Consider the following 54,609-nt stretch of genomic DNA (forward strand, 5'->3'; position numbering starts at 1 on the left):
CCGTGAGAAAAGAACTGATTTTTTTGGTTATATGATGCTAATCCATTCAAAAAGATCCATTTCTCAAAGACAAAAGACTCCCCTTTCCTAAACCATTTGAGGAGGAAAAATGAATGTTTCAGAAAAAAACGTACGCTGTTTTCCTAATTCTTCTGCTGATGATGTTTACAGCTGCTTGTTCCGGCAGCAAAACAAGCGCGGAGAAGAAAGAATCAGAAACAGAAAAAAGCTCAGATATAGCTCAAGTCAAAATCAAGGATGTCTCTTACACACTTCCGTCTAAATATGATAAGTCCACTTCAGATGACCAGCTTGTGTTAAAAGTCAATGTCGCGGTGAAAAACACAGGAAAAGACCCGCTGAATGTAGACAGTATGGATTTCACATTGTATCAAGGTGATACCAAAATGTCTGACACAGACCCTGAAGACTATAGCGAAAAGCTTCAGGGCAGCACGATTAACGCTGACAAATCCGTTGAAGGAAATCTTTTCTTCGTTGTAGATAAAGGCAAGCAATACGAGCTTAACTATACGCCGGAATCTTACGGTGATAAAAAGCCAAAATCAGTTACTTTTAAAATTGACGGAAAAGACAAAAAAATCCTGGCGACGGCAGATAAGCTCCAAGATTCTGCAAAAGCGTTATCAGCTTATGTTGATGTCCTTCTTTTCGGCAAAGATAACGCCGATTTCGAAAAAATCACCGGCGCTAACAAAAATGAAATTGTAAATGATTTCAATGAATCAGCCAAAGACGGTTATCTCTCAGCTTCCGGCCTTTCCAGCACATATGCGGACAGCAAAGCGCTTGATAATATCGTGAACGGCATTAAAGAGGGATTAAGCAAAAACTCTTCCATTCAGGCAAAAACGACTTCAATCTCTAAAGACGAAGCAATTGTTGAAGCCACAGTTAAACCTGTAGATGCATCTTCTCTTTCAGACCGTATCGAAGACAAAGTGAAAGACTACTACAGTAAAAACTCTAGTGCCAGCTATGAAGAGGCAGTGAAATACGCGCTTCAAGTCTATCCTGAGGAATTCAAAAAGCTTGGACCTGCTTCATCTGAAAAAACAGTTGAAGTGAAAATGAAGAAAAATGACATCGACCAATGGCAGCTTGATATGGATGATTACAGAGCAGCAGAATTAGTCGAAGCATTCATCAAAGAATAAAACACCAAAAGGAAATAGCCTTGACGGCTATTTCCTTTTTATTTAAAAATGTCGCTGATGAAATTCACTTCGTCTTCGGTGAGTTCAATGTTCAAGGTTTTCAGGTTATCCTGTAATTGCTCAGGTCGTTTAGCTCCTGGAATAATGGCATCAATCGCCGGTCTCGTTAACAGCCACGCCAAGGCGACATGTGCCGTATCCGCTTGTTTTTCCTCCGCTACTGCTTTCAGCTTATCTACTTTTTTGAGATTGTGGATAAACGTTTCACCCTGAAATTGAGGTTTATCCTTTCTGAAGTCATCAAAGACTGTGTCTCGCGTGAATTTTCCTGTCAGCAGTCCGGACGCAAGCGGAAAGTAAGGAATAAAGGAGATGCCTTGTTTTTCACAGTATGGAAGAAGCTCTTTCTCGGCATCACGCTGTATGAGAGAATATTCGGCCTGGAAGACCTCCAAATAGCCATCAGCATTAAAATCCTGCAATTGCTGATAATCGAGGTTCGAAGCGCCGATTGCTTTGATTTTCCCCTCATCCTTCAACTCTTTCAAAGTGCCCGCCACTTCAGCGAGAGGTGTTTTTCCATCCGGAAAGTGAACATAATACAAATCAATGTAATCTGTTTTCAGCCGCTTCAGGCTCTTCTCGACCTCGCTGCGAAGAAACTCCCGGCTATTGTCTAATTCAATGCTGCCGTCCACTTCTTTATGAGCTCCTTTGGTGGAGATGATGAGCTCATTCCGCACGCCGCGTTCCTGTACGACTTCGCCGATTAATTCTTCAGATCTCCCCAATCCATATATAAAGGCGGTATCGATAAAATTGACGCCGCCATCCAATGCCGTGCGCACTAAATCCTTCCCTGTTTCATCATTTAGATTTGGAAATAGATTATGCCCGCCGACCGCATTCGCGCCGAATCCGATCCGCTTCACCTTCAGCTTCGTTTTGCCGAGTGTACGTGTTTGATCCATTGTTCCTTCTCCTTTGAAACCAATTTTGATGAAAAATAGTGCAGGGTCACTTTTTGTATTAGATATCCTTTTTCTATTTTCCTTCTTTTTTCAGGATATACAAAAAGGAGAAAGTGTATTTCTCCTTTCGCAAGTTTATTTTGGGAGAACCCATTTGTCTTTCAGGAAGCAGGCTCTGGCTAGTAAAAAGAAGATGGCGATGAGCACGGCGATGGTTCCTGACGTAGACAAAATGGCAGCCGGGTCAACCATCCCGAATAAAAGCTGTTTAAATAACGCATGCAGGTTCAGAAACGGGATGAGAAAGTATGATAAGTCAAATTGGTTCGGTGCCTTGCTGAAGATGAAAAACATCGGGAACACAGGCAGAAAGACGACGAGAGACATATAGCTTTGCGCTTCTTTTACCGAGCTGGACATGATGCTGATGAAAAGCTCCATCGCAGATATCAGCAATGCAGAGAGCACAATGATTAAGGCTGAAGCGCCGATTACACTCCACATATGATCTCCCAGCTGGAAGGCCGTTTTTAAATTTTCGGTAAATAACACGGTGGACAAGATCAAAAACACCAAAGCCAATACACCTGAAGCCACGGCAAAAGTGGAAACCGCAAGCCACTTGCCGACCAGCACTTTGTTTCTGCTGACTGGCGTTAATAACAGCGCCTCGATTGACTTTCGGTCCTTTTCACCGGCCATGATATCAAGAGCGATCGGCATTGCGCCGGAAACAATGGAAGTCAGAATCAGCATGGGCAGAATGGCGGAAAGCATAATAGCGGAAGTCCCTTTCTCCTCATCCGCTTCCTTTTGCTGAATTGTAAACGGCTGGATCACCGATTGATCAATATGCTTATTTGTTAAACGTTGCTGCACAATTTCATTTTTGTACTGATCTAAGGCAGACTGCACAAGCTGCATGGCATTTGACGACCCTTGATCGATTGAATTGCCGTAAACATCAACCTTAAAAGGTGTCATGCTGTTGACATATGAGTCGAACTCTTTCGGGACGTTCAGATAGGCATCTGCTTTTCCTTCATCAACTGCCTCTTCAGGCTTTGCAAATGTTTTTACGCTGATTTCGTCAATCTCATTAAGCTTGCTTTCCAGTGCGGGCGGAAGCGAATGGCCGACAGCCAGCGTGTACTGCTCCCCTTTGTCGGACAGCATGCTTTCATAAAAGAAGACAAGTCCAAGCATCATAATCATCGGCACTAAGATTGTGAGTAATATCGTTTTTCTGTCGCGCAAAGCGTCGATCATTTCTTTTTTATAAATATGGCTCAGCATTTAAGAAATCCCCCTGACAAGCTTAGACATAAAGATGTAATTCAAATCCTCACTGCGCTCGCTCTCGTATAGTGATTCAAGTGCCCCTCGGTAAATCACCTCTCCGCTGTGAATCATGATGACACTGTCACAGAGCGCCTGCACTTCCTCCATAATGTGGCTGGAGAAAAGAATCGTTTTTTGTTCTCTTTTCAGCTGCTGTATAAATTCGCGGAAGATGTTACTTGACGTAATATCAAGCCCAGTTGTCGGCTCATCAAATAAAATGATGTCCGGATCGTGAATCAGCGCTCTGGCAATGGCGACTTTCTGCCTCATGCCTTTCGAAAACCCGCCCACTCTCCGGTTCATATAATCGCGCATGCCGAACCGTTTCGATAAATCTTCTATTCTTGCTTTGATCTCGTGGCGGTTCAGCCCATACAGCCTGCCGAAGTATTGGAGATTTTCTTTAGCGGTCATCCTGTCGTAAAGCCCGGTTTCTCCTCCGAATAAGACACCGATTCTTTTTTTGACTTCAGCCGGCTGCTTGACCGTGTCAAAGCCGTCTACTGTGATTACACCCTGTGATGGTTCAAGCAAGGAAGCAATCATTCTCAGCATCGTCGTTTTGCCGGCACCGTTTTCTCCGAGAATGCCGACGACTTCTCCTTTTTCAATTGTTAAGCTTACATCTCGCACCGCTTTGACTACTTTTTTCTTATCCTGAAACCTGCGGCTGCAATCGGTCAGTGTAATCATGTCACAATCTCCCTTATCTTTATTTCTAGTAATGACTATATACGAAAAGCTGGATTAGTTGGATAAAGTTGTCGCGAAGAGTTCTTTTTATGTCGCGAAATGGGATAGAATAAAGATGATTCTATGTAACTAGGGGAATGATAATGGTAAAAGTCGGACTTGTAGATGATTATCGAGTAGATTTAGAGAAGCTGGAAGCGATCGTGTCCAGAATGCAGGACGTCGAAATTGTCTTTTCCACCGATTCAGCGAAGGAAGCCTACAGGCGGGTAAAGAACGGAGACATTGATCTTCTGCTTGCCGATATCGAGATGCCCCATATGTCTGGCTACGAGCTTGCTGATTTGATCAAATCCCATTCACTTGATGTGGATGTGATTTTTGTTACCGGTCACGGCGGTTATGCGGTTCACGCCTTTGACCTAAATGTCCATGATTATATTATGAAGCCGTACTATGCCGACCGTCTGGCCGCTTCCTTCGACCGCTACTTGAAAAAGAAAACGGAAACGAGTTTGAATGGGCGTATATTGATAAAGCAAAAGTCTGAAATGCACGTCCTGCAAAAGAAGGATATTATTTTCGCAGAACGGACGGGACGTTCGACGACGATTGTGACAACCGCCGAAGAGGTGCAAACGTATCAAACATTAAATGATATTAAAGGCGACCTGCCCGAAAAAGATTTTCTTCGTTCGCATCGTTCCTTTATTATCAACATTCATTACATAAAGCATTTTTCCGCTTATACCAAGCATTCATTCACAGTTTCCTTTGAGGGAACGTCTAAAAAAGCGATGATCACCAAGCAGCAGCTTGATTATTTTCAAAACTACTACTTTTGAGGAGTTCAGAACGTGATTACCCTTTTTCAATGTCTTTATCTGGTTTTATTTAGTTTCATATGTTATCAGGGAGCTGCTGCTTTTTCACACAGCACAGCCGTCTCTTGGCTCACCGCTGTTTTAGGCGCAGCTGCTGCAGGATTGTACATTTGGAATACGAAGCGGGTGTGGAAACACTGTTCCTCAGGGCTTTGTGCATGGATTGCCGTGATTCAAGTGATGTCGGCGGGAGTGGTGCTGATCGGCACAGACATCATGCAGGCATTATGTGTAATCGCGATATTTGCAGGGTGTGAAGGGCTCCGTATCGGACAGTCTGCTTTACAGGCAAGGCTTTCTGATCAAATTGATAAGCTGACTCAAGCTGAACAGCACGCCAATCAAATGCTGATTGATGTCAGAAGCCGGAATCATGACACAATGAAACATATCACTGCAATCAAATCAGCTCAGCCCAAGGCAGATACACAAGCATATATTCAAAACTGGGCGGATCAATTCAGTCAATATGACCGTTTTTTGAAAGGAGAGAACGCGTACGTTGCAGGGGTGCTTTATGATTTTTTAGAAAAAGCCCGCGCCTCGAATGTGAGTGTTTCGCTGCATATGCATACACCGCTTTCTTCCCTTCCGTTTTCGCCTGCTGATCAGGTCAGCTTGGTCGGCAACATATTAGAAAATGCGCTCGACAGCGCAGCGGAGACCCGAGAAAAAGCAGAGATTAAACTGGAGACTTCACTGCGCAGCGGACTTTATGTACTGACTTGTGAAAACAGCACTCCCGGGATGGACCCAAAAGTGCTCGATACAATTTATCAAGCGTTTGGCTGCTCAACGAAAAACGGCGCTCATGAAGGCATGGGCACATATATCATTCAAAAACTGGTGAAGGGCGCTTTTGGCAGGCTGGATTTTACCTACCGCCACCCCATCTTCCGGTTAGAAATCAAAATTCCGTTTCAGAAATAAAAAAACCTTGAAAAGCCCGGCTTTTCAAGGTTTTTTTCATTATGAGGATAACGCTTGGGCAAAACGATCTGCTTCATCTTGCAGCGTGCTTTCAATTTCTTTGTAACGGCTGGAAATCGTTGATGCGCTGACGCCGTATTTTTTCGCCAGTTTAGCTTGAGAAACGGACGCGCCGTTAAGAGAAATCGCGTTTACATAATATTCAACTGCCGCCGCAAAAGCTTCCGGCTTTCTGATGACAGGTGATTTTTTCTCGCAGAATGTTTTCCAGATGTCAATAACAGCTGGGATCAATTCAGTCGGATACTCTTCCCCGCTCATGCCTTCTTCAATAGCCGCAGCGGTTTCTTTCTCCAAGTCGTTTGCCCACTCAACAGTGCTTACTTCCGCTTTCTCTGCTTGTGGCTCTTCATCTTTCTCAGCTAACAACGCGAACAGAACGTTGTTGAATTCCTGCTTCATGAAGTCCTCCGGCGTTTTGCCGTCCTTCACAGCGGCATCCGCATATTTCTTCACCTTGCTGATCAGCGCTTCTGTTCTCTTCACCGGGAAGATCGTGAACTGCATGAAGAATTCTGCTTTTTCCGCTTCGTGGATTGGGTATCCAAGAATCAGGCTTCCCACTGGAGGAAGGTCTTGATTGCTGGCGTCCATTTCCACTTCGAATTGTTTTGCCGTAATGACATCTTCAAAGTGAATGATGCCTTCCTTCAGGTCCTTCAGCAGCAATAAAGCAGGCGTCATGCTCTGCCATGATTCTACGATCTCACGCGTTTTCGGACGAGTGATCGAATCGCCTTTTTTCTGAAGGTACTCTTCGAAGATTGTCTTCTCACCAGCAAGCGGGTGGAAGAAGATTCCCCAGATTCCTAAGTTAAATACGCTGATGTCTTTCGTCTGTCTGTCCATAGCAGAAAGAAAATCATGCTGGTTGATAAAGCCTGAAATGCTTTCTCTATGTACTGTGAAGGCATACTCCACTAAGTCTTCCTGAATTTGTTTCGCTTCTTTTGCCGCTAGTTCCGCCGGGAAGTCGACAACTTTACTTCCGCAGCATTTTTTATATTTCTTGCCGCTGCCGCATGGGCAAGGGGCATTTCGTTTCACTTTTCCCACAATAAACCCTCCGAATTCTGTTGTAACTTTTCTATTTTAACAAAAATAACTTCTGAGGGCTTGGTTTCGGGCTAAAAAAGAATTTGGTAATGTGATAAGCTGGCTGATTATGCCAATTTACCTATGACATTTTCACCAACTTTTGTGATTTAAGGCTTATCACCTATTCCCACTTTAGGCCCTTCTTTTTTACAATCATTAGGTGTTTATTTAACATTTTAAGGAGTGTTTCTATTGGAACTAGCTGGTTTCATGCTGCGCGCCTGCGCTCTTTTACTTGATGTAATCATTGCCGCAGCAGTGATTTTGGCAGCCGGATTTACGTTTGGCGATGGGTCCGCCGGTGTCATTATTGTCGCCATATTGATGCTGATTGTGTATCCTTTGCTGATGCCGCTGACAAATTGGAAGGGCACACTGGGCAAAAAAATCATCGGGCTGCAAATCGTGAGGGACGAAACACACGAGAAAATTTCTTTCCTACAGGCGATTGTCCGTTACATCATAGCGTGGGTGCATGTATTCTCCCGCCTGATCTATTTGACAGCCGCATTTACGAAGAAAAAACAAACCGTTCATGATATGGCGGCGAAAACCATTGTGCTGAAAGCAGAATAACCTTGAAGAATAGGACTCTTCAAGGTTATTTATCTCATTAGTTTGTATTCTGGCCCCCGCCGTTCAGCCCTTCTTTAATCAGGCTGTTGACTTGGCTGCTGTACAGAAGGCCGATGTGTCCAACGCCATGGATTTGAACGTTTCTAGCACCGTCTAATCTTGATAAATAATTCATGACAATCATATCGGCACTGCTGTAAATGGATGTGTATAAAATCTTTTGATTTGGATCTGTTCCCGGAAGCGCCTTGCCTGTCGTCAAACGGTTGGCGCCGCCAAGCGTCACGACGTTTTCAACTTTATTTCCGCCGTCCAGATTTTTTATGTAGTAAAGTGTGTTCGCGCCCCCCATACTGTGAGCGACAATATCCACTTTTTTCGCACCCGTTTCATCTAAAACCTTTTGCACAAATCGTGATAATACCGGGCCATTGTTATAATTTGTGCCTGTCTTGTCCCAAAAATCAACTGCATACAGCTTGTCCCGCGACCAGCCCTGAGATACGAGATAGCTCTTAATTCCCGCAAAATTGAATGATGCCCCTCCAATGCCGTGAACCATAACGACTGGATTGTGTTCAGCGGCTTTTACTGACGGCTGCAACGCAAACAGCGATGTAACAGACAGCATCAAAATTGTTACAAGTGCAATGATCCTTCTTTTTACAAATTTCATAATATCCTCCTTTTTTTGTAACAAATTCTCCAATTATATTACGTTACCAAATTAATTAAGTAAAGGGTAATTTTGGCTTATTTTTAAAGAAATTTTAAGATTCAGAGGTCATTATTGGTCCTAAAAAGCCAAAAAAAAAGAAGGCTTATTCGCCTTCTTTTCTTCAATACTCATTGAAATAAGCTTGGATTTTTTGAGGATCATTTGTTTTGGTAAGCGCAAGCATCAGCAACATCCGTGCTTTTTGGGGGTTTAAAGAGTTCGATGCCAGCAGGTCCTTTTCCGCATAGTCTTGGTTTGGTGTGACGACACCATTTCCCGTGCGGGTAGAGCGCACCACTGTGACGCCTTTTTTGACTGCGCTGTCCGCCCCTTTTTCGGCTGCGTCAGATAAAGACCCGTTCCCAGAACCGGCAAATACAATCCCCTTTGCTCCGGCTTTTACAGCAGCGTCAAACAGGTAGCTTCCGTCATTTTGGTATCCATAGATAATGTCAACCTGCGGCAGCTCATCAAGATTAGAAACCGAGAAATCCGTGTCCTTCGTATGCTTACGAGTAATCTCATTATTAAAATAGATATCATCTGCAATTGTTCCGACGAAGCCCATTTCTTCTGATTTAAATGTATCTGTTGTGGTTGTGTTTGTTTTGGTGACATATCGGGCTGAGGCAATCCGGTCGTTAAGAACAACAAGCGTCCCTTTCCCTTTTGCCTCAGGGGCACCTGCCACTTTCACTGCATTGTACAGGTTAGAAGGCCCATCAGCGCTGATGGCTGTGGAAGGTCTCATCGAACCGACAATAACAACCGGTTTATCACTTTTCACGGTAAGATTCAAAAAATAAGCGGTTTCCTCCAATGTATCTGTTCCATGAGTCACGACGATTCCGTCTACATCATCTGAAGCGAGCAAGTCGTTGATGCGTTTCGCCAGCTTCAGCAATATTTTATTATCAATATTTGTGCTGCCGACGTTAACAATCTGCTCGCCGCTGACGTTTGCAATGTCCTTCATTTCTGGAACTGCCTCGATCAGTGATTCAACGCCGACAACACCTGCTTTATATTCAGTTGTTGAGGTTTTCGATTGATCGGCACCAGCTATCGTGCCTCCTGTCGCTAAAATTCTGATATTCGGCAGATCCTTTTTTTCAGAGGCAGAAGCCGAAGAGACTTTTTGTGTCTGCGTTTTTTCTTTCGGGGATTCTTTTGTTTCAGGAGAATGTGAACATCCGGTAAAAACAAACAATAGTGCAGTAAAAAGTACGAGCATTCGTTGTTTTTTCATCTATTTCTCTCCTTACATCCATATGATGATTAATCATTGAACATTTTATCTATTCAGTCAAAAGATCAGTCAGCTTTTCTCTCAGTATTTTTTGTTGTCATATCCTTCTTTTTTTGTCTTTTCATACAATGAATTTTTCTTGACAATTGATGATTGAATCAAGATAATAGACCAGTCACTATATTTTTGATTGCAATTCAGTAAGGTGGGAATGTTATGAGTTATGGAGATTCCCGTGAGAAAATCCTTTCGGCAGCTACCCGGCTTTTTCAGCTGCAAGGGTATTACGGCACGGGGCTGAACCAGATTATAAAGGAAAGCGGCGCGCCTAAAGGCTCTCTTTACTACCACTTTCCCGGGGGTAAAGAACAGCTTGCGATCGAAGCCGTGAATGAGATGAAGGAGTATATCCGTCAGAAAATCGCGGACTGCATGGAATCCTACACCGATCCAGCGGAAGGCATTCAAGCCTTTTTGAAGGAGCTCTCCTGCCAGTTTTCATGTACGGAAGACATTGAAGGCTTGCCTGTGGGCTTGCTAGCGGCTGAGACGTCATTGAAAAGCGAACCGTTGCGCGAAGCCTGTCATGAAGCCTACAAAGAATGGGCCTCTGTATATGAGGAAAAACTGCGGCAGACTGGCTGCAGCGAGAGCCGTGCAAAAGAAGCCAGCACTGTGGTTAACGCGATGATTGAAGGCGGTATTCTTTTATCTTTGACGGCAAAAAACAGTACGCCGCTCCTTCATATCTCCAGCTGCATTCCTGACCTGCTGAAGAGATAAAAAAACGACATACTACATGCAGTTGATAGAGAGGGGAAATGATTTTGGAAACAACAGCTAAAGCATCTCAGCAATACAAAGTGATGCCGATTATGATTTCCTTGCTGTTGGCCGGTTTTATCGGCATGTTCAGTGAAACAGCACTGAATATTGCGTTAACCGACCTTATGAAGGAATTGAACATTACAGCGGCAACCGTCCAATGGTTAACGACGGGCTACCTGCTTGTACTCGGTATCCTTGTTCCTGTTTCAGGACTGCTGTTGCAGTGGTTCACAACAAGACAGCTTTTTACCGTGTCACTAATCTTTTCAATTATAGGAACCTTGATCGCGGCACTTGCGCCAAGCTTCCCGTTTTTATTGGCGGCAAGGATCGTTCAGGCACTTGGAACCGGTCTTTTACTGCCGCTGATGTTTAACACAATCTTGGTGATTTTCCCGCCTCATAAACGGGGCGCCGCAATGGGAACGATCGGGCTTGTCATTATGTTCGCGCCCGCCATCGGCCCGACTTTCTCAGGATTGGTTCTGGAGCATCTCAACTGGCACTGGATTTTCTGGATCTCTCTTCCATTCCTTGTGCTGGCGCTTGTTTTCGGTATCGCATATATGCAAAATGTATCTGAAACGACAAAGCCGAAAATCGATGTATTGTCTATCATCCTGTCGACGATTGGCTTCGGCGGCATTGTGTTCGGATTCAGCAACGCGGGTGAAGGCTCCGGGGGATGGTCCAGCCCGACTGTTATCGTGTCGCTGATTGTCGGCGTTGTCGGCCTTATCCTATTTTCAATCCGCCAGCTGACAATGAAGCAGCCGATGATGAACCTCCGTGCGTTCAAATACCCGATGTTTATTTTGGGTGTGATCATGGTGTTCATTTGTATGATGGTCATTCTGTCATCTATGCTGCTTCTGCCGATGTATCTGCAAGGCGGCTTAGTCCTGACTGCATTTGCATCTGGTCTTGTTCTCTTGCCGGGCGGTATTTTAAATGGATTTATGTCCCCTGTCACAGGCCGCTTGTTCGATAAATACGGGCCGAAATGGCTTGTCATTCCGGGATTTGTGATTGTCACCGTTGTACTATGGTTCTTCTCAAATGTCACGACCACTTCAACAGCTGTTCTGATTATCATCCTGCACACCTGCTTGATGATCGGGATTTCTATGATCATGATGCCTGCACAGACAAACGGTTTAAACCAACTGCCGCGCGAATTTTATCCAGACGGCACCGCCATTATGAACACGCTGCAGCAAATGGCCGGCGCTATCGGAACAGCGGTTGCGGTCAGCATTATGGCTGCAGGCCAGCATGATTATATGAGTACAGTCAAAAATCCTGCCGATCCGGCAGTCATCCCGCAAGCTTTGACAGCAGGCGTACAGCACGCATTTGTGTTTGCAATGATTGTTGCCATTATCGGTTTAATTGGCGCTTTCTTTATGAAGCGCGTGAAGGTAGATCATTAATATGAAAAGCCCCTGACTAGTTTTCAGGGGCTTTTTCATGTTTACTTGTGGATCGTTTTCGCCGCGATTTCATCAATCGCGTGCCGCATGTCCTCCTTCGTATTATAAAAATGGGGAGCGAGACGGATGACATTGTCCCGCGGCGCACAAATCACTTTTTTCTTCTTCAGCAACGCCGCCGTTTCCGATGCCCGCTCATCCCGGATCGCAACCATGCCCGGCTGAATCCCCTCTTGTCCCGCCGCCAGCTTCAGGCCTTTTTCAGCGGCATATTGAATTGCATCGACACAGATCGTTTTCACATGATCCCGGATATGAGAAACCCCAATATGATTCAGCAGCGATAAAGCCGCTACAGCTGCGGATACGCTGATAAAAGCTGGGGTGCCCGTTTGAAAACGGCGCGCGCCTTTCGCATAAGCCCCATCAAATCCGTTCTCTCTGCCGAACCAAGCTGATGCTTTCGGTTTCAGTGCGTCAGCCAGCTCCTTTCTCACATAAAGAAACGCCACACCCGGTATGCCGAGCAAATACTTCCGGGTGCCTGCCGCCAGCATATCTACGCCCCATTCCTTCACATCAATGGGAATATGCCCGGCTGATTGATAAGCATCTACAAACAATAAAGAGCCCTTTCTCTGAGAAATCTCGGCAATCGCTTTTATATCCTGAACATAGCCGTCACGATAATGAACGTGAGGAACACACGTCAGTACTGTTTCATCCGAAATATGCGTTTCATATTGTTCAAGCGGCAGCACGCCGTCTATTGATGGAATGACGGATACGGTATAATCGGAGTGTGCCTGCCAAACATGAGGCACCGCCGGAAAATCCATATCTGTATATACAACGTGCTTCTTTCCAAATGCAGTTAAGGACGATGCTACAGAAACCAGCGCATCAGAAACTGACGGCACAATCGCCACTTCATCCGGTTCAGCCCCGATCAGCTTTGCAAACTCGTTTCTCGCAAACTCTGTTTTTTCGATCGCTTCTTTCCAGTTCGTCCCCATATACAGCAGGCTGTCATGATAATCCTGGATCGCCCTTGATACAGGCTCTGCCAATGCGCTCTGAGAACAGCTGGCAAGCATCGTATGCGTCTGCAAGGTTGGGAATAACTGGCGATACTGCTGCGGCAAATGCTCCATTATGATTCACTCCTTTACATTATTTTGATGAAAAACCCATAAATAAACAATAGAATAAAAGAAAAAGGAGATGAGAAGATGAGAAAAAAAGTGCTGATCACAGGCTTTGACCCTTTTGACAAAGAAACCATCAATCCATCATGGGAAGCAGCGAAACGGCTTAATGGCTTCGAGACGGATGAGGCAATCATTACAGCGGAACAAATTCCTACTGTCTTTAGATCCGCTCTGAATACTCTGCTCCAAGCCATTCAAAAACATCAGCCGGATATCGTGATTTGTGTCGGCCAAGCAGGAGGACGGATGCAGATTACACCGGAACGAGTGGCGATCAATCTTGCAGATGCGCGAATCCCCGATAACGAAGGACATCAGCCGATTGATGAAGAGATTTCTCCAGATGGGCCCGCCGCTTACTGGACAAGGCTTCCCGTGAAACGAATGACTGCTAAGATGAAGGAACACGGCATTCCAGCTGCGGTTTCCTACACAGCGGGGACCTTTGTATGCAACTATTTGTTCTACGGGTTAATGGATCACATTAGCCGGACATCCCCGCACATTCGCGGCGGTTTTATTCATATTCCTTACATTCCGGAGCAAACAATCGACAAAACAGCGCCGAGCCTCAGCCTGAACACGATTGTCCGGGCATTGAGAATCGCCGCTGTTACGGCCGCACAATATGATGAGGATGTGAAGTCACCGGGCGGTACGCTGCACTAAGCGGCCGCCGCTGTTTCTTCCCTCAGCCTCTTTTTATAGACAAACGCCGATAGGGTGACACTCACTTCAAACAGGACAAGAAGCGGGATCATCACGAGAAAATCAGAAATAAAATCAGGCGGTGTAATCAATATAGATACGACAATCAGCAGAAAATAGGACAGCTTTCTCGCTTTGGCCAGTCTGTAAGGATTTAAGATGCCCAGCCTTGTTAAAAACATCACCACCAAGGGCATCTCAAACAAGAAGCCGAACGGCAGGCTCAAATTCACCATAAACCTAAAGTAGCGGTCAGCCGTAAACATCGTTTCAAAGTGGCCGGAGGATAAATGAGTCAAAAAGCTGAGCACGATCGGAAACAAGACAAAGTATCCGAAGGAGATGCCCGCCAAAAACAACGCAAATAAACCTGGTATGTACATGAGCGTCACCTTGCGCTCCGTTTTCGTCAGCGCGGGTGCAACGAAACGCCACAGCTGGTACGCGGCAACAGGGATAGAAGCCGCAATGGCACAAATGCCGGAAAGCATCATATACACCCAGAGGATTTCACTCGGCCCAAGCACAGCCAGCTTTCCATCCAAATCCCTGATCAGCCAGTCATAAATGTCCTGTACGAACAAAAAAGCCGTGATGAGAAATAGAAAAAATGCCGCAAGGGTGACGATAATCCGGCGGCGAAGCTCTTCTAAATGCCCGATCAAATGGGTTTCTTTTTTATCCATTCAAAAAAGCCCTCCCTTTCATAAAAAAAGAGGCAGACCCGGTGTCTGCCTCATCAGCATTCAGCCCGCGTTTTTGTCCTGCTTTACCGCTGTCAGCTCAGCTGATTTCTCTTCTTTTTCATCACCAGACACAAGTGATTTTGTGGCGCTTTTAAATTCCAGCAGTGTCCGTCCGGCGGCACGCCCGATTTCCGGCAGCTTGGAAGGGCCAAAAATAATGAGGGCGATGACGAAGATCAGAATCAAGCCCGGTATTCCAATGTTTGAAAACATAATTTCCACTCCTTAATTCGTGATTTTTGCCCGCTTCTTAATCATTTGTTTTTCGTGGGCTTTGTTGTGCGCAAAGAAACGATCCTCTTCGACCTCATCGGATTGCTTCACCCCGCCTTGGATTGTTGTGGATGATACCTTTCTCAACCCAGTTTGGTCTTTCTGGTAAACGAATGAAGCCCGCGTGGAAATGGCTGCGCCCGGCTCGGTCACAAACGGCATCACCCGATAATCGGCTTTCCACTGGTGAGGCGTCACTGTACAGCGGACATATCCGCGATAGTCGTTAAAGAACTTGATGTGCGGATTTTCTTTTAAAATTTGGTCCGTATCCGCCCGCTTATCGGCGCCGTTTCCTCCGGATGTGATCGAGGTTCCGACAAATTCGGCTCCGAATATTTTTGAACTTGTCTTCTCGAAATCGACATGCAAATTCGATGCCCAGCTTGCGTGTACATCACCTGTCAGTACGACAACATTATTCAGATTTTTGCTTTTAATGAAATTGATCACCCGTTCGCGCTGAGCCGGGTAGCCGTCCCACGAATCCATGCTGTAGATCGGGCTTGCGCTTGTCCCGAAATTCCACTTGGCAAAGAAAATCTGCTGCGCCAGCACATTCCAGTGGGCAGTCGAGCTGCCCAAATTGTTGAAGAGCCACTGCTCCTGTTCTTTTCCAAGCAGGGTCCGATTCGGATTGCACGATTCATCAGAAGGCGGCTTATTGCCGTCGTTATTGGCTTGGTCGTCCCTGTACTGGCGGGTATCAAGCACATTGAAGGACGCCAGGTTTCCGTACGTAAAGTGCCGGTACAGCTGCATATCTGGGCCATTCGGCAAAGAGGAAATGCGGAGCGGCATATGTTCATAGTATGCCTGGTATGCTGCCGCGCGGCGGAGCACGAATGCTTCAACCGACTGTCCTTTTTCCGGTATTTTATTGGCATAGTTGTTTTCAACTTCATGGTCATCCCAAGTTACAACCCAAGGGAATGCCGCATGTGCAGCTTTAAGATTGGCGTCAGAACGGTATTGAGCGTGACGGTTCCGATAGTCTTGCAGCGTAATGATTTCCGCGCTGTTGTGCGTGCGGACATTGCCTGTTTTTGATACATATTCATTTGGACCGTATTCATATATGTAATCACCGAGATGGAAGACAAGATCAAGCTTTTCCTTTGCCATATGCTTGTAGGCCGTATAATATCCGTGCTCATATTGCTGGCAGGAAGCAAATGCAAAGGTCATTTGCGGCACATTGGCGCCAGGGGCAGGCAGTGTTTTTGTTTTTCCGACAGGGCTTAGTTCATGGCCGGTTTTGAAACGGTAATAGTACACTTTGTTTGGCTCAAGCCCGTCCGCTTCCACATGAACGGAATGGGCAAGACTCGGTTTAGCCATTTCAGTGCCTTTTCTTACGATTTTGCGGAAATGCTCATCCTTTGCGACCTCCCATTTGACAGGCACTGCTTGCTTCGGCATTCCCCCGCCATTCAGCGGATCAGGTGCCAGGCGCGTCCAGAGCACGACACTGTCAGAAAGCGGATCACCTGACGCTACCCCTAATGTAAACGGATAGCTTGAGAATTTAGGCGCAGCATTTACTTCAAAGGCCCCAACCGACTGGGCAATCGTTAATCCAAGAGAAAGTCCTGCAATCTTCCCCGCTCCTTGAATAAATTTACGGCGGTCAAACGTATTGTTTTGAAAGCTTTCCTCTTTCAGTTTCTGTACCCATTCATCAAAACGACTGTCGTATGCCATTCAAGATCCCCTCTCTCCTCATTGATCGTCTCCATTATAGGAAATCATTGTTAAACGACTGTGAAGAAGTGTGAACTGATTGTAAGCGCTGAACATCAAAAACAGGTCTTCCCTCACAAGCCTGCCGCTAAAACATGCCGAAAGCTGGCTGAATGACGCGTTTTCTGCATATCCTGTCGTTTGCAAGCCGCCCATTCGGCCTATTTTTCTTCACATGATCTTAAAAAAACAAAAACACCGAGCCATTTCGCAGAATGACTCAGCGCTCTTTATCAGTTATTTCGAAAACAATCTGCTGAAAAAGCCCTTCTTTTTCGGCTTTTCAGCAGGAGGCTCTTGTTCTCTTACAATCCCTTTTTCCTTCGCTTCTTTCAGCCAAAATGGAAATTCAGCAAGCAGAGCATCATAAAGCTCATCATCAGAAATGCGGTCAATCTCTTCGATATGCAGGAAGTTCGTGTTATCAATGACACGAACTTCTAACGTATCCAGTTTATTGAGAAAATCAAAGTTTCCGTTTCCGATGCCGACAAACTGCCAGAACACCGGTTTATCAGAAGAAGCTTCAATTATCGGTTTGATTGACTTTTTACAGCCCCCGTCATTGATAAAAACAATGAAAGCAGGATACGAGCTCGGTTCCTCCGCAACATATTTGCGCAGCACGTCCTTCATGACTGGCGGCTCATCATTTCTGCCGAATTTATGCAAGCGGTCATTATTTAAAATTTCACGATCGACATAGCCCGAAAAATCCTTTTCTGAAACTGGCTTTAATCGGGAAAATTCATTATCATACACCCATACATCCAGCAAACCGTTATCATCAAACTGATCAGCCACTGCCAAAATCCGCTCCACCACATTTTGAACCGTCCCGTTTTTGTAGAGCGGTCTCATCGATCCCGTAATATCAAGAACCAGTCCAACACGAGCCGTCACCTTCGTTAACTGCTTTTTCTCCAGTACGATCTTTACACTTTTCTTTTGCAGGTCAATTGTTGCCATTCTGTCATCTCCGTCAGCTCTTTTTTCTTTGATTATCTCACAGGAATATTTTCCATTGCATCTTTTCAAAGAAAAACACCGTTCAACTTGAACGGTGTCCTGTCTCTAAAATGTGTTATATACATTTTCACACGTCTCCGCCGTCGGCTGATAAAAGCAGTGTGACTTAAATCTGGCCACAAACGGCTGGTTATACCACTGGGCTGGACAGTCCCCCTGCGGCCTGAAGTACCATAAACTAAATTTTGCAGGCCAGCGCCTTTCACCATTGATCGACCGGCGTGCAAGGGCACGCTCGCTATCTCGCGCCCTTTGATAAAAATATCCATGAGTCACAGCCTCAAACGCGTGTGGCTGATAAATCATCTGCCTGATGGTGCGGAGGCCTTTAAAATCTGAGCAATTCGCCCGCAGCCGATTAATTCCAACGTTGCCGACAAGCAGCATCCCCTGCTTGCCTTCGCCTTCCGCTTCCGCTCTGAGCAGCCTTGCCATCAAATCGACATCCGCACTCGTTGCTCTCACGACCGCCATCACGTCACCTCCCCTTGATCTCTTTTCATCATATTTCATTACTTCAGAAGTGATGACGGAGGGACAGGAGAAGTTTTTAAATTTATTCATCTAAAAACAGCAAACATAATGGGCTGTTGGGCATCAAAGCAGCAACCGGTGCAGTACAAGCTTCACGTTTCCGCTGTCGAAGCGCCGCAGCCTCAATTCCTGGATTCACATCATTGACCCCTCCCCAGCAGATTTGCATCCGTCTCCGAAAAGAAATAAGGTTTAACTTTTTACATTTGAGGAATTATACATAACAAATCAAATGACAAAAGGAGGAATTGTAATGACACATGTGAAAGCGCTCGCGATTAAAGGTATTATGACGATTATTGTGTTGTATCTGGTGCTTGGTCTGGGCTTTGGTTTCACGTTTGGTGATACGCTGCTAATGACGATTGTGTTAGGGGTTATTTCTTATTTGCTGGGCGATCTTTATGTATTGCCGAGATGGAATAATATGATTGCAACTTTGGCTGATTTTGGCTTGGCCTTTCTTGTGATCTGGCTGATGGGCATGCCGCTTTCCCTAGGGATGACTGGCGGTGAAGTTGCGTTGGCGGCTTTATTCGGCGCGATCGTCATGGCAATCGGTGAATATTGCTTCCATTTCTATATGATGAGCAAAGAGATTGGCAAGAAGCATTATCTTGAAACAAGAACAGACTCATAATAGAAAGGCCGGTGCTGACAGCATCGGCCTTTTATACTTATTGGGCGCCTTTGTTTACGCATCCTGCTTGTCCGCATTCCTGATCGCCATGTAGGAAAAGAACAATCCGAATGCCGCTAACGATAACGGGATATACACAACAGATGAAATCGAGAAGCCCGGACTTGTTGAGCTGATGAGCATCACAATTACTACAGATGAAATGATGGTCGCCGGAACCGAGTGTCTACGCATCCCAAAAAAGATGGGAACTAAACTGGTTCCAGCGGCGCCAAAAGCGAAAACCGCCATTTTGACCGCCTGTTGAGAAATGATCTCGAAAGTAAGCTCTCCTGGTATGAAATGGCAGATCGAGTTCAGCCAAAAGAAACCGGCGGCTATGAGTATATTTGAAAGTAAAATCGTGATAAACGTCAGTCCGCCCGCGATCATGAGCTTAGCGGTGAGCAGCTTTTTACGGCTGATCGGGTACGTGAACATCACAAGAATGGTTTTGTTTTTATATTCCGAAATCACCAATTTTACGATCAGCACAGCGCCAAATACGATAAATACCGCTCTGACGAAGGTGCCGATGATGAGGAATGCTTCATCCGTACTTTGGAACGAAACCCCGCCATCGGCTTTTTCGGAATAACTGATCAGCCACATAAAACCCATAATGATCACGTTGGCAATGAGGGCACCTCTGATATACCAGCCCATTTTCATTTTTCTTAATTCGATTCTGATCAAATTCATCAACGTGTCTCTCCTCCTTTACGCACTGATGCTATTGCCGTTGATCAATTTGATAAAATAATCCTCCAGCGACGTATACTTTTTGTTCATTGATTCAATGTCTACATCATTTAAAATCAATGCTTTGGATATGGCAGCCTGAGAGGCTTCAGCCTCGTAAATTCGAATCATTTTCTCATTTAATATTTTAAAGTTGGTTAATTGCAGCTCTTTCTCCAGCACAAAGCAGGCCCTTGTCTGATTCGATGTAACAAGCTCGATGTATTCAGTGTTCTGGCCCCTGACATCCTCCATTGATACCTCTTCAAGCAGCCTGCCGTCCCGAATGACGCCGATTGTGTCTGCGATTTGTTCGATTTCACCCAGCAGGTGGCTTGAGATCAGCAGTGTCATCCCGTACTCTTTGCTCAGCACTTGAAACAATTGCCTGATCTTTTTAATGCCGATAGGGTCAAGACCATTCACCGGCTCATCCAAAATGAGCAGGTCCGGCTTCGTGAGGATGGCACGCGCAATTCCAAGGCGCTGCTTCATCCCGAGGGAAAAGGTTTTGACGGGTTTTTTGTCGATTTGTTTTAAATTCACCATATCCAGCACTTCTTGTATGGCTTTTTTATTGTGATATCCCATATATTCACAATGCAGATCTAAATTTTCTTCAGCTGTCAGGTTTTCATAAAAAATCGGATATTCAATCATGCTACCGATGTTCCCCAGCACCTCATATGACGTGTGGGTGAACTTGTTCCCAAGAATGATGATTTCACCGCTTGTCGGTTTGACAAGGCTCGTCAGCATTTTCATAATGGTTGTTTTCCCCGCGCCGTTCGGGCCGAGAAAGCCATAGATTTCACCTTTTTTAATATGCATGCTGACATTGGATACGACCTCTTTGCCCTGATATGTTTTGGTCAGCCCGTTTGTTTGTACGATATAAGTCAACTTTGTTTCTCCTTCCCTCTCTTTTCCTGTTTTCTATTGTAGCGGCGAGCCCTGTCATTTTTATTTCTCAAACCTTAAGAAATTCTTACGATTAATATGTCATGCGTTTCAAGGTGATCGTAAATGCAGTCCTTTCGTACGGCTTGCTTTGAACGGATATGGTGCCTCCCATTTTTTCTGTAAGCCGTTTCGTGATGGTTAAACCGAGACCGCTTCCTTGAAATGCTTTATTTCTGGATTCTTCAAGTGTGTACAGCCTCTCAAACACCAGCTGCTGATCGGTTTCACTAATCCCTTTTCCGCGATCCCATACGGTGATGGCGATGTTCCTCTCATCATAAGACAGCGTCAGTCCGATTAACTTGCCGGCCGCGCCATATTGAATCGCATTGGACAATAGGTTTTGCAGGATTCTGTCCAGAGCCTCTTCATTCGCCTGCGCATACACCGGCGTATCCGGTATATCGATGGCTGCTTGAAAGCCTTTTGACTGAACAACGTCATAATAGTGCAGGATATTTCGTTTGCATATGTCGTTCATATGTACTTTGGTGATCGGGATCTCTTTATCTTCAGATTCTAATTTCGCTAAATCAAAAAAGGAATTGATCATCTGAATAAGTTCATTTGTTTTCTGGCGGAGCTTCCCCAACAATCTTTCCCGCTCTTCTTCCGGCATGTTCGGGTCACTTTGAATGGCTTCGATATAACCGAGAATGACCGTTAACGGCGTTTTCAGGTCGTGCGACATATTGGTCAGCATCCGCTTCATGGATTGCTCTGTTTTGGCAAATTGGGCGCTGATCTGCTGACGATTCTCAACGAAAAGATTAATGTTAACAAGCAAGTCTTTGAGCGCATGATCGTCTGTAGGAAGCAAAATTTGTCCTGCCGAATCCCGGCTGAGCATGTAGCTAAGCTGGTCAGCCGTGTAAGCCAGATTCCCGTCCCGCTTCTTTTTCATTATGAATTGAATCACATTCAGACACGCCAGAGCGATGACAGCGGCCACCCATAGCACTGTCATTCTAAAACTCTCCTAATTTATAACCGATGCCCCATAGCGTTTTAATATATTGAGGGGAGGAGGGGTCATCCTCAATCTTTTCTCTGAGCCGCCGCATATGTACGTTAATGATGTTCTGATCATCAAAGTACTCTTCATTCCAAACGGAACGGTAGATTTGTTCTTTCGTAAACACTTTTTTAGGATTTGATGCAAATAAGCACAGCAGCTGCCATTCTGTTGACGTCAGCTGGAGCGGCTCTCCGTTTTTCAAAACGGAAACATTGTCTATATCTATCGCAAGCTGGTGAATCCGGATCACCTTATTCACAGCCGGCTCCTCTGCCGAATATTGCGTCGCCCGCCGTATCGCGGCTTTTACTCTGGCTGTCAGCTCAATCATCGAAAACGGTTTGGCGATATAATCATCCGCCCCAAAACCCAGTCCCAATGCCTTATCCACATCTCCGTCTTTTGCCGAAATCATTAAGACCGGTATATTGCTTTTTTCCCGGATGATTTTCAGAAAATCCATGCCGTTCAGCTTCGGGAGCATGATATCAAGGAGGACCAAATCGTATGAATCCTGCTGAAACAGCCGGATGCCCTCTTCTCCGTCGAAAGCATGCACAATTCCAAAGCCTTCTTTTGTTAAATAATGATCCACCATTTCACTGATTGAGTGGTCGTCTTCTACAAGCAATATGCGCTGCATCTTCTCACCTAACCTTTACAAAATCAAAAAACACACACGTAATTACACTTATTGTAATTGAAAAACGTGTGTGTTTTATAAAAATTATTCTTTTTTTCCTATTTTCAGCTTCCTGTATTCCATGCCCGTAATGACAAAGAATACGGCAGCGCATCCAATGACTTGAATGAGCCCGAGTCGTTCACCGAGAAATAAAGCTCCATAGAAAATCGTCAGGATAGGCCCTGCCATTGAAATGGCGGCGGCTCGCTGTGCCCCGATTCGTTTTATGCCCTCAAGCATTAGCACAAATGGAATCACTGTGGTAACGACTGCAATTACCGCGAACAAACCATACATAGAAAGCGGATATGCTGCCATTGGCGTATTCATGCCAGCCGCCGATTTTATCCCTGTGTAAAGCATCATGGCAGCTCCAGCAGCTGTCATCCCGTATGCATTGAGACGGATCCCCCCGATTTGATGGACGAGATGCCCGGAAAGGACAAGATAACCAGCATAGACGGCCGAAGATAACAAAATGAATACAGCTCCAATCATATTCGCCTGGAAAAGCTCAGCATTCCAGCCGCCCAGCGCCAAGAAAAGCCCAAACATGACCGCCAGAACTGCGAAAAGGTCCTGAATTGAGGACATTTTCCGGTCACGACACGCGGTGAATCCAAACACAAACAACGGATAGCTCATCAGCAATATACGTTCAACCATTGCGGATACATGGTTCAGCCCGATAAAATCAAGCAAGGGAGACAGAAAAAAACAAAACACTCCCGCGCCACAAGCCTTCCATAGGTCTCCTTTTTTCTTACCGTCTGGCATTGGAGGACGGTATATTAAAAAAATCAGCCAAAACAGCGGAACAGCCAGCAGCTGCCTGTATAGCAGCACGGCATCTGGCTCAGCACCCATTTGGTATGCCCATTTTATCCAAATCGATTTAGACGCAAAACAAACTGTTCCGATCAGCAAAAAAATCGTACCTGCTGCGGCCTCACGAATCTTACTCTGCTCTTCTGCTCTCATCTCAGCTCAGCTTTTCTCCTTTACTTATTCAAATGCTTTTGGATAAAATCCAGAAGCGTATATCCTTGAGCAGTCAGAATAACACCTTTTCCGCTGCAGGCCGGGCAAGGTGTTCCTTCGATTTCTCCCGCTCTTTCACATTTAGGACATGCGACCTCAAGATCATCAGTTGCAATGACCATTTGATATCCTCCTTTCTAACTCATCTGCTATGCCACCACCAGCCATCGTCCATTGGCCGTCACCTCCTTTAAGAAACACAAAAACCCCCGTCCTATGCAAAGGACGAGGGTCTCGCGGTACCACCTTTATTAACAGCTATACAGCCGTTCACTCTAAGTACAGAAAACCTATGTTTCGATACTCCTCTCTTGGTAACGGGGAGAGAAACCCGGCATCGCCTACTATCCGTTCAGCAAAGCAATTCAGAAGCCCATTCGGCATCAGGGGAGGATCGGTTCACACCTGCCACCGACTCTCTGAACCTCCATTCTGATGCGTACTTGCTCTTCCTCACGATTGTTAATCCGTTCTATTATTTGTAGAGTTTATAATACTCGGTTCATGAAACGAAGTCAATTCTTAATCCGATGTTACACCAAGTGCTTCCAGCGCCATATTGATGTGTTCCTCCTGCTGTGTTTGCAGAGCTAGCTTGGCGATTTCCACCGGATACGCCGCCTGCATCTCTGAAATGTGTTCCTGCATTTTTGCCCATATTCGGCCGCCTGCTTGATCATAGTATTCAAGCAAACGGGCAGTTTCTTTTTCTCCGAAAATGGTTTGATAAAGAACAAAATCCTTGGCTGGGTCAGCAACCTTCGCTTCTGTCCAATCCAGAAGTCCTGTGACACGTCCATTTTGATCGATAAGGATATGCGGCGGGTGGAGATCGCCGTGTATCAAAGAAGAGAAACCCGGCCAGTATGCATCATCATCTATCCACTTTTGCCATCTTTCCCAAAGCGTCGTAGATACGCCAAGCTTATTCTTCACATCAACCATAGAGTCTGCTGTCATTTGCCTGAAATCTTCTGGCCTTATCACTTCTATTCCGGATTGCCCAGCAGATATTTGATCCGTGCCATGTAATTCAGCCAGTATGCCAGCAAGTGTACGGACAAAATCGTCTGATGGCGGCTGATGATTCATATTCCAAACATATTGCTTTTGTTCCAAATCAATCCCGGCCGCCGGCGTTCCTTTTAACATTGGGTAAGCGATCAATTCCGGCGTGTGAATTCTCCAATCCGGCACATCAGCAGTCAGATTCGCGCGGAGAAAGGCAAGCGTTATGCCTTCTGCAGATGCTCTTTCCACAACATCACTTCGCCGCGGTTTTCGCAGCACCCATGGCATACCTGTGTCGTCCTTGGCAAATACAACTTGAAAGTCCATTCCGGTTTCATTCAATTGCGCGTTCTCAGAATGAACCGTCAAACCTTGGCTGCGTGCAAGCCCGACAATCTCCGTGATCATCTGTTTTTCGGTAAGGTTTGTCATCCCATTTCCCCTTTCTCATGCTCCGCCCTGAAGGAGAGAGAGGGGATGTTTGGAGGCAGAAAAAAGAAGGCAGGCATCGCCACCCTCTTTTTTAATAACCATATAAGGGCTCATACATAGGCGGATTCATCCCGATTCTCCCGCATTCAGGCGAGAGTTGCTCACTATTGAATTCGTGTCACTCGGAATCTAATGAATGCCATGCTGTAACCCCTCCGTTTCCTATACGTTAATTGTATTTTACATCATATTCCATCTAATCGCTATAAAAAAATGAATCAAGTCACTGGAGCAGGATTAAACAAGCACAAATCATTATGAAGGCCCCAACGGTCTGCCCACGTTTGTTTGCGGCCGCTTGCCACATCCAAAATCGTCCTGAAGATTTCCCAGCCTACGTCTTCGATACTGGCCTCTCCTGTCGCGATTCGGCCGGCATTGATATCGATTAAATCAGCCCAATGCTCTGATAAGGAATGCCGAGTCGATACTTTCAGCACCGGTGCAGCAGCCAGGCCATATGGTGTTCCCCTCCCTGTCGTAAACACCTGCAGATTCATGCCCGCAGCCAGCTGCAGGGTGCCGCACACAAAATCGCTTGCCGGTGTCGCCGCGAACAGCAGGCCTTTTTGCTCTGCTCTTTCACCAGGGCCGAGCACGCCGGAGATGGGGCTTGTGCCTGATTTCGCCACCGAACCTAACGCTTTTTCCACCACATTGGATAATCCGCCTTTTTTATTGCCTGGTGACGGGTTTGCGCTTCGGTCTGCGTCTCCCCGCCGGAGATAGCTGTCATACCACTTCATCTCTTTGATCAGTGATTGTCCGACCTCTTCACTGACAGCCCGCGGCGTTAATAAATGAATGGCATCCCGCACCTCTGTCACTTCAGAAAACAAAACCGTTGCACCTGCGCGAACCAATAAATCAGCCGCATACCCCACGGCAGGGTTCGCCGTCACGCCGGAAAACGCATCACTGCCGCCGCATTGCAGGCCGATAACCAGATCCGAAACAGGACATGACACCCGGGTTCTGCTGTTCAGCCTGATTAACCGTTCCTCCGCCATTTCCAAAATGGATTGGATCATCGCCGCAAAACCTCGGTGATCCTGGAGCGATAGAATGTCATCATCATTTTCGGAGGCAATTCTTTCCGGGAGGAGCTTTTCACATCCCAATCCGATTACCATTACTTCTCCGCCGAAGTTCGGATGTTTCGCAAGATTTTGAATCGTGCGGATCGGAATGACAGCGTCGGGCGCATTGATCGCCACGCCGCATCCGTATTGATGATGCAGCGGCACAACGTCATCGACATTTGGGTATTTCGGCAGCAGCTCTTCTTTTATTCGTTTGACTGCATAATCCAAAACGCCAACAACACATTGAACACTTGTCGTGATGCCGAGGATATTTTTTGTCCCTGCACTGCCATCCGCATTTCGGTACCCTTCAAACGTGTAGCCTTCAAGAGGGGGCCGCGGCTGCCGCACCCTGTTTGCGAGAGGAAGATCGTCTAACGCCGGAGGAGCGGGCATTCTTACGAGGGCTTCCCGTATCCAGCTCCCGCATTTGATCGTCTCATCAGCAAATCCGATCACCTCTCCGTAACGCACGATCTCGTCCCCTTGATTGAGATCGGTGAGGGCCACCTTATGGCCTTGAGGAACATCCTCTTCAAGTACGAGCCCGCATGAGAAAACAGTGCCCTGTGGCAGTCCTCCATCATTTACAATAATCGCGGTGTTATCTATTTCATGCACTTTGATGTAAAGGGGCGCTTGGTTCTTCCCGAGGTTCATCGCCATATGAAAATCACTCCTCATAACTTAGTAAGCGTTTTCTAAATTGGTTTTAAAAAAACCGCAGCTCTTACGTTTCAACTGCGGTTGCTCACCATTATTTTTCATCCATTCCTTTTAGAATTTTGTCACGGACAAATTTCAGATGCTCATACATGTGGTAATGTGCTTTGTACGGATCTCTTTTGGCAAGGGCGTCGTAGATTTTTTTGTGATATTCGACCGTTACATCTCTCTCCCTGTACGGAATTTGGCTGTCAATTTTCGCATGGGTGATCAGCAGGGACTGAATCATCCCTTCAACGACGGGGTTATTGGCGCTTAACGCAATAATTCGATGGAACTCTTTATCCGCTTCACCATAATGATTGTCAGTGCTGTTGGTAATATCGTCGATCGTCTTCTGCAAACGCTGAAGCTCTTCCTCATTGATTTTTTCCGCGGCAATTGTCACGAGTCCGAGTTCTAGCGCCATCCGCGCTTCAATGATAGCCGGAAGATTATCAGTGGCCAAAGCAAGCATGACGGAAAATGGCTGCATGCCGATTTTATCGTTGAAATATGTGCCCCCTCGTGTTTTTCTCGTAATGACGCCCAGCGTTTCAAGTGAACTGAGTGCTTCCCGTAGCACCGGTCTGCTGACATGCAAAATGTCCATCAGTTCCATTTCTGTCGGCAATTTGTCTCCGGCCCTCAACTGTCCGCTCGATAATAAATGGACAATCCGTTCGATGACCTGCTTGGCTAATGTTTTCCGATTGACTGTATCGACTTTCAAATCTTCTAAACCTTCGTACACGAACAACTCTCCCTTCAGTTGTTCAATTGTAAGACAAAATAGCGGATATGACAATATTTACAATCAAACTTATCGCACAAGACATGGACGCTTCCGGTCAAATTCCCAGTTGCTGATCAGGAACTGCATTGGGATCGCGTCATTCCGTGCGCCTAAATTCATTTTCCAATAGATCTCATGCGCTTTTTCCACTTGTTCCATATCAATATCGACGCCTAGTCCAGACTTATCCGGCACCTTGACACAGCCAGAAGAAATCTCAAAAGGCTGTTTCGTTAATCGCTGCCCGTCCTGCCAGATCCAATGGGTATCAATCGCCGTGATCCGCCCCGGAGCCGCTGCTGCCACATGGGTAAACATCGCAAGGGAAATATCAAAGTGGTTGTTGGAGTGCGAGCCCCATGTCAAACCCCAATCATGGCACATTTGCGCAACCCGCACCGACCCTTGCATCGTCCAAAAATGCGGATCAGCCAGCGGTATATCGACCGCATGGAGCTGAATCGCGTGACCCATTTCCCGCCAATCAGTCGCAATCATATTTGTCGCAGTCGGAAGCCCTGTCGCGCGGCGGAATTCAGCCATTACTTCACGAGCGGAGTAGCCATTCTCATCCCCGCATGGATCTTCCGCATACGCGAGCACATCTTGCTTTCCTTTGCATAATGCAATAGCTTCCTCTAATGACCATGCCCCGTTCGGATCAAGAGTGATCCTTGCCTCTGGAAAACGTTTCGATAATGCGGTAACAGCTTCGATTTCCTCTTCTCCCCGCAGCACCCCGCCTTTCAACTTGAAATCCTGAAAGCCATAGCGCTCCTGTGCGGATTCGGCAAGACGCACAATGGCCTCCGGCGTCAGCGCTTCCTCATGGCGCAGACGGAACCACGCGCAATCTGACTGCTCATCGCTTTGATACGGCAAGGTCGTCCGCTTTCGGTCGCCGATGTAAAAGAGGTAACCGAGCATTTTTACTTCATCACGCTGCTTCCCTTCGCCCAGCAAAGCCGCGACCGGTTCCTGAAGAAACTTTCCAAGCAAATCTAACAAAGCCGCTTCCAGTGCGGTGACGGCGTGCACAGTGGTGCGCAAATCAAACGTCTGGTTTCCTCGCCCTCCCCTGTCCTGATCGCCAAACTGCTTTCTGACCGTTTGCAATATCGCTTGGTACGCACCGATAGATTTTCCGACAACAAGCGGCTCTGACAGCTCCAGTGTGCGCCGAATATGCTCTCCGCCAGGCACCTCGCCGACTCCCTGATTTCCGCTGCTGTCCGTTAAGATTACGATATTCCGGGTAAAAAACGGGCTGTGTGCTCCGCTTAGATTCAGCAGCATGCTGTCATGTCCCGCAACAGGAATCACCTTCATTTCAGTAATTGAGGGAATATTCGATCTTTTCTCTTTTTGAACCTGCTCTTGTATCGGTGAACTCATGCATTTTCCTCCCTTTATAAAGCGCTTTCATAAATATTAGACAGGCAACGATTGATCGGGGTCTTGTTCTTGTTTCTTTAACACTACCCGTTTGATCGGCCCGACCAGCAGCAAATAGCTGAGGATCGCCGCAATCGCGTTAGCGCCGACAAACACAAGCGCGCCATTGAAAGATCCAGTGGCATTGACAATGTATCCGATAATAATCGGTGTTGTAATTGAGGCAATATTCCCGAAAGTGTTGAACAAACCGCCGCTTAATCCTGCACATTCTTTCGGAGACGTGTCCGACACGACAGCCCAACCCAATGCGCCGAAGCCTTTTCCGAAAAACGCGAGCGACATAATGACAACGACGAGCCATGCTGAATCTGTGTAGTTGCAGACAATCATACTGCAAGACAGCAGCATGCCGGCAATGATTGGCACTTTTCTAGCAAAGGTCAGTGAACGGCCTTTTTTGAGCAAGATGTCTGACACAATGCCCCCAAGCACGCCGCCGGCAAATCCGCACAGCGCCGGCAGGGAAGCGACAAACCCAGCTTCAAGAATAGACATGCCGCGGGCCTGAACCAAATATACCGGAAACCACGTGAGAAAGAAATAGGTGAGAGTCGTAATACAGTATTGCGCGATGTACACGCCAATCAGCATGCGGTTCGTTAACAGCTGTTTGATATACGGCCATTTCGATTCTGTTTCTTGTTTGCTTTTACTGTCATCCATGGAAATCAGCCCGCCGCCCTGTTCGATGTACGCAAGCTCAGCTTCATTAACCTTTGGGTGTTTTTTCGGTTCATACACCGTTTTTAGCCAGATGACAGCCAGAAGAATGCCCGCAATACCCATAACAGCGAAGACGGAATGCCAGCCGAAAGAGTGGGTAAGCCAGCCCATTAAAGGAGAAAAAATGACGATTGCGAAGTATTGTGCTGAATTAAAAAAGGCTGAAGCTGTCCCGCGCTCGGAGCTTGGAAACCATGAGGCAACAACTCTGCCGTTTCCGGGAAATGAAGGCGCTTCTGATAAACCAACCAGAAAACGCAGTGCAAACAGCAGGATAATCGCTGTGCCGGCGGAGAAAAAGCCAATCGCCCCTTGCAGCAGCGTAAAAAACGACCAGAAAAAGATGCTTAACGCAATGATAGTCTTTGAACCAAAACGGTCCAGCAGCCAGCCGCCCGGAAGCTGTCCGATGACATAGGCCCAGCCAAAGGCAGAAAAGACATATCCCATGGCGACCGAGTCCAATCCCAAATCATGCTGGACGGAATCTCCGGTGATGGAAAGCGTCGCTCGATCCGCGTAGTTAATAGAGGTCACAAGAAACAGCATAAACACGATGAACCAGCGCACGGACGTTTTTTTGCCCGCCGGTGTAACATTCGCAAAGTCTTTTTTCATAGTATCTTCTCCTTTTCAAAGTAGAGAATCATATGCTGGCTGTGATAAAGCCGGGAAAGAGACGCATGCCTCTTTCCAGCACCATTACGGCTTCACAAAAACGGTTTTGATCGCTGTGAAAAAGTCCTTCGCTGCCTCACCCTGTTCTCGGGAGTGGGAGCTCGACTGCTTCATGCCGCCAAAGGGAGCCTGCAGCTCAACACCTGCGCTTTCTGCATTGATCCGAACCAGTCCGGCATCGATTTCATCAATGAAAGAAAGCATTCGGCCGATGTTTTCCGTAAAGATGGATGCACTTAAACCAAACTTCACATCATTGGCGATGTTCAGTGCCTCCTCCATCGAGTCCACCTTGATCAAGGCGATCACCGGACCGAAAATTTCCTCCTGGGCAATTGTCATCTCAGATGTCACATTGTCAAAGATGGCAGGCTGAACATAATAGCCGTTTTGATACTTTCCGTTCTCCAGCTTTTCTCCTCCTATTAAAAGGGAAGCCCCCTCCTGTTTGCCTTTCTCAATGTATGACAGGCAGTTATCAAGCTGATTCTTGCTGGCAATCGGTCCCATCCAGACATCCTCTTTTAAGCTGTCTCCGATTGTAATATCTTTTGTGCGCTGGAGCAGTTTTTCTTTAAAGCGCTCATAAATTCCGCTTTGTACAATGACACGGCTTGTCGCGGTACATTTCTGGCCGGTTGAACGAAAGGCCCCCGTTATGACAGCTTCGGCCGCAGCTTCAAGGTCAGCGTCATCAGCTACGATGACAGGGTTTTTGCCGCCCATCTCAAGCTGGTACTTGGCTCCCCTCGCTAAAGCGGCTTGCCCGATGATTTTTCCGACTTGATTTGAACCGGTAAACGTAACGGCGTTTACACCCTCATGCTCAGCAAGCCCCTGCCCGACAACAGAACCCGGGCCTGTCACCAAATTGATGACCCCTGCCGGGAGCCCCGCTTCCTCAAAGCAGGCAATGATCTTCGCGCATGTCACAGCTGTTTCTGTCGCCGGTTTGATGACAACGGTATTGCCGTATACCAATGCCGGCGCCATTTTCCAAATCGGGATCGCCACCGGGAAATTCCACGGAGAAATCACGCCGACCACACCGAGCGGAACACGGGTGGTAAACATGAGCGCGTCTTTGTCAGTAGACGGAATGACGTCACCCGTTTTTCGCATGCCCTCTCCGGCATAATAGCGCAGAATGGCAATCCCCCGGGCTGTTTCTCCCTTCGCTTCCGGCAATGTTTTACCCATTTCACGCGTTGCACAGGCGGCGATTTCCTCCAAGCGCTGCTCCATGATATCCGCTGTTTTGTATAAGTATTGGCCGCGCTCGGCACCCGTCAGCTTTCTCCAAGCCGTTTTGGCTTCATTGGCGGCGGCGACGGCACGTTCCACATCTTCAGCCGTTGAATTCTGTACATATCCGACAATATCATTCACATCGGCAGGGTTTTTGACCTTGACCATATCGCCTGATTGAGACTTAACCCACTCTCCGTTAATAAAGTTGAGGTACGTGTTTTGTTCCGTGATCACAGACATGCCCATTGCCCCTTTCGTGTTTTTTCTGGTCAAACCGTCGCGGCTTTTTTCGGAAAACGGTCAGCCGCCTGCTTCAAAATTGCTTCCAATTGCTGATAATGATCTTTTTCAACCGGGCCGACAGGCGGTCTGGCTGTATTCCTTACATTCAAACCCATGATTTCCATACCGGCTTTAATCAAGGATACGGCGTAGCCTTTTCGTTGTTTGCGAATATCGTTGATCGGCAGAATCACATGCCGATAGAGTTCCTTCATAAGCTCGTCATTTCCGTTTTTCAATGCATCATAGAACATTCGCGAAATATGCGGGATATAATTTGAAATCGCTGAAGAGTAAGAGTGGAACCCGATCGGCAGATATGCCGGCATCGTCACTTCAGCCATCGGCATTCCGTTGAGCCATCCTAAGCGGTCGCCGATCGTATAGACGAGGTTGATATTCAAATCCATATTTCCTACCCCGTCTTTGACACCGACAAGCTGTTCACATTCGGTCAGACGTTTGATCTGTTCAACAGAGAGAACTGCGTTATCGCGCTGATAAAGAATCGCGTTCAAGTCAGTGCTTTCAATAATCGTTTTCGCATACTGGTACAGCCCCTCCTGTTCGCCATGCACCAAATACGGAGGCAGGATCAAGTAGCCGTCGGCGCCTTTTTTCTCCGACAGCTGCGCCCAATCAAGCGCTGTGCTGAGGTTGCCGCCCACCCCCGTGTAGACCGGCACCTTTCCTCCGGCTGCCGAGACTGCGACTTCCACCATTTGCTCATATTCCTTCTGGCTGAGAGATTGGAATTCACCAGACCCGCAAGCGATAAATATCGCTTCCAAGCCCTCATTCAGCAAAAACTCAATGTTTTGAAAAAGAGCTTCTTCCTCCAGTTTTCCTTGTGTGTTAAAAGGAGCAACCGGAAAACCTAAAATTCCAGCGGGTGCTTTTCTGATACGGCTCATCAACATAACCTCCTGTTATTTGTGTATACAGCCTCTATCTGTAAGCGCTTTTATTAATTTTTCTTTCACATCCGCTCCTTCCCCATATATCCTTTTGTTTAATTGTAAGACAAATAAACAATAAGTCAATATCTTTATTTTCTGATATTTTATAAAAGGGTAAATCACTGTCCGGCCGGGATTCTGCGCAGCAAAAAAACAGCCTGGTCAGCCGGCTGTTTGGTTTATATCCTTCTTTGTTTCATCGTCTCATGCAAAAGCTTTGCTTCCAAAAAAAACACGTGGATGAATTTTTTCATATTTATTCTAGCAGGTGCAAGGGGTTTTGCATCCTTGGATTGGAGTTCTTTCATTTTCTGGCTGACAACCGGAAAATCAAAGAATTTCGATGCATAGGTTTCAAATTTTGGATTCGAAAAATCAGTTGTGCCCAATGAAGCAAAATGGTGCAGCGAATGGATAATCGCTCTGCGGATACGCTGCTCCGAGGCTTTTATTTCGCGATTGACTTCCGTCTGTGAGGCCCCTGTCCCCAGCTTCCGTACCGCTACTTGGGTGAATATTTGTTTTAGCGAAGGGCTTTGTTTTTCGTGCGGCTCGGATTGCTCGTGTTCTGCTAAATACTGCAGGACCGCCATGAGATCATGTGCGCCGCCTTCTCCCATCATGCCCAGCTCGGACAACAGGAATGTTCCTGCCTCTTTTAAACCGCTGTCACTCTTCTGCTGGGGACGCGCTTTCCGTTCAGTCCGATTAACAAGCCGGCTTAGAGAATGCTGAATGGCTCCAATCGAGTGTTCAAGCTCGATCCGCTCCTTCACCTTTTGGAGAACCGCGACAATTTCAATGCGGTTAATCGGCTTATGGATAAAATATTCGATGCCGAGCGAGTACGCTTCCCCGACCATTTCCTTCGCCTCCACTTGAGAGATCATTACGATTTTGCCGGAGTACATATTCTGGATCTGACGAATCGTCTCAATGCCGTCTCTTCCGGGCATTAACAGATCGATTAATAAAATATCAATCTGCTTAAATTGCAGCATATGCCCTTCCACTTGGCTTCCGTCGTCTGCTTCACCAGCAGCTTCCCCGAGATCTTCGTCCTCAATGATCTGCCTTAAAATTGACCGCACCGCACGGTCATCATCTGCAATAAAAAAACGCATAGCTTTTGGTTCACCCTTTCTGAATCAAATGCCGGACAGGCAGCCTGATGGCAAACACCACTCCCCGCTGCTGATTATCAAACGTGATATCCCCTTCTAGCTCTGTCACGATTTCCTTTACGTAGGAAAGTCCGATACCCGTAGAAGGCGTGCCAAATTCGTCATATTTTGAAGTAAAGCCCGGGTCAAACACAATGTCTCCGATTTTCTCGGAAATCCCGGGGCCATTGTCTTCCACCTGGAATTCTACCATACTCTCATTTGGCTTACGGAGCCTCAGGCTGACCATTCCCTCTTCATCCATAGCCTCTACTGCATTTGCTGTTAGATTATTAATGATCGAAAGCACGATAAATACGTGATATTCGTCATGCTCTCCCTCGATCGAGCAGTAAAAATCAATCTGCTTCCCTAGTGCTTCAGCGTACTTTTCATTCATTCGAATCACGAGCTGCAGCAAATCAGAAGGCCTCATATAATCTCTCAAACTCTCATTCGAAATCAGTTTTGAAAGCCCTGCGAATATCCGCTGGTTGTCCTTTTTCACTTCATGAATCTCTCCGGCCAGTCTCAGGATTCTGCCGCTCAGCTGAACATCCTTTCCCTTGATTTCCCGATAGAGCTGATACGAATCGTTTGTCACTTTCTCTGTCGTTTTCAATGTCTTTTTTAGGTGCACCGTTTCTTCATATAAATTGGAAACGATCATCAGCATGTGCTCGTGCTGCTGCCTTGTCTGTTTTTCTCTCGATTGTGTTTCATATAGCTTCAGCACACTATAAAAGCTCATCACAATAAATGTGTGAGAAATCGCAATCACCGCAATGTCAGTGATTTTCTCAGGCGTGACAACCGTATGAAAAATGAGAAATTGTACAGCCAGCTCGACACAATCTGACACAACTTCAATCATAAACCCAATGAAACCGAGCATAATCGGCCGTTCACGGAAACGATTGGCCTTTAATATGGAAAACAGACAGGCGTAAGTCATATAAAAGAAAAAGCCAGACGCTTGATCATACAGAATCGGAGTCAGCCCATTGTGTCCTCCGCCCCATAATTCCAGAAAGACGCGAAAGATGAAAACAGCCGCTCCAGTCAGAAAACCCGGCAGCACAGCGGGCACATGCCGCAACAATGATAAAAAGAAGAAAAAAACCGGTGCCCCAAAGCTGACCCGGAATTCTTCATTGAGGGGATAAAATTTCAGTTCACCGGCCAGCGGCACCGTAATCAGCATGAGGGCCAGTATATATCCGTCTTTTTCAATAAACCGTTCCAGTTTTATGTTGATCACATCCTCGCTTTTTATTTTGGGGAATCGGGAGAAAACCTGCAAATTGCTTTTGACCCAGAACATGAGGTTTTTATAAATCTTACTGCTTATTTTCAAAATGTTTTTGTCGTATTTTGTATGATTCTGTAGTCTCCATTATACAGTAATTATACCTTCCGCTATTATGAAAGCGTTTAACGCCCCCTTAGCCTTCGTTTTGATACACCTCAGTCCTTTAAGAAAAAAATCAGTGAGGAGGAATTCGATGAAAGAATTGATAAAAGAGCACCAGAAAGACATAAACCCGGCGTTACAGCTTCATGATTGGGTTGAATACTATCGCCCTTTTGCCGCCAATGGACAAAGCGCAAACTATATCCCCGCTTTAGGAAAAGTCAATGATTCACAGCTCGGCATCTGTGTATTGGAGCCTGATGGAACGATGATACACGCCGGCGACTGGAACGTCTCTTTTACCCTGCAAAGCATTTCAAAAGTGATTAGCTTTATTGCCGCCTGCATGAGCCGCGGCATTCCCTATGTGCTGGACCGCGTGGATGTCGAGCCGACAGGTGACGCCTTTAATTCAATTATTCGGCTCGAAATCAACAAGCCGGGAAAGCCGTTCAATCCCATGATCAACGCGGGTGCCCTCACCATCGCTTCGATCCTTCCCGGAGAATCGGCATACGAAAAGCTCGAGTTTCTTTACTCGGTGATGGAAACTTTGATAGGAAAACGGCCGAGAATTCATGAGGAAGTATTCCGTTCTGAATGGGAAACCGCCCACCGCAACAGAGCGCTGGCCTACTATTTAAAAGAAACAAACTTTTTAGAAGCTGAAGTAGAAGAAACACTTGAGGTGTACTTGAAGCAATGCGCTATGGAGAGCACTACAGAAGATATTGCGTTGATCGGCCTGATCCTTGCTCATGACGGGTATCATCCGATTCGACGCGAGCAGGTGATTCCAAAAGATGTGGCAAAATTAGCCAAGGCATTAATGCTGACGTGCGGCATGTACAACGCTTCAGGCAAATATGCGGCGTTTGTCGGCGTGCCGGCCAAAAGCGGCGTCTCCGGCGGCATCATGGCGCTGGTGCCTCCAAGCGCCAGAAGAGAACAGCCTTTTCAATCCGGATGCGGCATCGGCATTTACGGGCCTGCCATTGATGAATACGGCAACAGCCTCACTGGCGGTATGCTGCTGAAGCATATGGCGCAGGAATGGGAGCTCAGCATTTTTTAAATATGAAAAAAGAGGTGATTGTATGCAGCAAATCCTAGAACATATCGTCGGTATTGCAAATGATCTTTTGTGGTCAAAGCTATTAATTGTTTTGCTCCTTTCTCTGGGAATCTATTTTACGTTCAGGCTTAAGTTTTTACAGGTTCGCATGCTGAAAGAAATGGTCAGGGTATTAAGAGAAGGTGCTGCTTCCCGGTCGAAAAACACCATTTCTCCGTTTCAAGCCTTTTGCATCAGCATGGCGGCCCGTGTCGGAACGGGAAATATTACGGGCATTGCCATCGCCATTGCACTCGGCGGGCCCGGGGCAATCTTCTGGATGTGGATTATCGCCATTATCGGATCAGCATCCAGCTTTGTGGAAAGCACACTGGCTCAGATTTATAAAGTAAAAGATGTAAACGGCTTCCGCGGCGGGCCGGCGTATTACATGGAAAAAGGGCTGAACAAAAGGTGGATGGGCGCGCTGTTCGCTGTGTTAATCACCTTATCGTTCGGTATCGTCTTCAACTCGGTTCAATCCAATACAGTCAGCCTTGCCTTTGAAAACGCGTTTGGCACAAACCGCCTGACATTGGGACTCATTTTAATTGCTGTATTCGGCACGATTATTTTTGGCGGAGTCAAGCGCATTGCAAAGCTGGCTGAATCCATTGTCGTCGTATTGGCTGTCCTGTATATCGGAGTTGCGTTTTTCGTCATTTTCACCAACATTACGCAGCTGCCAAGTGTGCTTGCGCTAATCGTGAAAAATGCGTTTGGTTTTGATCAGGCCGCCGGCGGGGCTTTGGGCGCGGCACTCATGCAAGGCGTCAGACGGGGAATTTTTTCAAACGAAGCGGGAATGGGAAGTGCACCGAATGCCGCTGCCACCGCCACAACAAGCCATCCCGTCAAACAGGGGCTGATCCAAGCTTTTGGTGTACTGACGGATACACTGGTCATTTGTACAAGCACCGCCTTTATCATCCTGTTTTCGGATGCCTATCATACTCCGGGTCTGAGCGGAATCGCCTTGACACAAGCCTCTCTCAGCTCCCATGTCGGATCATGGGCATCAGGCTTTCTCGCCATTCTGATTTTGTTATTCGGATTCTGTGCTTTAATTGGAAACTATTATTATGGCGAAACCAATATCGGCTTTTTGAACAAAAGCAAAAAACTGATTTTTGTCTACCGTATCGGCGTGCTGGCAATGATCGTGTTTGGCTGTGTTGCCAAAGTCCAGCTCGTCTGGGATCTTGCTGATTTGTTCATGGGTTTGATGGTCGTCGTGAATTTAATCGCGATTTTCTTACTATCAAAGATCGTTTTTACTGCGCTGAAAGACTATACACGCCAGAAAAAAGCAGGCAAGGATCCGGTCTTTTATAAAGATGTGCTCAAAAACCATAATGGCATTGAGTGCTGGCCGGTTTCAGACACAAAGACTGACACGCACAACAAACAAATATCATAAGAAAAGGGTGTTCAGACATATGGGCTGAACACCTTTCCCTTTTTGCGTTTATTGACAAACACGTAAGCCTCCATTACGATTTTCATATCTTTTTCAAAAAAATCTGAAAGAAGGCATCGGTACATTCTATGAATCCTATCCAACACATATTAGATACATACCCGCTTATTGTGCTAGACGGCGCCATGGCGACCGAGCTTGAACGCAAGGGCTGTGATTTGAACGACAGTCTGTGGTCGGCAAAAATCCTGATGGAAGAGCCGGAGCTGATTAAACAAGTTCATACTGATTATTTCGCAGCAGGCGCCGATTGTGCAATCACCGCCAGCTATCAGTCTACATTTGAAGGCTTTGCCGCACGCGGGCTGAGCGAAGCGGAAGCACGCCGGCTCATCGAGTTGTCCGTCAGCATCGCAGCTGAAGCACGTGATGAATTTTGGTCGCTTGAAGAGAACCGTTTGAATCGGCCAAAACCGATCATTGCGGCTTCTGTAGGCCCTTATGGCGCTTATCTTGCAGATGGTTCTGAGTATCGCGGCAACTACGCAATATCAGAAGATGAACTGATTGAATTTCATCGCCCCCGGATGAAGGCGCTGATTGAAGCCGGAGCTGATGTATTGGCATGCGAAACGATTCCGTGTCTGACTGAAGCCAAAGCGATTGTTCGGCTGTTGAAGGAATTTCCTGAAACGTATGCATGGATCAGCTTCAGTGCTAAAGACGGCTTGCATATCAGTGACGGAACACCTGCAGCTGACTGCGCATCGTGGCTTGATGAACACCGCCAAATTGCAGCACTCGGCATCAACTGCACGCCGCTTCAGCATATCCCTTCCTTGATAGAGGAGTTAAAAAAGAACACGTCAAAACCGATCATTGTCTACCCGAATTCAGGTGAGCAATATGATCCGGAAACAAAAACGTGGAACGGCGCAGCATGCGCAGAATCTTACGGGGCGAGCGCCCGCACCTGGCATGAAAAAGGAGCGAGGCTGATTGGCGGCTGCTGCCGGACAAAACCCGAAAATATTCAAGAAATTGCGGCTTGGGCCCGCTCTTTAAAAACAACTTGACTTATCGGAATAGTTTGTATATTCTAACTTAAAGCCGGTTCGCCGGAGTCTCGTGTCACTTTCTGACATGAGATTTTTTATTAGGAGGAAATAAATCGCTGATAGAAAGTTGGAAAAAGATGAACTCTGCCCACAACAAGAATGAGACAACCTTTCAGAGAAGTATGAAAAGCCGGCACCTCTTTATGCTTTCCTTGGGAGGTGTCATCGGAACCGGGCTGTTTTTAAGCTCAGGTTATACCATTCAGCAAGCAGGCCCGGCCGGAACCATACTCGCCTACCTAGTCGGGGCCGGCATCGTTTATTTGGTCATGCTGTGCCTCGGTGAGCTGTCAGTCGCCATGCCTGTGACCGGCGCCTTTCACACCTATGCAGCCAAATACATAGGGCCGGGCACCGGATTTACGGTCGCTTGGCTGTACTGGCTGACATGGACCGTGGCATTGGGATCAGAATTCACAGCAGCCGGCCTGTTAATGCAGCGCTGGTTCCCCCATACATCGGTTTGGATGTGGAGTGCCGTCTTTGCGCTGTTCATTTTCTTGCTTAACGCATTTTCGGTCAAGTTTTTCGCTGAATCAGAATTTTGGTTTTCCAGCATCAAAGTATTAGCCATTGTATTATTTATTCTTTTAGGCGGCTCTGCCATGTTCGGCATCATCCCGATCAAAGGCGGAGAAGCCGCTCCGATGCTGTCCAACTTCATGGCGGAAGGCGGGCTTTTTCCAAATGGATTTATCCCGATTTTGATGACGATGCTGTCCGTCAATTTTGCCTTTTCGGGAACGGAACTAATCGGAATCGCAGCCGGTGAAAGCGTTGATCCTGACAAGACAATACCAAAAGCGATTAAAACAACGGTCTGGCGTCTCTCACTCTTCTTTGTCGGAACAATTTTTGTGCTGTCAGGGCTGATTCCGATTCAAGATGCAGGTGTCATCAAAAGCCCGTTTGTCGCTGTCTTTGACAGAGTCGGTGTACCATACGCAGCCGATATCATGAACTTTGTTATCCTGACAGCGATCCTGTCAGCGGCTAATTCCGGACTCTACGCTTCTTCCCGGATGCTGTGGTCTTTATCAAAAGAAAAAACGCTTCATCCGACATTTGCAAAGCTGACGTCAAAAGGAACCCCTTTTAACGCGCTGGTGTTCAGCATGATCGGCGGCATTCTGTCGTTGCTGTCCAGCGTATTTGCGCCAGACACTGTATACGTTGTGCTCGTGTCGATTTCCGGTTTTGCCGTCGTTGTCGTGTGGATGGGAATCGCTGCTTCTCAATTCATGTTCAGAAAACGTTATATCGAAGCGGGAAACAAGGTTACTGATTTGAAATACAGAACCCCTTTGTATCCGTTCGTGCCGATTGCCGCGTTCCTGTTATGCCTGGCTTCCGTTGTTGGCATTGCCTTTGATCCGAATCAAAGAATCGCACTGTATTGCGGCGTTCCATTTATGGCCATTTGCTATGCAATGTATTATGTGAAAAACCGCAAAAGCCTGCCGGCTGCTGATATGACTCATTCAAAATAAAAAGAACCTGCCTCCGGGCAGGTTCTTTTTCGATTTTCACACTTCCACTGTCCAGTTAAACGGGCCTTTCACCTTGCCAAGCTGAATATCTGTTATCGTTTCATACAGCTTTTTCGAGAGGTCCCCGATTTGCCCGTCTCCTACAATCACCGTTTTTCCATGAATGTTGAGTTCACCGACAGGCGTAACGACGGCTGCCGTGCCTGTGCCGAAGACCTCTGTCAATTCTCCGCGTGCAGAGGCCGCATACACCTCATCAATCGATATTCTCTCTTCACGAACCGGAATGCCCCAGCTTCGAATCAATTCAATCGCAGACGCACGTGTAACCCCGCTTAAAATGCTTCCGCTTAAAGCAGGTGTGACAGCTTCCCCGTTTATGACGAAAAAGATGTTCATGCTCCCTACTTCTTCCACATATTTCTTTTCGATGGCGTCCAGCCACAGTACCTGGTCATAGCCCAGTTCATTCGCTTTCCGCTGTGCCTGAAGACTGGCGGCATAGTTTCCAGCCGTTTTTGCAAACCCGACTCCTCCGTTGACCGCCCTCACATACTCATCTTCGACATAGATTCTAACCGGCTTCAGCTGATCGTCGCCATAATAGGAGCCGACAGGCGAAAGCACGATCATAAATGTATAGCTCCTGGATGCCTTCACACCGAGACTCGGTTCTGTGGCAATGACAAAAGGACGAATATACAGTGACGTTCCTTTTTTCTTTGGAACCCAATCTTTCTCCAGCTCAACTAATTGTGTCAATGCCTCAAGCACCAGCTCTTCGTCTAAAGGGGGCATGCTCATGCGCTCACACGATCTGTTCAGCCGTTTGATATTTTGATCCGGACGGAACAGGAGCACCCTGCCGTCGTCTGTTCTGTATGCTTTTAATCCTTCAAAAACAGCCTGGCCGTAATGAAAAACAGATGCAGACGGATCAAGCGTAAGCGGTGCGTACGGCGCAATTCTCGGATGATGCCATCCAATCCCCTCTTCGTAGTCCATCACAAACATATAATCTGTAAAATATTGACCAAATCCCAAGGATGACGGGTCGGGCTTTTCTTTATGAAATACAGTTTTTTCTCGTTCAATAAGCTTATTCAATCTAATCAGCACACCTTTCGCATAGTTGTTTAAATATTCAGTCTTTTTAAAGCTGCAAAAAGTATACAGCCTTTCCTTTAATAATACGCCGCTTCACACCTATAAATTTCAGAATATTCTTTAGGATCATCAGCTATTATACACCACATTCATTGTCAGATGAAGCTGAAATTAAAGAAAAACAGCCAGTTTTATTCTGGCTGTTTGATTTAGAGCGCTAAACAAAGGACGACAATGTGGCAAATCAGCAAAATATACACTGCGAATACAAATTGCCAATTGATCTTCCGCGCCCATGCAAACACCACCATCAAAACAGGCAGCATCACAGTCCCCGCCAGCTTGTTAACCGTCAGATCCGGACTGTTCGCAACATCATAATGAATCGGCATCTGCGTCGGCAGAAAAGGGTAAAATACAATTGAAAGGATGAATGCAGCAATCAATGCTCCCCACAGCACTTTTCCATTCGTCAATAAAAACATAGAACCACCATTCCCTTCTTAAAACACATTGCTTTATGAATGATATGACTGTTCTACGGTGAATTTCGTTCGGTCTCCCCGGGTAATAATTTGCGCATATTCCACCACTTCTTCATTTTTATCATAGGTAAGGGATTCTGATAAAAACGCAGGCGCTCCGACATTGGTTAATAAGTGGCCGCTGATCGTTTCATCCGTTAAAATCGGTTCGATCGATTCCGTGCCCCTGCTGATTTCAATATTGTATTTTGTCCTTAACAATTCAAACAGTGAGCCGGTGCATTCCTCCTGTGCCAGCCCCGGTGCCGCCTTCCAGGGAATATATGAGGTATGATACTGCAAAGGTTCCCCCTCGGCGTATCTGACTCTGACAAGCTTGTTGACAGGTTCATTCTCTTTCATTTTCAAAAGCTCGGCAATGGAGTGATCGGCAGGAATCACCACAAGCTCAAGCACTTTTGATTCAGAACGAAGGCCTCTCATTTGTTCTGCAAAGCTCGTAATCTTATGCGGAATCGGCGTTTGTATTTTTGCCGCCGATACAAATGTCCCTTTTCCTTGAATTCTTTTAATATATCCCTCAAGCTCCAGCTGCTGAAGGGCCAGTCTCACAGTTGTTCTGCTGACATCATATTGTTCGCAAAACTCACTCTCCGTCGGCAGCTGATCATTCGCCTGATATTTGCCTGATTTAATTAACTCAATGATTTTAAACTTGATAACAGAATATAAAGCTGTCATTTCATTCTCCCCATTCTGTATGCAATCCGTTCTTTTTCATTGAGACCATGATACCATTTGCCATCCCAATATGAAAGATTTGTATCCTTCTTTTATAACAAATTTTCTGAAATTAATATTGACAGTTTGATAAGGGCGGTGCTAAATTCGTAATGACAAGTATCATAAATTGGTCATAACAAATATGGTGCTTGTCTATCTCTTTGAGGGGGTGTCACATGAAGATTCTGATCGCCGAGCACTACGAAGAACTCTGTAAGTTAAGCGCTGCCATTATTAAAAAACAAATACAAGCTAAGAAAGATGCCGTTCTCGGCCTGGCAACAGGAAGCACACCGGTCGGCTTGTATAAGCAGTTGATTTCAGACTATCAGGCAGGCAAAATTGATTTTTCAAAGGTTACTACATTTAATTTGGATGAATACGCTGGTCTCTCTCCATCTCATCCGCAAAGTTATAACCACTTTATGCATGAGCATCTATTTCAGCATATCAATATGCAGCCTGATCATATTCATATCCCGCAAGGAGACAACCCGCAGCTTGAGGCGGAATGCAAAGTATACGAGGTTCTCATCCGCCAGGCGGGAGGCATTGATGTCCAAATTCTCGGCATCGGCGCCAATGGCCATATCGGTTTCAATGAACCGGGATCTGATTTTGAGGACCGGACACGTGTTGTGAAGCTCTCGGAAAGCACGATACAGGCAAATGCCAGATTCTTCGGCGGTGATCCGGTGCTGGTGCCGAGACTCGCGATTTCAATGGGCATTAAAACCATCATGGAATTCAGCAAACATATTGTGCTTTTAGCAAGCGGCGAGGAAAAAGCAGACGCTATTCAAAAGATGGCTGAAGGTCCTGTCACGACAGAAGTACCAGCCTCCATTCTTCAAAAACACAATCATGTAACCGTTATCGCCGATTATAAAGCAGCTCAAAAATTAAAGAGTGCACCATGCTCATAAAACAATAAAAGGAGACTGTCATGTTTAAAAAGGCATTTCAAATTCTGCAGCAGCTTGGCCGCGCGTTGATGACTCCGGTTGCCGTCCTGCCGGCAGCAGGTCTTTTGCTCCGTTTCGGAGACAAGGATTTACTGAACATCCCTATTATAAAGGATGCAGGCGGCGTTGTATTCGATAATCTCCCGCTGATTTTCGCCGTAGGGGTCGCGATCGGATTAGCCGGCGGAGAAGGTGTAGCCGGACTTGCCGCTGTCATCGGATACTTAATTTTAACCGTCACCCTCGACAATATGGGAAAATTACTCGGCCTTCAGCCTCCGTATGAAGGAGCCGAGCACCTGATTGATATGGGGGTTTTCGGAGGAATCATCATCGGGCTTCTCGCCGCCTATTTATATAAGCGATTTTCATCAATCGAGTTGCATCCGGTCCTTGGATTTTTCTCTGGAAAACGCTTTGTCCCGATTATTACTTCCGTCAGTTCATTGGTGATCGGCGTCATTTTCTCATTCGTTTGGCCGCTGATCCAAAACGGAATTAACGCAGCCAGCAGTTTAATTGCCGATTCAACAGTCGGCCTGTTCTTTTATGCAACGATCTATCGTTTGCTGATTCCTTTTGGCCTGCATCATATTTTTTATACGCCTTTCTATTTTATGATGGGAGAATACACAGACCCATCAACAGGCAACACCGTAACCGGAGACCTGACAAGGTTTTTCGCGGGAGACCCGACAGCCGGGCGCTTTATGATGGGGGATTTCCCTTACATGATTTTCTGTCTGCCGGCAGTTGCACTTGCCATTATCCATACCGCGCGTCCGGAAAAGAAAAAAATGATCTCCGGCGTGATGATTTCTGCGGCGCTCACATCTATGCTGACCGGAATTACAGAACCGGTTGAGTTTTCTTTCTTGTTCGTTGCGCCCGTGCTCTATTTGATTAACTCTATTCTTGCCGGCGTCATCTTTGTCGTTTGTGATTTATTCCATGTCCGCCACGGCTATACGTTCTCAGGCGGCGGAATTGACTACGTCTTGAACTACGGACTGTCTACAAACGGCTGGGTTGTCATTCCTGTCGGGATCGTGTTTGCTTTCATTTATTATTATTTGTTCCGATTTGCGATTCTGAAATGGAATTTGAAAACGCCCGGCCGTGAGACAGATGAAGACGGTCAGAATGAGGAGAAAGCTCCAGTTGCAAAAGACCAGCTTGCCTTTCACGTGCTGCAGGCCTTGGGCGGACAGCAAAATATCGCTAACCTGGATGCATGTATCACAAGGCTTCGTGTGACCGTCCATCAGCCAAGCCAAGTCAGCAAGGATGAATTAAAACGGCTTGGTGCAGTAGGTGTGCTGGAGGTCAACAACAACTTCCAGGCAATATTCGGAACTAAGTCCGATGCCTTAAAAGACGACATCAAAACAATCATGGCCGGAGGCGTCCCTGCCACCGCCGCCGCGCTGGACACGGTAACTGACAAACAGCAGAAGCCCGATTCCGGTGAGACCTTTATCTATCCGATTAAAGGAGAAACAGTCTCTTTAGGGGATGTGCCTGATCAAGTCTTTTCAGAAAAAATGATGGGCGAGGGATTTGCGATTATACCATCAGAAGGAAAAGTCGTTGCACCTGCGGACGGCGAGATCGTCTCGATTTTTCCGACAAAACACGCCATCGGCTTTATGAGCGCCGGCGGTACTGAAATCCTGATTCATGTCGGCGTTGATACCGTCAAACTGAATGGGGAAGGCTTTGAAGCACATGTCACAAGCGGACAAGCCGTCAAACAAGGCGAACTGCTTCTCACCTTTGATCTCAATTACATCAAGCAGCAGGCCGCTTCAGCCATAACACCGGTTATTTTCACAAATACCTCTGAAGAAGATCTAAAGCACATTCAAATGAAGTAAAAAAGTCCCCCCTGCTGCGGGGGACTTTTTCGCCAACATAATGAAAGCGCTATCAAAATAAAATAACTTGAAAAAAGGTGTTTGCATTTGAATCACGAATGATATGAATATGCCTACATTCTATCATTCTAAAGGGGGATTCATTTGAAAAAATTAATCGCGTTTCAAATTTTAATCGCTTTGGCTGTCGGCGCGGTGATCGGCCACTTTTTTCCTGATTTCGGGATGGCACTGAGGCCTGTCGGAGATGGATTTATCCGCCTGATTAAAATGATTGTTGTGCCGATTGTATTTTCTACCATTGTCATTGGAGCCGCAGGAAGCGGAAGCATGAAAAAAATGGGCAGCCTCGGCATCAAGACGATCATTTGGTTCGAAGTGATTACAACGTTGGTATTAGGGCTTGGACTTTTATTAGCGAATGTCTTAAAACCAGGTGTCGGGCTTGACCTCTCCCATTTGGCAAAAAAAGATATCCATGAACTTTCCGGCTACACAGACAAAGTTGTTGATTTCAAGCAAATGATCCTGGATATTATCCCTACAAACATTATTGATGTCATGGCCAGAAATGATTTGCTTGCCGTTATTTTCTTCGCCATTTTATTTGGTGTCGCCGCAGCTGGTATCGGCAAAGCTTCTGAACCAGTAATGAAGTTCTTTGAATCTACCGCTCAGATTATGTTCAAGCTCACGCAAATCGTCATGGTCACTGCTCCTATCGGCGTGTTAGCCCTGATGGCAGCTTCTGTAGGCCAATACGGCATTGAACTCCTCCTCCCTATGTTTAAGCTGGTTGGCACCGTATTCCTTGGCCTGTTCCTGATCCTCTTTGTCCTCTTTCCGCTTGTCGGTCTCATCTTTCAGATTAAGTATTTCGAAGTATTGAAAATGATATGGGATCTGTTTTTAATTGCATTTTCCACCACCAGCACTGAAACCATTCTCCCTCAGCTGATGGATAGAATGGAGAAATACGGCTGTCCCAAACGAGTGGTATCATTTGTCGTTCCCTCCGGCTTGTCATTGAACTGTGACGGCTCCAGCTTATATTTATCAGTTTCTTGTATCTTTCTCGCACAGGCCTTTCAAGTAGACATGACATTGTCCCAGCAGCTGCTCATGATGCTTGTGCTTGTGATGACCAGTAAAGGCATTGCAGCTGTACCCTCAGGATCGCTTGTAGTTCTTCTGGCGACTGCCAATGCTGTAGGACTGCCGGCTGAAGGCGTTGCCATTATCGCGGGTGTTGACCGCGTCATGGACATGGCGAGAACGGGCGTGAACGTACCGGGACATGCGATCGCCTGTATCGTGGTATCAAAATGGGAAAAGGCCTTCCGCCAAAAAGAATGGGTTTCCGCAAACAGCCAAACTGAAAGCATATAGAAAAAAAGAACACCTCAATACGAGGTGTTCTTTTTTTATTCAGCAGCAACGTGATCTTCTGTTTCAATCGCTGCCAGTCTTGCGTTTACTTCTTCTTCTGTCATATTATGCTCTTTCACATACAGGTTTCTTGGGTTCGTGCGGCATTCGTGGCTGCAGCTGCGCATATATTTATACTCATTTTCCGGTGTGCATATCATTTTTTTATTGCAAGATGGATTTGCGCAGTTCACATAACGCTCACACGGTTCTCCTGTAAAGTAGTCCTTACCGACAATCACATGCTCAACACGGTTGACAGGCACGCTGATTCTTTCATCAAATACGTAGCACTGGCCGTCCCAAAGCTTGCCTTGCACCTCTGGATCTTTTCCGTATGTCACGATTCCGCCGTCAAGCTGTGCTACATCTTCAAAGCCTTGCTTCACCAGCCATCCTGAGAACTTTTCACAGCGCACGCCGCCTGTACAGTACGTTAAAATCTTTTTGCCTTCAAGCATATCTTTGTGCTCTTCAATCCATTCAGGTAATTCACGGAAGGCTTCGATGTCAGGACGGACCGCACCTCTGAAATGGCCAAGGTCATACTCGTAATCGTTACGCGCGTCGATTACAATTGTGTTTGGATCCTGCATCTTCTCATAAAATTCTGCAGGCTTCAAATGCTGGCCTGTTGTTTCGTTCGGATCGACATCATCTTCAAGACGAAGCGTTACAAGCTCTTTTTTATGGCGGACGAAGATTTTTTTGAAGGCATGGCCTTCTGCTTCATCAATTTTAAATACCATGTCCGCAAAACGAGGATCAGCTTTCATCGTTTCCATATATTTTTCAGTCTGTTCAACCGTACCTGATACCGTACCGTTAATTCCTTCAGAAGAAACAAGGATACGGCCTAACAAACCAAGCTCCTTACAAAAAGCCAGATGCTGCTCTCTAAACGCCTCTGGATCTTCAATCGGAACATATTTATAGTAAAGTAATACTCTGTATTGTTTTTCCATGTTTTAAACACCCTGTTCAATTATAGTTAGTTGCTATGCACACTCTTACTATATCATACAGGAAAATGCCGCAAAGATGAACAGATCCGCCCAGACTGATAAAAATATCCAAGCTCTTACAAACCTAAGCAGCACAAGGGTTTCTCATGGCAAACAAGTATTTTCCATTCATTTACTAATCGATATAGTTATCTGAAAACTATCAAACAAAAGGTGCACTCCACCTGTTATAGCACAGGAGGACGCCGCTCACTTGATAATGACAGAGGGCGTGATATGCTCCAGCCAAATGACACCGTCATATTGTTCCTTAAGGATCATCTGCTCTTCTGTGAATCCCCAATTAGGTTCTCTAGTCATTACGAGATAGATATAGAAAAAGTTTCCTTTTCCTGCCAACAAAAAAAAAGCTTCTCTGTTGAAAGAAGCTTTAGCTGGATTCTCTCATCACCTGATGAAAGTAAAACCGATACGTATTTCGTAAAAATGTCTCAACTGGAAGCTGCACATCCGCTTGGTATTTGCTGATGATGAATGGAAACCGCTCGATTCCTTTTTCGCGCAAATTGTTCGCTTGTTCATCATCTATTGCCTTCTCTTGCAAAACCGCTTCAACGATCGGCCAGCACACTTCTCGCACTTGCCGCAGGACGGCTTCATCTCCGGTGTTCTGATAATCTGTAATCCAGCTGATGATTTGTTTCTCCATAAGTCTCACCTTTCTTCAAAAAAAGAGGCGCTGCGTTTGCAAGCTCCTCTTTTTACTCTTCATAACCTATCAGTTCTCCGACTTGAACTTCTTGGCCTTCTGCTAAATGGGCGGACGGCTGGAACGCGTCTTTTTCAAAAACCAAAATGACGGTTGAGCCAAATGAAAAGTATCCCAGCTCCTCGCCGATCTCCAATTCAGTACGGGTATTCGTCTGCACGATAGAATTAATATTCATCGCGCCGACAGGAATCATCAGGACATTTCGGCTGCCGCTATTCAGCTCGTACACAAACCGATAATTTTTCGACAGCACATCTTTCCCGTATTTTAAGCCTAGTTGATTTACCGGGTATGAGCGATTTCCGAGCTCGGCCAGCTTTTGATACCTGCAGCTGATCGGAGAATGGAAACGGTGATAATGCCTCGGGCTTAGATACAGCACGACGAAGTAACCGCCATTGTATTGATGGTCTGCGCTTTTACAGCCGGTCAGCTCAGCGAATGAGTAATCTTTTCCCTTCACCGTAAAGGTTTGATTCGGGTTGATGATTCCTACCGTCTGAACCACACCGTCAACAGGGCTGACCACCGCATGCGCCTCTTTTGACACAGGGCGCCGCTCCAGATTTATTTGTCGAATGAACAATTCGGACAGCGATCCGTAATCAGCAGCCGTACCGTCCACATCATCCCAATTCAGCCGAAAATGTTTTGAGAAAAGCGGAATGACCGGTTTGCTGATTTTCGACTCGCAAAATCCTTTAATCAGATAGGATGACAGACGATGATTCGTCAGCTCTATCAATGATCGATACAGAATCTTTACAGCCGTATTAAACATGAATAATCCCTATAACCCTTCCGATTGTAATAAAAACAAAGCACCATAAAAAGGCGCCGATTGCAGCAAACGCAACATACGTTTTCAGATCCATTTTGCCGATCCCCGAAAAGTAGCACGTCACATGTCTGACGCCGGGAATAAAATAACCTAAAATAAGAGAATATGGACCGTATTTCTTCATCCATTTTTCCACTTTCATCATTCTTTTTTCTTTTAAGCCGACCCACTTGCCGTACTTGTCGATAAACGGGCGTCCGGCTTTTCTGCCAATCATGTAGCTGATCAGCATACCTAACAAAGCCCCGACAAAACTAATCAATATCGAAAGCTCATAATTCAATACATCGGTATGCGTGAAATAGCCAACAACGGTCATCATCACTTCATCTGGAATCGGCAATCCTACAATTCCTAATACCAGCATCAAAAAAATAGCGAGATAACCGTAATCCGCTATGAGCTGCTGAACTAATTCCATCTCCCAGACTCCAGGTTTTCTGCCGCATGTTTTTTAAAATGAGGGAATTTTATTTTACTCACCATCAAATATGAGAGTCCGCAAGTGCCGATTGCCAGAAGGATCGGGTTATAGGTGAAGCTTAGAATAACGAGACACATGCCCGCAAACGGAATCGGCATACCGATAAACGTCGGGAGCTTGCTTTGTTCAATGTTAAATTTAGAGAGGCGAAGCATTCCGCAAATGCTGTACGTCAATGCGCATAAGATCCCGATAAATGGCAGGGTATACAACGCGACACTGTAAGCAAGCATAGAAGGAGCCACCCCAAACGTAACCAGATCGGCAAACGAATCCAGTTCTTTCCCCATATCAGAAACGGCATTCAGCTTACGAGCAGCCATCCCGTCAAAGAAATCAAGGAACATGCCTGTAAAAATAAAAAGCACTGCTGAATGAATGTTGTGATATAGCAAGGAATGAATCGCCAGCAATCCGCAAATGAAGTTTCCTATCGTAATCATACAGGGGATGTAATTCACAGTGTAACCAAACCTCCAATTGTAAAACCATCTATATTATTTGACGATAGTGATCGAATAGCGTTACAGGAAAAATTTTTCTCCAATAAGCATGATAACATAGAATGCTCCCAAAAAAAGCAGCATTCAAATTCTATTATTATACAACATTTGTTACCTTTTGAAAAATGAATGCCAATCTTTTCATGTTCCTTACTATTTTATCCCCCCGCATAAAAAGGACAAGACGCGTTGATTGACGTACTCTGGCTGCTCCAGAGATAACAGATGTCCGGCGTTCTTTACGATTTCAGCCTGAATTCCCGGCACCAATACCGAAGCCCGCTCAAAGGCCATTTGCTGATGGTACATGACCTCGTGCTCACCGAACATCAGCAGTACCGGGACTTGTATCGATTTCAATTCCTGGTCTGTGAACACGTACGGAAAGCCGTTTTCTGTCGGCTTCAGGCTCCTTTGCTCATCCTGCCATTCCACGCCCGCCACAATTTGTCTTTGCAGTAAAGGATGCAGATCATAACTGTTGCCTGTGATCCACTTGATATATGATTCAGCTCCTCTTGCCCCTGTAAGCTCTGCAGCGTATTTATAGACATCCGGATGAAATGAAATAAACGCTTCAGCGGGACTCATAACAACCGCCCGCTCTACTCTTTCAGGCGCGCGGAGTAAGAAATTCACGATATGGGAGCCGCCAAGCGAAAGGCCGGCCAGGTGTGCCGTCTCAAGTCCAAGAGAATCAAAGACATCTTTCATCCATTCTGCAAAATCAGCTCTCGTTTCCATGGCTGCTGATGGTATACTTTTATTTTTGTCTCCTATTATATCGACCGCATATGTACGAAATTGACTGCTCCACGCTGCGATATTCGGATACCACATCGCAGAGCTGAAAAGGCCTCCGTGAAGCAAAATGAGCGAAGGTGCGTCCTTTGGCCCACTTGCAATGATATGTGTTTTTCCAAAACGAGTAGAAACATAGAATGCTTCCGACTCAATCGGCCACAAAGAAAGGCTTTGATCATATGCCTGGTAAAAGCGCAGACCACTTTCAACCGCGGCAAACTGCATTGAATCTTGTATCATCTTCTTCTTTTTCCTCCGGGTTTGATTGATATAAAGGATAACGCCCCTTTTGTCTCGTAAGAAAAAATACCTATTTCTTATTATCTCACATAATAAATTTCCAGTATATAGTTTGGTTTCCTGCAATAAATAAAAAAGGCAGTTCCCTTAAAATCAAGGAAACTGCTATTCTTTGAAGACTAATGGAATGGCATGATCTTTTTTATCCTCTGTTAACGAGATGTGATGGGTTACTGATGTTTCACCCTTCGTCAACGCGACTGAGTAATCGCCTTTTCTGCCGGTATCCCATTTGATATCTCCGTTTTTGTCTGTTTTACCGAGTATCTCGCCAATCTCTGTACTCGGCTCCTCATCTGAAGAGGGCGCTTTGACAATCGTCACTTGAACCCCTTCGACCGGCAGCCCCTTAGCATCCTCCACATGAAGAGTGACAGGAATAGTCGTTTCTTTTTGAGAAGAATGCGTCTGCGAACTGCACCCGCATAAAAACAAAATAGACATGAATATGGCTAGTTTGCTGTATTTATTGATTTGCCCAATATTGAATATTGTTGAATACATCGTTCGTCACCCTTGTTCCCAAGTTATATGACGATCCTCCGTTCGTGTGAATGGCAATAGCTGTCTGCCCTGTATCACTGTAGTTTCGATAAACAGGCGAGCCGCTTTGGCAGCCGTACGTATCGGTTGTATAGGTCAGCTTATACGTTTCAGCGGAGCGAATCGGCTTTGTATCAGACCACATCGTGCCAAAGGTTTTGTCACACGGGAATCCTGTCACTGACGAGGAAAGGCCCACGGGACTGCTGCTGTTTGTAGTCCGGTAGCCGTACCAGCCAACTGTGTTTCCAGGAGAACCGTTTAATTTAATAGCTCCGTAATCATAATTAGTGTCTTTGCTTTCCGTCCATCCTTTGACGGAGTAAAACATCGTGCCTGAATAAGTACCGTACGGATATGACGAACCATTGCGGCCCGGCGCGGCGGTTATCGTCGAAGCCCATCCATGATCCTGGCTGTACACACAATGCCCAGCCGTGACGACTGTATTTGGATTGACTAAAAATCCGGTACATCCATAAGTGCTTGAAGTGTTGGGATACTTGATTGACAGTTGAACGGTTGCTCTATATGGAAAAGATGTCGTGCTGGAGATTCTGGTGCGTTCATCAGTTCCGATAATGCTCGAAGGCTGTAAGGTTTGAATGTTTTTTTCCAGTTCCGTTTGGCCGCCGTATAACGATTTACTTGTTTTTCCGGTTCCCTCATAAGGGGCGGAAACCTGATCTGCTTTTGACGTTTGGTTTTTCGTAGCATCAGCTTCTTGACCGGTATTCGATACAGAAGTTTGCGGGTTCTCTGCCGCTTTTGCCGGTACGCCAAAAGAAACCGCTGCTGCCAAAGCCAAACACAAAACCGTTAAGTAAGCGAACCATTGTTTTCTGAATCTTGGAACTAATTTCATTTTGTCATCTCCCTCCTTTAGTGTCAACCACCCGCATCGATGGAAGACTTTTACATTATAATCAGGTTTCTGATTCTTATGATAAAACTTTTATGGAGGAAGAAAAAAACAGGCCTTGTACCATGACAAGGCCTGTTCAAACTCTATTTTAAAATTAGCTGGTCCAACGCTTTCTTTGCATTCTCTCTTGCCGTTTCAACTGTATCAGCAGCAGAAAGCGCAACTGCCATACGACGTCCGGCTTTCGTTATCGGCTTTCCAAAGACGCGCACTTGAGTCTTTGGGACTGCCAGTGCGTTTTCCAATCCTTCAACAGTGTAATCCGCTAATTCTTCCGGCGCTTTGAGGGGCCTGCTGGCGCCAGGAGAAAGCTGTGTGATTTCTGTAATCGGAAAGCCGAGAATCGCCCGGACATGCAGCGCAAATTCTGACAAATTTTGCGTCACCAGCGTGACAAGACCCGTATCATGCGGACGAGGAGATACCTCACTGAAATATACCCTATCTTTCGCAAGGAACAACTCAACACCAAACAGACCGTATCCGCCAAGCTCATCCGTGATTGTTTTCGCAATATGCTTCGCTTCTTCTATTTGCTGCTCTGTCATATCATGCGGCTGCCATGATTCGATATAATCCCCGTCCTTTTGCACATGACCGATCGGCTCGCAAAATGCCGTACCGTTAACCGCACGTACGGTTAAGAGTGTGATTTCTGATTCGAATGGGATAAACTCCTCAACGATCACGCGGCCGTTTTTCACCCGTCCGCCTTCCATCGCCGTCTCCCAGCAGCTCTCTAAATCCGCTTCAGAGCGGCAGATGCTTTGGCCTTTTCCAGAAGAACTCATCAATGGTTTAACGACACAAGGAAAACCGATCTGTGCTGCCGCTTGTATAAATTCATCATATGTATTCGCAAATTCATAGCCAGCCGTCGCAAGTCCAAGCGTTTCCGCCGCAAGCCGTCTGATGCCTTCCCGATCCATCGTCAGCTTGGCCGCACGGGCATTCGGGATGACGTGAAATCCTTCCTCTTCAAGCTTCAGCAATTCATCCGTCGCGATCGCCTCCACCTCAGGCACAATCAAATCCGGCTTTTCTTTCTCAATAATGGTTCTGATCTGCTCTGGGTCCAGCATATCAACGACATAACTGTTATGCGCGACCTGCATCGCCGGAGCATGCTCGTAACTGTCAACTGCCACCGTCTGTACCCCAAGACGCTGGGCTTCAATCACTACCTCTTTACCTAATTCACCTGAACCTAACAATAAAACCTTCTTTGATTGATACATCTTTGCCCCTCCTATCTGTTCCAAACCATTATAACTGAAATATTTGAAAAATAAATTTTTATTAAAAAAGATAAAATAAGAATTCATCACGAGTTGC

57 protein-coding genes, 1 pseudogene and 1 other annotated feature are annotated in these 54,609 nt (G+C 46.2%); of the genes and pseudogenes, 17 read left to right on the forward strand and 41 right to left on the reverse strand.

The features are described 5' to 3' along the window. Window positions 1-91 (forward strand): hypothetical protein (locus RAC86_RS06540; RefSeq protein WP_377885445.1); only part of this gene is annotated, 91 nt, incomplete at its 5' end. Between the two features lie 22 nt (window positions 92-113). Continuing rightward, the gene (locus RAC86_RS06545; RefSeq protein ID WP_003234750.1) at window positions 114-1,178 is read left to right on the forward strand and encodes a DUF4352 domain-containing protein; all 1,065 of its coding nucleotides are present in this window, start codon (window positions 114-116) and stop codon (window positions 1,176-1,178) included. A gap of 38 nt (window positions 1,179-1,216) precedes the next feature. On the opposite strand, the gene RAC86_RS06550 is transcribed toward RAC86_RS06545, so the two are convergent. The 3 genes from RAC86_RS06550 to natA all read right to left on the reverse strand — a co-directional run bounded on the left by RAC86_RS06550 (window position 1,217) and on the right by natA (window position 4,186). Then, window positions 1,217-2,149: an aldo/keto reductase gene (locus RAC86_RS06550; RefSeq protein WP_015715197.1), complete on the reverse strand. Its 933-nt coding sequence runs from the start codon at window positions 2,147-2,149 to the stop codon at window positions 1,217-1,219. Between the two features lie 135 nt (window positions 2,150-2,284). Further along, the gene (gene natB / locus RAC86_RS06555) at window positions 2,285-3,445 is read right to left on the reverse strand and encodes a sodium ABC transporter permease NatB (protein WP_021481867.1); all 1,161 of its coding nucleotides are present in this window, start codon (window positions 3,443-3,445) and stop codon (window positions 2,285-2,287) included. Continuing rightward, window positions 3,446-4,186, reverse strand: coding sequence for a sodium ABC transporter ATP-binding protein NatA (gene natA, locus RAC86_RS06560; RefSeq protein WP_015252894.1), 741 nt, complete (start codon window positions 4,184-4,186; stop codon window positions 3,446-3,448). Window positions 4,187-4,329: 143 nt separating this feature from the next. Between natA and natR the strand changes: the two genes are divergently transcribed. Then, a complete protein-coding gene (natR, locus tag RAC86_RS06565; RefSeq protein ID WP_003234759.1) occupies window positions 4,330-5,031 on the forward strand; it encodes a two-component system response regulator NatR in 702 nt (233 codons plus the stop codon). A 12-nt stretch (window positions 5,032-5,043) separates the two neighbouring features. Beyond that, window positions 5,044-6,000 (forward strand): two-component system sensor histidine kinase NatK, encoded by a 957-nt coding sequence (gene natK, locus RAC86_RS06570; RefSeq protein ID WP_230488372.1) that lies wholly within the window; start codon window positions 5,044-5,046, stop codon window positions 5,998-6,000. Between the two features lie 39 nt (window positions 6,001-6,039). Here natK and RAC86_RS06575 read toward each other — a convergent pair whose 3' ends face one another. Next, window positions 6,040-7,116, reverse strand: coding sequence for a helix-turn-helix domain-containing protein (locus RAC86_RS06575; protein WP_003246276.1), 1,077 nt, complete (start codon window positions 7,114-7,116; stop codon window positions 6,040-6,042). Between the two features lie 234 nt (window positions 7,117-7,350). Between RAC86_RS06575 and RAC86_RS06580 the strand changes: the two genes are divergently transcribed. Next, complete coding sequence (locus RAC86_RS06580) at window positions 7,351-7,734, forward strand: RDD family protein (protein ID WP_029317228.1); 384 nt, start codon at window positions 7,351-7,353, stop codon at window positions 7,732-7,734. A gap of 37 nt (window positions 7,735-7,771) precedes the next feature. On the opposite strand, the gene estA is transcribed toward RAC86_RS06580, so the two are convergent. Both estA and ansZ read right to left on the reverse strand, forming a co-directional pair. After that, the gene (gene estA, locus RAC86_RS06585; RefSeq protein WP_003234767.1) at window positions 7,772-8,410 is read right to left on the reverse strand and encodes a lipase EstA; all 639 of its coding nucleotides are present in this window, start codon (window positions 8,408-8,410) and stop codon (window positions 7,772-7,774) included. A 163-nt stretch (window positions 8,411-8,573) separates the two neighbouring features. Further along, complete coding sequence (gene ansZ / locus RAC86_RS06590; protein WP_072175248.1) at window positions 8,574-9,701, reverse strand: asparaginase AnsZ; 1,128 nt, start codon at window positions 9,699-9,701, stop codon at window positions 8,574-8,576. Between the two features lie 216 nt (window positions 9,702-9,917). Here ansZ and lmrA point away from each other — a divergent pair, with 216 nt between their 5' ends. Beyond that, window positions 9,918-10,484 (forward strand): transcriptional regulator LmrA, encoded by a 567-nt coding sequence (lmrA, locus tag RAC86_RS06595; protein WP_014478725.1) that lies wholly within the window; start codon window positions 9,918-9,920, stop codon window positions 10,482-10,484. A 38-nt stretch (window positions 10,485-10,522) separates the two neighbouring features. Then, entirely contained in the window at window positions 10,523-11,962 is a 1,440-nt protein-coding gene (gene lmr(B), locus RAC86_RS06600; RefSeq protein WP_032728901.1) for a lincomycin efflux MFS transporter Lmr(B), read from the forward strand. A 41-nt stretch (window positions 11,963-12,003) separates the two neighbouring features. On the opposite strand, the gene RAC86_RS06605 is transcribed toward lmr(B), so the two are convergent. Beyond that, the gene (locus RAC86_RS06605; RefSeq protein WP_101172106.1) at window positions 12,004-13,116 is read right to left on the reverse strand and encodes an aminotransferase class V-fold PLP-dependent enzyme; all 1,113 of its coding nucleotides are present in this window, start codon (window positions 13,114-13,116) and stop codon (window positions 12,004-12,006) included. 78 nt (window positions 13,117-13,194) lie between these two features. Between RAC86_RS06605 and pcp the strand changes: the two genes are divergently transcribed. Next, window positions 13,195-13,842: a pyroglutamyl-peptidase I gene (pcp, locus tag RAC86_RS06610; protein WP_101172105.1), complete on the forward strand. Its 648-nt coding sequence runs from the start codon at window positions 13,195-13,197 to the stop codon at window positions 13,840-13,842. Here pcp and tatC read toward each other — a convergent pair. From tatC to cwlJ, 6 genes are all read right to left on the reverse strand, one after another. Beyond that, complete coding sequence (tatC, locus tag RAC86_RS06615) at window positions 13,839-14,567, reverse strand: twin-arginine translocase subunit TatC (RefSeq protein WP_014475692.1); 729 nt, start codon at window positions 14,565-14,567, stop codon at window positions 13,839-13,841. The two genes, pcp and tatC, sit on opposite strands and share 4 nt — an antisense overlap. Before the next feature lie 60 nt (window positions 14,568-14,627). Continuing rightward, window positions 14,628-14,840 carry a sec-independent protein translocase protein TatAD gene (gene tatAD / locus RAC86_RS06620; RefSeq protein WP_003223835.1) on the reverse strand — a complete coding sequence of 71 codons (213 nt, stop codon included), beginning with the start codon at window positions 14,838-14,840 and terminating at the stop codon, window positions 14,628-14,630. 12 nt (window positions 14,841-14,852) lie between these two features. Then, window positions 14,853-16,604, reverse strand: coding sequence for an alkaline phosphatase PhoD (phoD, locus tag RAC86_RS06625; RefSeq protein ID WP_377885437.1), 1,752 nt, complete (start codon window positions 16,602-16,604; stop codon window positions 14,853-14,855). An 18-nt stretch (window positions 16,605-16,622) separates the two neighbouring features. Continuing rightward, window positions 16,623-16,799: a hypothetical protein gene (locus tag RAC86_RS06630; RefSeq protein ID WP_019712346.1), complete on the reverse strand. Its 177-nt coding sequence runs from the start codon at window positions 16,797-16,799 to the stop codon at window positions 16,623-16,625. Window positions 16,800-16,880: 81 nt separating this feature from the next. Next, on the reverse strand, window positions 16,881-17,612 hold the full coding sequence (locus tag RAC86_RS06635) for a vWA domain-containing protein (RefSeq protein WP_282915649.1): 732 nt from the start codon (window positions 17,610-17,612) through the stop codon (window positions 16,881-16,883). A 105-nt stretch (window positions 17,613-17,717) separates the two neighbouring features. After that, on the reverse strand, window positions 17,718-18,146 hold the full coding sequence (gene cwlJ / locus RAC86_RS06640; RefSeq protein WP_003246500.1) for a cell wall hydrolase CwlJ: 429 nt from the start codon (window positions 18,144-18,146) through the stop codon (window positions 17,718-17,720). 313 nt (window positions 18,147-18,459) lie between these two features. Here cwlJ and RAC86_RS06645 point away from each other — a divergent pair, with 313 nt between their 5' ends. Together RAC86_RS06645 and RAC86_RS06650 are read left to right on the forward strand one after the other, a co-directional pair. Continuing rightward, window positions 18,460-18,846, forward strand: a complete 387-nt coding sequence (locus tag RAC86_RS06645; protein ID WP_014478718.1) for a YndM family protein — start codon at window positions 18,460-18,462, stop codon at window positions 18,844-18,846. Next, the gene (locus tag RAC86_RS06650) at window positions 18,806-18,940 is read left to right on the forward strand and encodes a hypothetical protein (protein WP_119898962.1); all 135 of its coding nucleotides are present in this window, start codon (window positions 18,806-18,808) and stop codon (window positions 18,938-18,940) included. The genes RAC86_RS06645 and RAC86_RS06650 overlap by 41 nt, the downstream gene beginning before the upstream one ends. Here RAC86_RS06650 and RAC86_RS06655 read toward each other — a convergent pair. From RAC86_RS06655 to glnK, 15 genes are all read right to left on the reverse strand, one after another. After that, window positions 18,901-19,587 (reverse strand): ABC transporter permease, encoded by a 687-nt coding sequence (locus RAC86_RS06655; protein WP_129092216.1) that lies wholly within the window; start codon window positions 19,585-19,587, stop codon window positions 18,901-18,903. The genes RAC86_RS06650 and RAC86_RS06655 overlap by 40 nt on opposite strands. An 18-nt stretch (window positions 19,588-19,605) precedes the next feature. Then, window positions 19,606-20,529: an ABC transporter ATP-binding protein gene (locus RAC86_RS06660; RefSeq protein WP_038427313.1), complete on the reverse strand. Its 924-nt coding sequence runs from the start codon at window positions 20,527-20,529 to the stop codon at window positions 19,606-19,608. A 91-nt stretch (window positions 20,530-20,620) separates the two neighbouring features. Beyond that, entirely contained in the window at window positions 20,621-21,556 is a 936-nt protein-coding gene (gene ycbM / locus RAC86_RS06665) for a two-component system sensor histidine kinase YcbM (RefSeq protein WP_197196132.1), read from the reverse strand. A gap of 1 nt (window position 21,557) precedes the next feature. Further along, window positions 21,558-22,238, reverse strand: coding sequence for a two-component system response regulator YcbL (gene ycbL, locus RAC86_RS06670; RefSeq protein WP_080010608.1), 681 nt, complete (start codon window positions 22,236-22,238; stop codon window positions 21,558-21,560). A 96-nt stretch (window positions 22,239-22,334) separates the two neighbouring features. Continuing rightward, the gene (locus tag RAC86_RS06675) at window positions 22,335-23,273 is read right to left on the reverse strand and encodes a DMT family transporter (protein WP_377885438.1); all 939 of its coding nucleotides are present in this window, start codon (window positions 23,271-23,273) and stop codon (window positions 22,335-22,337) included. A 20-nt stretch (window positions 23,274-23,293) separates the two neighbouring features. After that, window positions 23,294-23,455 (reverse strand): anti-TRAP regulator, encoded by a 162-nt coding sequence (gene rtpA, locus RAC86_RS06680; protein ID WP_003234807.1) that lies wholly within the window; start codon window positions 23,453-23,455, stop codon window positions 23,294-23,296. A 96-nt stretch (window positions 23,456-23,551) separates the two neighbouring features. Beyond that, window positions 23,552-23,799: a binding site (T-box leader), on the reverse strand. A gap of 56 nt (window positions 23,800-23,855) precedes the next feature. Beyond that, window positions 23,856-24,776 (reverse strand): macrolide 2'-phosphotransferase MphK, encoded by a 921-nt coding sequence (mphK, locus tag RAC86_RS06685; RefSeq protein WP_326145543.1) that lies wholly within the window; start codon window positions 24,774-24,776, stop codon window positions 23,856-23,858. A gap of 278 nt (window positions 24,777-25,054) precedes the next feature. Further along, on the reverse strand, window positions 25,055-26,587 hold the full coding sequence (gene garD, locus RAC86_RS06690; protein WP_377885439.1) for a galactarate dehydratase: 1,533 nt from the start codon (window positions 26,585-26,587) through the stop codon (window positions 25,055-25,057). A gap of 91 nt (window positions 26,588-26,678) precedes the next feature. Beyond that, entirely contained in the window at window positions 26,679-27,380 is a 702-nt protein-coding gene (locus RAC86_RS06695) for a FadR/GntR family transcriptional regulator (protein WP_377885440.1), read from the reverse strand. Window positions 27,381-27,449: 69 nt separating this feature from the next. Next, window positions 27,450-28,817, reverse strand: coding sequence for a glucarate dehydratase (gene gudD / locus RAC86_RS06700; RefSeq protein WP_377885441.1), 1,368 nt, complete (start codon window positions 28,815-28,817; stop codon window positions 27,450-27,452). 36 nt (window positions 28,818-28,853) lie between these two features. After that, window positions 28,854-30,221 carry a glucarate transporter GudP gene (gudP, locus tag RAC86_RS06705; protein ID WP_038428315.1) on the reverse strand — a complete coding sequence of 456 codons (1,368 nt, stop codon included), beginning with the start codon at window positions 30,219-30,221 and terminating at the stop codon, window positions 28,854-28,856. An 84-nt stretch (window positions 30,222-30,305) separates the two neighbouring features. Continuing rightward, a complete protein-coding gene (gene gucD / locus RAC86_RS06710) occupies window positions 30,306-31,772 on the reverse strand; it encodes an alpha-ketoglutaric semialdehyde dehydrogenase GucD (protein ID WP_377885442.1) in 1,467 nt (488 codons plus the stop codon). A gap of 29 nt (window positions 31,773-31,801) precedes the next feature. After that, on the reverse strand, window positions 31,802-32,728 hold the full coding sequence (gene kdgD / locus RAC86_RS06715) for a 5-dehydro-4-deoxyglucarate dehydratase (RefSeq protein WP_377885443.1): 927 nt from the start codon (window positions 32,726-32,728) through the stop codon (window positions 31,802-31,804). Between the two features lie 224 nt (window positions 32,729-32,952). Beyond that, complete coding sequence (gene glnL / locus RAC86_RS06720; protein WP_041335234.1) at window positions 32,953-33,897, reverse strand: glutamine utilization two-component system response regulator GlnL; 945 nt, start codon at window positions 33,895-33,897, stop codon at window positions 32,953-32,955. A 10-nt stretch (window positions 33,898-33,907) separates the two neighbouring features. Beyond that, entirely contained in the window at window positions 33,908-35,140 is a 1,233-nt protein-coding gene (glnK, locus tag RAC86_RS06725; protein ID WP_230488403.1) for a two-component system sensor histidine kinase GlnK, read from the reverse strand. A 301-nt stretch (window positions 35,141-35,441) separates the two neighbouring features. On the opposite strand from glnK, the gene RAC86_RS06730 reads away from it, so the two are divergent. The 4 genes from RAC86_RS06730 (at window position 35,442) to mmuP (ending at window position 40,492) form a co-directional block, all read left to right on the forward strand. Continuing rightward, on the forward strand, window positions 35,442-36,425 hold the full coding sequence (locus tag RAC86_RS06730) for a glutaminase (protein WP_014475676.1): 984 nt from the start codon (window positions 35,442-35,444) through the stop codon (window positions 36,423-36,425). A gap of 22 nt (window positions 36,426-36,447) precedes the next feature. Then, on the forward strand, window positions 36,448-37,884 hold the full coding sequence (locus RAC86_RS06735) for an alanine/glycine:cation symporter family protein (protein WP_017694994.1): 1,437 nt from the start codon (window positions 36,448-36,450) through the stop codon (window positions 37,882-37,884). A 128-nt stretch (window positions 37,885-38,012) separates the two neighbouring features. Beyond that, on the forward strand, window positions 38,013-38,960 hold the full coding sequence (gene mmuM / locus RAC86_RS06740; protein ID WP_041340025.1) for a homocysteine S-methyltransferase: 948 nt from the start codon (window positions 38,013-38,015) through the stop codon (window positions 38,958-38,960). 119 nt (window positions 38,961-39,079) lie between these two features. Next, window positions 39,080-40,492: an S-methylmethionine permease gene (gene mmuP / locus RAC86_RS06745; RefSeq protein ID WP_041340023.1), complete on the forward strand. Its 1,413-nt coding sequence runs from the start codon at window positions 39,080-39,082 to the stop codon at window positions 40,490-40,492. 36 nt (window positions 40,493-40,528) lie between these two features. On the opposite strand, the gene RAC86_RS06750 is transcribed toward mmuP, so the two are convergent. The 3 genes from RAC86_RS06750 to gamR all read right to left on the reverse strand — a co-directional run bounded on the left by RAC86_RS06750 (window position 40,529) and on the right by gamR (window position 42,825). Beyond that, window positions 40,529-41,599, reverse strand: a complete 1,071-nt coding sequence (locus tag RAC86_RS06750; protein WP_041340020.1) for a branched-chain amino acid aminotransferase — start codon at window positions 41,597-41,599, stop codon at window positions 40,529-40,531. A gap of 209 nt (window positions 41,600-41,808) precedes the next feature. Then, window positions 41,809-42,084, reverse strand: coding sequence for a DUF1648 domain-containing protein (locus RAC86_RS06755; protein WP_119898950.1), 276 nt, complete (start codon window positions 42,082-42,084; stop codon window positions 41,809-41,811). A gap of 33 nt (window positions 42,085-42,117) precedes the next feature. Then, a complete protein-coding gene (gene gamR, locus RAC86_RS06760) occupies window positions 42,118-42,825 on the reverse strand; it encodes a transcriptional regulator GamR (protein ID WP_003234841.1) in 708 nt (235 codons plus the stop codon). Window positions 42,826-43,043: 218 nt separating this feature from the next. On the opposite strand from gamR, the gene nagB reads away from it, so the two are divergent. The 3 genes from nagB to gltP all read left to right on the forward strand — a co-directional run bounded on the left by nagB (window position 43,044) and on the right by gltP (window position 47,098). After that, window positions 43,044-43,793, forward strand: coding sequence for a glucosamine-6-phosphate deaminase (gene nagB / locus RAC86_RS06765; protein WP_119898948.1), 750 nt, complete (start codon window positions 43,044-43,046; stop codon window positions 43,791-43,793). Between the two features lie 20 nt (window positions 43,794-43,813). Further along, on the forward strand, window positions 43,814-45,709 hold the full coding sequence (gene ptsG, locus RAC86_RS06770) for a glucose-specific PTS transporter subunit IIBC (RefSeq protein ID WP_119898946.1): 1,896 nt from the start codon (window positions 43,814-43,816) through the stop codon (window positions 45,707-45,709). Between the two features lie 144 nt (window positions 45,710-45,853). Next, a complete protein-coding gene (gene gltP, locus RAC86_RS06775; protein WP_003234847.1) occupies window positions 45,854-47,098 on the forward strand; it encodes a glutamate-aspartate/proton symporter GltP in 1,245 nt (414 codons plus the stop codon). A gap of 35 nt (window positions 47,099-47,133) precedes the next feature. Here the strand turns inward: gltP and trhO are convergent, their stop codons facing one another. From trhO to purT, 10 genes and pseudogenes are all read right to left on the reverse strand, one after another. Further along, complete coding sequence (trhO, locus tag RAC86_RS06780; RefSeq protein ID WP_119898945.1) at window positions 47,134-48,102, reverse strand: oxygen-dependent tRNA uridine(34) hydroxylase TrhO; 969 nt, start codon at window positions 48,100-48,102, stop codon at window positions 47,134-47,136. 249 nt (window positions 48,103-48,351) lie between these two features. Continuing rightward, window positions 48,352-48,444 (reverse strand): annotated as a pseudogene (locus tag RAC86_RS06785) (hypothetical protein); the annotation flags it as partial. A gap of 88 nt (window positions 48,445-48,532) precedes the next feature. Continuing rightward, a complete protein-coding gene (locus tag RAC86_RS06790; RefSeq protein WP_021481898.1) occupies window positions 48,533-48,811 on the reverse strand; it encodes a hypothetical protein in 279 nt (92 codons plus the stop codon). A gap of 52 nt (window positions 48,812-48,863) precedes the next feature. Further along, complete coding sequence (locus RAC86_RS06795; protein ID WP_003246344.1) at window positions 48,864-49,655, reverse strand: phosphatidylserine decarboxylase; 792 nt, start codon at window positions 49,653-49,655, stop codon at window positions 48,864-48,866. After that, a complete protein-coding gene (locus RAC86_RS06800; protein WP_003234861.1) occupies window positions 49,648-50,136 on the reverse strand; it encodes a DedA family protein in 489 nt (162 codons plus the stop codon). The genes RAC86_RS06795 and RAC86_RS06800 overlap by 8 nt, the downstream gene beginning before the upstream one ends. Next, window positions 50,127-50,660, reverse strand: coding sequence for a CDP-diacylglycerol--serine O-phosphatidyltransferase (pssA, locus tag RAC86_RS06805; RefSeq protein WP_014475661.1), 534 nt, complete (start codon window positions 50,658-50,660; stop codon window positions 50,127-50,129). The genes RAC86_RS06800 and pssA overlap by 10 nt, the downstream gene beginning before the upstream one ends. Window positions 50,661-50,855: 195 nt before the next feature. Next, window positions 50,856-51,746 carry an enantioselective carboxylesterase CesB gene (gene cesB, locus RAC86_RS06810; protein WP_213380057.1) on the reverse strand — a complete coding sequence of 297 codons (891 nt, stop codon included), beginning with the start codon at window positions 51,744-51,746 and terminating at the stop codon, window positions 50,856-50,858. 165 nt (window positions 51,747-51,911) lie between these two features. Continuing rightward, window positions 51,912-52,310, reverse strand: coding sequence for a YbfJ family protein (locus RAC86_RS06815; RefSeq protein WP_003246434.1), 399 nt, complete (start codon window positions 52,308-52,310; stop codon window positions 51,912-51,914). Further along, the gene (mpr, locus tag RAC86_RS06820; protein ID WP_377885444.1) at window positions 52,273-53,214 is read right to left on the reverse strand and encodes an extracellular metalloprotease Mpr; all 942 of its coding nucleotides are present in this window, start codon (window positions 53,212-53,214) and stop codon (window positions 52,273-52,275) included. The genes RAC86_RS06815 and mpr overlap by 38 nt, the downstream gene beginning before the upstream one ends. 143 nt (window positions 53,215-53,357) lie before the next feature. Then, the gene (gene purT / locus RAC86_RS06825; protein ID WP_377885446.1) at window positions 53,358-54,536 is read right to left on the reverse strand and encodes a phosphoribosylglycinamide formyltransferase 2; all 1,179 of its coding nucleotides are present in this window, start codon (window positions 54,534-54,536) and stop codon (window positions 53,358-53,360) included. Window positions 54,537-54,609: the final 73 nt, after the last annotated feature.

The organism is Bacillus sp. LR_5, assembly GCF_042709275.1.

Bases quoted from the DNA above. Each gene is read 5' to 3' on its own strand.
- gudD (WP_377885441.1), bottom strand. From the start codon at position 28,817: ATGAGTTCACCGATACAAGAGCAGGTTCAAAAAGAGAAAAGATCGAAT.
- mpr (WP_377885444.1), bottom strand. From the start codon at position 53,214: ATGAAATTAGTTCCAAGATTCAGAAAACAATGGTTCGCTTACTTAACG.
- gamR (WP_003234841.1), bottom strand. From the start codon at position 42,825: ATGACAGCTTTATATTCTGTTATCAAGTTTAAAATCATTGAGTTAATT.
- RAC86_RS06655 (WP_129092216.1), bottom strand. From the start codon at position 19,587: ATGAATTTGATCAGAATCGAATTAAGAAAAATGAAAATGGGCTGGTAT.
- RAC86_RS06730 (WP_014475676.1), top strand. From the start codon at position 35,442: ATGAAAGAATTGATAAAAGAGCACCAGAAAGACATAAACCCGGCGTTA.
- mphK (WP_326145543.1), bottom strand. From the start codon at position 24,776: ATGACAAACCTTACCGAAAAACAGATGATCACGGAGATTGTCGGGCTT.
- kdgD (WP_377885443.1), bottom strand. From the start codon at position 32,728: ATGAGCCGTATCAGAAAAGCACCCGCTGGAATTTTAGGTTTTCCGGTT.
- ptsG (WP_119898946.1), top strand. From the start codon at position 43,814: ATGTTTAAAAAGGCATTTCAAATTCTGCAGCAGCTTGGCCGCGCGTTG.
- mmuP (WP_041340023.1), top strand. From the start codon at position 39,080: ATGAACTCTGCCCACAACAAGAATGAGACAACCTTTCAGAGAAGTATG.
- ansZ (WP_072175248.1), bottom strand. From the start codon at position 9,701: ATGAAAAAACAACGAATGCTCGTACTTTTTACTGCACTATTGTTTGTT.
- RAC86_RS06630 (WP_019712346.1), bottom strand. From the start codon at position 16,799: ATGGGCGGCTTGCAAACGACAGGATATGCAGAAAACGCGTCATTCAGC.
- garD (WP_377885439.1), bottom strand. From the start codon at position 26,587: ATGGCGATGAACCTCGGGAAGAACCAAGCGCCCCTTTACATCAAAGTG.
- mmuM (WP_041340025.1), top strand. From the start codon at position 38,013: ATGAATCCTATCCAACACATATTAGATACATACCCGCTTATTGTGCTA.
- estA (WP_003234767.1), bottom strand. From the start codon at position 8,410: ATGAAATTTGTAAAAAGAAGGATCATTGCACTTGTAACAATTTTGATG.
- lmrA (WP_014478725.1), top strand. From the start codon at position 9,918: ATGAGTTATGGAGATTCCCGTGAGAAAATCCTTTCGGCAGCTACCCGG.
- natB (WP_021481867.1), bottom strand. From the start codon at position 3,445: ATGCTGAGCCATATTTATAAAAAAGAAATGATCGACGCTTTGCGCGAC.
- RAC86_RS06795 (WP_003246344.1), bottom strand. From the start codon at position 49,655: ATGTTTAATACGGCTGTAAAGATTCTGTATCGATCATTGATAGAGCTG.
- glnK (WP_230488403.1), bottom strand. From the start codon at position 35,140: ATGCTGATTACGGTGCCGCTGGCCGGTGAACTGAAATTTTATCCCCTC.
- tatC (WP_014475692.1), bottom strand. From the start codon at position 14,567: ATGGATAAAAAAGAAACCCATTTGATCGGGCATTTAGAAGAGCTTCGC.
- rtpA (WP_003234807.1), bottom strand. From the start codon at position 23,455: ATGGTCATTGCAACTGATGATCTTGAGGTCGCATGTCCTAAATGTGAA.
- natA (WP_015252894.1), bottom strand. From the start codon at position 4,186: ATGATTACACTGACCGATTGCAGCCGCAGGTTTCAGGATAAGAAAAAA.
- RAC86_RS06675 (WP_377885438.1), bottom strand. From the start codon at position 23,273: ATGAGAGCAGAAGAGCAGAGTAAGATTCGTGAGGCCGCAGCAGGTACG.
- pcp (WP_101172105.1), top strand. From the start codon at position 13,195: ATGAGAAAAAAAGTGCTGATCACAGGCTTTGACCCTTTTGACAAAGAA.
- RAC86_RS06550 (WP_015715197.1), bottom strand. From the start codon at position 2,149: ATGGATCAAACACGTACACTCGGCAAAACGAAGCTGAAGGTGAAGCGG.
- glnL (WP_041335234.1), bottom strand. From the start codon at position 33,897: ATGCGTTTTTTTATTGCAGATGATGACCGTGCGGTGCGGTCAATTTTA.
- RAC86_RS06735 (WP_017694994.1), top strand. From the start codon at position 36,448: ATGCAGCAAATCCTAGAACATATCGTCGGTATTGCAAATGATCTTTTG.
- RAC86_RS06545 (WP_003234750.1), top strand. From the start codon at position 114: ATGTTTCAGAAAAAAACGTACGCTGTTTTCCTAATTCTTCTGCTGATG.
- ycbM (WP_197196132.1), bottom strand. From the start codon at position 21,556: ATGACAGTGCTATGGGTGGCCGCTGTCATCGCTCTGGCGTGTCTGAAT.
- RAC86_RS06800 (WP_003234861.1), bottom strand. From the start codon at position 50,136: ATGGAATTAGTTCAGCAGCTCATAGCGGATTACGGTTATCTCGCTATT.
- RAC86_RS06635 (WP_282915649.1), bottom strand. From the start codon at position 17,612: ATGGCAACAATTGACCTGCAAAAGAAAAGTGTAAAGATCGTACTGGAG.
- gucD (WP_377885442.1), bottom strand. From the start codon at position 31,772: ATGTCTGTGATCACGGAACAAAACACGTACCTCAACTTTATTAACGGA.
- tatAD (WP_003223835.1), bottom strand. From the start codon at position 14,840: ATGTTTTCAAACATTGGAATACCGGGCTTGATTCTGATCTTCGTCATC.
- RAC86_RS06755 (WP_119898950.1), bottom strand. From the start codon at position 42,084: ATGTTTTTATTGACGAATGGAAAAGTGCTGTGGGGAGCATTGATTGCT.
- cesB (WP_213380057.1), bottom strand. From the start codon at position 51,746: ATGATACAAGATTCAATGCAGTTTGCCGCGGTTGAAAGTGGTCTGCGC.
- RAC86_RS06645 (WP_014478718.1), top strand. From the start codon at position 18,460: ATGACACATGTGAAAGCGCTCGCGATTAAAGGTATTATGACGATTATT.
- nagB (WP_119898948.1), top strand. From the start codon at position 43,044: ATGAAGATTCTGATCGCCGAGCACTACGAAGAACTCTGTAAGTTAAGC.
- phoD (WP_377885437.1), bottom strand. From the start codon at position 16,604: ATGGCATACGACAGTCGTTTTGATGAATGGGTACAGAAACTGAAAGAG.
- trhO (WP_119898945.1), bottom strand. From the start codon at position 48,102: ATGGAAAAACAATACAGAGTATTACTTTACTATAAATATGTTCCGATT.
- RAC86_RS06605 (WP_101172106.1), bottom strand. From the start codon at position 13,116: ATGGAGCATTTGCCGCAGCAGTATCGCCAGTTATTCCCAACCTTGCAG.
- RAC86_RS06790 (WP_021481898.1), bottom strand. From the start codon at position 48,811: ATGGAGAAACAAATCATCAGCTGGATTACAGATTATCAGAACACCGGA.
- gudP (WP_038428315.1), bottom strand. From the start codon at position 30,221: ATGAAAAAAGACTTTGCGAATGTTACACCGGCGGGCAAAAAAACGTCC.
- cwlJ (WP_003246500.1), bottom strand. From the start codon at position 18,146: ATGGCGGTCGTGAGAGCAACGAGTGCGGATGTCGATTTGATGGCAAGG.
- RAC86_RS06815 (WP_003246434.1), bottom strand. From the start codon at position 52,310: ATGTATTCAACAATATTCAATATTGGGCAAATCAATAAATACAGCAAA.
- natR (WP_003234759.1), top strand. From the start codon at position 4,330: ATGGTAAAAGTCGGACTTGTAGATGATTATCGAGTAGATTTAGAGAAG.